The following is a 57,671-nucleotide window of genomic DNA, read 5'->3' as shown; positions in this document are numbered from 1 at the left end:
CACGCCGGGCGAGCTGGTCTCGATCCGCTACGGCGACGGTGACGACTCGATCGTCGTCGCCACCACCCGGGCCGAGACGATGCTGGGCGACACCGCGGTGGCCGTCCACCCGGACGACGAGCGCTACAAGCACCTGATCGGCCGGACCATCAAGCTGCCGCTGACCGACCGGGAGATCCCGGTCGTCGCCGACGAGCACGTCGACCCGGAGTTCGGCACCGGCGCCGTCAAGGTGACGCCCGCGCACGACCCGAACGACTTCGCCATCGGCCAGCGCCACGACCTGCCGAACCTGACGGTGATGGACGAGCGCGGTGCGATCACCGTGCACGGCCCCTTCCTCGGCCTGGACCGGATGGAGGCCCGTTCGGCCGTCGTCGGCGCGCTGCGCGAGCAGGGCCGGATCGTCGCCGAGAAGCGCCCGTACATGCACGCCGTCGGCCACTGCTCGCGCTGCCACACCGTGGTCGAGCCGCGGCTGTCGCTGCAGTGGTGGGTCAAGGTCGAGCCGCTGGCCAAGGCCGCCGGCGACGCCGTCCGCGACGGCAAGGTGGAGATCCACCCGAAGGAGCTGGAGCGCCGCTACTTCGACTGGGTCGACAACATGTACGACTGGTGCATCTCGCGCCAGCTCTGGTGGGGCCACCGGATCCCGGTCTGGTACGGCCCCGAGGGCGAGGTCGTCTGCGTCGGACCGGACGAGCAGCCGCCGACCGGCGAGGGCTGGCACCAGGACCCGGACGTCCTGGACACCTGGTTCTCCTCCGGCCTGTGGCCGTTCTCCACGCTGGGCTGGCCGGAGAAGACCGCCGACCTGGAGAAGTTCTACCCGACCGACGTCCTGGTGACGGGCCACGACATCATCTTCTTCTGGGTCGCCCGGATGATGATGTTCAGCCTGTACGCGATGGACGGCGAGGCGCCGTTCAAGACCGTCGCGCTGACCGGTCTGGTCCGCGACGAGTTCGGCAAGAAGATGTCGAAGTCCTCCGGCACCGCGGTGGACCCGCTGGACTGGATGGACGCCTACGGCGCCGACGCCGTCCGCTTCACCCTGGCCGGCGGCGCCAACCCGGGCGCCGACGTGCCGATCGGCGAGGACTGGGTCAAGGGCTCGCGCAACTTCTGCAACAAGATCTGGAACGCGACCCGCTTCGCGCTGATGAACGGCGCCACCACCGAGGGCCCGCTGCCGGCGCCCGAGGAGATGACCGCGGTCGACCGCTGGATCCTGTCGCGGCTGAACGCCACCGTCGCCAAGGTGGACGGGCTGTACGAGGACTACCAGTTCGCCAAGCTCTCGGACGCGCTGTACCACTTCGCCTGGGACGAGGTCTTCGACTGGTACGTCGAGCTCTCCAAGACCACCCTGGCCAAGGGCGGCCCGCAGGCGGACGCCTCGCGCCGGGTCCTGGGCGAGGTCCTGGACGTCACCCTGCGGCTGCTGCACCCGGTCGTCCCGTTCGTCACCGAGGCGCTGTGGACCACGCTCACCGGCGCCGAGTCGCTGGTCGTCGCCGAGTGGCCGAAGGACAGCGGCTACCGCGACGCGGCCGCCGAGTCGGAGGTCGCCACGCTGCAGCAGGTGGTCACCGAGGTCCGCCGGTTCCGCTCGGACCAGGGCCTGCAGCCCGCGCAGCGCGTCCCGGCCCAGCTGGAGCTGGCCGGCACCGTGCTGGCCGTCCACGAGGACGCGATCCGTTCGCTGCTGCGGCTGACCGTCCCCGAGGAGGGCTTCGCGGCCACCGCCTCGCTGCCGGTGGCCGGTGCCACCGTCGCGCTGGACCTCTCCGGCACCATCGACGTCGCGGCGGAGCGCAAGCGCCTCGCCAAGGACCTCGCGGCCGCCGAGAAGGAGAAGACCCAGACCACCGCCAAGCTCGGCAACGAGGCCTTCCTGGCCAAGGCGCCGGACGAGGTGGTCGCCAAGATCCGGGGCCGTCAGGAGGCCGCCGAGGCCGACATCGCCCGGATCACCGCCCAGCTCGCGGCGCTGCCGCAGGGCTGAGCCCGCACCGCCCCTCGGGGGCCGCATCCCGCGACGCGCGGGGTGCGGCCCCTCGGCGTTTTCCGGCGGGTCCGTTTGCGGCGCGTCCGCTTCCGGGGCGTACCTTCCGGCGCGTACCTCCCGGCGCGCTCGTGACGGCGCGCGATCGTTTGTGGCGCGCCGTTTCGCCGGGTCCGCCGAAACGGCCGCTACGCCTAATAGAGCAGCAACATTGCTCCCTTCCGGCGAATATTCATCCTGGACCGGGTGAGGTCCTATTCCGAGCGAATTGATTCCGGTCTTGCCCGCGCGCGTTCGCAGAAGTTTCCAGGTCGGATGTGTACGGTGTGCTCGAAGTTTCCGAAGGTGTTTCTGCTGAGCGTTCCTGCTGAGCGACGGACGGGAGGCATGGCGTGGTGGTGACCGAGGAGTTGGCCCAGGAACTGCCTGCCGAGGCGGTCGAGGAGGCCAAGGCCAGGGCGGCGACCCTGCTGCTCGCCTTCCGCCACGGCAACCAGCTCGCGTTCGACCACGAGTTGGACCTGCTGATGACGGAGAACGCCGAGCGGGAGGTGACCACCCTGCTCACCTGGATCGCCGCCGAGGCCGTCCGCAAGGCGTACGCCCCCGAGGTCGGCGACCGGGTGCTGCGGGCGATGGCCCGTCGGGCCCCGCAGGACAGCGCCGCCGTCCAGGTGGACGAGGAGAGCGCGAACGCGGCCCAGCTGATCGAGGCGGTCGCGGACGGCCGGGTGGCCGAGGTCCGCGGCCTGGTCGCGGCGACGGCGGACACCACCTTCCTGCTCGGCGGTCTGCTGCAGGGCGTCGCGATGATGCTGCCGCTGCTGCCCGAGGGTGAACTGGCCGAGATCACGGCCGAGTTGCGCCGTCGGCACGGCGGCTCCGCGCACGTCCCGGAGGCCCGGGCCGGGGTCTGACCCACCGATCCGGTTGTCAGGAGTCCCTACGCGGCCAGCGGGGCCGCCTGGACGGTGGCGCGGTCGGCGGCCCCGGCGACCTCGGCCAGGGCGTCCCCGGCCCCGGCGTCCTCGGCCCCGGCGTCCTCGGCCCCGGCGTCCGCGGCCAGGGCGGCGGTCAGCGCGGCGATCCGGGCCGAGGCGCGGCCGTCGCCGTACGGGCTCGGGGTGGCGGCCAGCCGGGCCAGCCGCTCGGGGGTGTCGGACAGCCAGCCGCGGGCCAGCTCGCCGAGCTCCTCGCCGGGCCGCACCAGCGCGGCGAAGCCGGCGTCGACGGCCTCCGGGCGCTCGGTGGAGCGGCGCACCACCAGCAGCGGACGGCCGAGTACGGTGCACTCCTCCTGTACGCCGCCGGAGTCGGAGACCAGCAGCGCCGCGTGGCTCGCCAGGCCCAGGAAGTCGCCGTAGCCGACCGGTTCGGTGACGGCCAGGCGCTCCAGCAGGGCGTCCAGGGCGAACCGCCCGACGGCGGCCCGGGTGCGCGGGTGCATCGGGAACAGCACCGGGGTGCCGGCCCGGGCGATCCGGTCCAGCTCGGCGAGCACGGCGCCGAGCGCCTCGGCGGTGTCGGTGTTCTCCGGGCGGTGCACGGTGGCCAGCACGTACCCGTCCGGGCGCAGCCCGTGCGCGGCGAGCAGCGCGGCGCGGGCGTCGGCGTCGGGCAGTTGACGGCGGACCACCTCGACGACGGTGTTGCCGGTGAGCTCGATCCGCCCCCGGTCGAGGGACTCGGCGCGCAGGTTGGCGACGTTGTCCTCGGTGGCGGCGCAGAGCAGGTCGGAGACGTGGTCGACCATCACCCGGTTGTGCTCCTCGGGCACCGCCCGGTCGTAGCTGCGCAGCCCGGCCTCGACGTGCACCAGCGGGATCTCCCGGGCGTTGGCGGCCAGCGCCCCGGCGAGGGTGGCGTTGGTGTCGCCCTGGACGACGACGGCGGCGGGGCGGTCCTCGGCGAAGGCGGCGTCCAGCTGGCCGAGGGACTGGGCGATCTGCCCGGCCCGGGGCCGGCCGCCGACGCCGGTGAGCAGCTCGGGCGCGGGCAGGTCGAGGTCGCGCAGGAAGCGGCCGGACATCGCCTCGTCCCAGTGCTGGCCGGTGTGCACCAGCCGGGTGGCGTCGCCGAGTTCGTGGATCAGCGGGGCGAGCTTGACCAGCTCGGGGCGGGTGCCGAGGACGACGGCGACGCTGTTCGGGGGCAGGCACATGCTCATGCGGGGCTCCGGGAGGACGGCGCGGGGGTGGGGAGGCGGCGCGGGGCGGGGGAGTGGGGGTTCAGGATTCGAGCGCGGTGGGGGCGCCGACGGCGACCTTCTCGGCGTTGCGCCGGGTCTTGGCCCAGCCGTTGCGGCCCAGCAGTAGTCGGACGGCGGCCCGGGCGGCGACCACGAAGAGGTGGTAGGCGTAGAGCCAGACCAGGACGCCCCAGAGCAGTCCGGTGAGCCGGCTGCGGTCCGGGTGGACGGCCCTGCGGTAGGCGAGGCCCCAGAACACCATCGGCAGGGTGGCGAGCACGAAGGCGAGCAGCATCCACGGGCCGAACCGGAGCTGGAACTCGATGGTCTCGGCGGGGAAGAGCACCAGCCCGGCGGCGGTGATGGCGAGCGAGAGCGGGAACAGCAGCACCAGCAGGACGCAGACCACCGGCTGGAGGAAGGTGTAGAGCACCTCGGCCTTGCCGCAGGCCCGGTAGTGCGGGGAGCGCAGCACCCGGCCGGTGTAGCGCAGGCACTGCATGTTGCCCTGGGCCCAGCGGGTGCGCTGGGTGAGGAAGCGGCGCAGGGAGATCAGGCCCTCCTGGGAGACCTGGGCCTCGGTGACGTGGGTGAGCCGCCAGCCGGCCAGGCGCAGGTCGAGGCCGGACTCGTAGTCCTCCAGGAGGGCGCGCTCGGGCCAGGGGCGGCCGGCCCGGCCCTCCTCGGCGGTGAGCGAGTCGAGGGCGGTGAGCCGGACGAACTGGCCGTTGCCGCCGAGGCCGACGCTGCCGGTGCGGCGGCGCAGCAGCTGCATGCCGGCGTTGTTGGCCTGGAACTCGACGTCCTGCATCCGGACCAGGGTGCGGGCGAGGGCGTTGGCGGTGCGGCCGCGGCCGGGCAGCGGGCGTTCGTCGTCGGCGTTGCGCATCCGGACGCCGATCTGGACGGCGCCGGTGTCGGGGCGGCCGAGGGCCTTGGGGTTGCAGACCTGGCCGAGGGTGCCGGGGTCGAGCTGTCCGTCGGCGTCGACCACGCCGATGACCACCTCGGAGCGGTCGGTGGACTCGGGCAGCCAGGCGGAGATCTCGCGGTAGGCGGCGTTGAGCGCGGCGCCCTTGCCGATCCGGGCGTGCGGGCGGCGGCGCTGGACGAGGTGGATCCGCGGGTCGCGGGCCGCGGCGGCGAGGACGAGTTCGCGGGTGGCGTCCTCGCTGTCGTCGTCGATCACCCAGAGGTGGGCCTCGGGCGCGCTGGCCCGCAGGCCGTCCAGGGTCTGGGTGACCACGGCCTCCTCGTCGCGGCAGGGGATGACCAGGTGCCACTGGAGGGTGGCGGGGTCGCCGGGCGGGGAGGGGCGGTTGTGCCGGAAGGCGTGGCGGGAGCCGGCCCAGTACACGAGGAAGCGTCCGAAGACGAGGGCCAGGTAGCCGACGAGGGCCAGGGAGATCAGTCCGGCGAACCAGACGACGGCGTCCTGGCGGAGCACGATCCAGTCGTGCAGGGCGTCGGGCATGGCGCAGTGCTCCTCATGATCAAAGGCTGTCGGCTCCTATGGCTTGCGAATCGATGCTCCATTGCCGTCAAAACTCGCCAAATCGATAGTAAAGGGAGCAAACTCAAGAAGTAAGGCAAAGACGGGGCAAAGTGGCCGTTCTCACCCCGCCGCCCGCCGCGCCGCCGTCCCGTCGGCGCCGTACCCCTCGCCCTGTGGGGCCGGGCCGTCGCCGCTCCGTAGACTGTGGTCGTGAGCGACAAGGCCGACCCGAACCCGTACACCCTCCGCCCCTCCGACGACAGCACCGGCGACGCCCTGCGCGACGTCGAACTGGAGCTCTCCAAGCGCTGGCCGGAGAACAAGCTGGAGCCCTCGCTCGACCGGATCGAGGCGCTGATGGACATCCTGGGCCAGCCCCAGCGGTCCTTCCCCTCCATCCACATCACCGGCACCAACGGCAAGACCTCCACCGCCCGGATGATCGAGCAGCTGCTCAACACCTTCGAGCTGCGCACCGGCCGCTACACCAGCCCGCACGTGGAGAGCGTCACCGAGCGGATCACCCTGGACGGCCTCCCGATCAGCCCGGAGCGCTTCGTCGAGGTCTACCGCGACATCGAGCCCTACGTGCAGATGGTCGACGCCGCCCAGCCCGTCCCGATGTCCTTCTTCGAGGTGCTCACCGGCATGGCCTACGCGGCCTTCGCCGACGCGCCGGTGGACGTCGGGGTGGTCGAGGTCGGCATGGGCGGCTCCTGGGACGCCACCAACGTCATCGACTCCGCCGTGGCCGTGATCACCCCGATCGGGCTGGACCACACCGACAAGCTCGGCAACACCACCGGCGAGATCGCGGTCGAGAAGTCCGGGATCATCAAGTCCGGTGCCGTCGCCGTGGTCGCCCAGCAGCAGCTGGACGCCGCCCAGGTCATCCTGCGCCGGGCCGTCGAGGTGGACGCCACGGTCGCCCGCGAGGGCCTGGAGTTCGGCGTGATCCGCCGTGAGCTCGCCGTCGGCGGCCAGCTGGTGACGCTGCGCGGGCTCGGCGGCGAGGAGTACGAGGACGTCTTCCTCCCGCTGCACGGCGAGTACCAGGCGCACAACGCGGCGCTGGCGCTGGCCGCGGTCGAGGCCTTCTTCGGCGTCGGCGGCGCCCGCGGCGGTCAGCTGGACGTCGACAAGGTCCGCCAGGGCTTCTCCGGCGTGTCCTCGCCGGGCCGCCTGGAGATCGTCCGCCGCAGCCCCACGATCATCCTGGACGCCGCGCACAACCCGCACGGCGCCCGGGCCACCGTCGCCGCGATCTCCGAGTCCTTCGGCTTCACCCGCCTGGTCGGCGTGATCGGGACCTCGGGGGACAAGGACGTGGCCGGCGTGCTGGAGGCCTTCGAGCCGATCCTGGCCGAGGTCGTCATCACCCAGAACTCCACCCACCGCGCCATGGACGTGGACGCCCTCGCGGCCCTGGCCGTGGAGATCTTCGGCGACGACCGCGTCCAGGTCGAGCCCCGGCTCGACGACGCCATCGCCGCGGCCGTCACCCTGGCCGAGGAGGAGGGCGACCTCGGCGGCGCCGGGGTGCTGGTCACCGGTTCGGTCATCACGGTGGGCGAGGCCCGCCTGCTGCTCGGGAGGAAGTGACATGAGGACGCTCTGCTCCTCGACGCTGATCGGCGAAGCGCTCCTGATCATGTTCGCGGCGCTGGTCGCGATGCAGCTCTCCAGCGTCTCGACGGCCACCGTGTGGATCGTCAGCGGCATCGCGATGGCGCTGTGCATCGCGCTCTGCGGCATGATCAACCGCCCCGGCGCGGTGCAGATCGGCTGGGCGCTGCAGATCGGCCTGATCGCCAGCGGCTTCGTCCTGCCGACCATGTTCGGCCTCGGCGTGGTCTTCGCCGGCCTGTGGTGGTGCTCGGTGCACTACGGCCGCAAGGTCGACGAGTTCAAGGCCGCCCGCGCCGCCGCCGAGGCCCAGGCCGCCTGACCCCGGTCGGGGGTCCAGGCCGTGTGACCCCGGTCGGGGGCGCGACCGACCGGTCGTTCACGCAAGGTAACCTCTGCCCCGTACCGCATGTCGTACCAGATCACCAGGAGACGCACCGTGTCCCAGCGCACTCTCGTCCTGCTCAAGCCCGACGCCGTCCGCCGCGGCCTGGCGGGCGAGATCATCAGCCGCATCGAGCGCAAGGCCGGCTGGCGGCTGACCGCGGTCGAGCTGCGCACCTTCGACCGGGAGACCCTGGAGACGCACTACGCCGAGCACGTCGGCCGCCCGTTCTACGAGCCGCTGCTGGAGTTCATGACCTCCGGCCCGTCGATCGCGATGATCGTCGAGGGCGAGGAGGTCGTGAAGGGCATCCGGATGCTGGCCGGCGCCACCAACCCGCTGGAGGCCGGCTCCGGCACCATCCGCGGCGACTACGCGACGATCACCCGCGAGAACCTGATCCACGCCTCCGACTCCCCGGAGTCCGCCGAGCGCGAGATCAAGATCTTCTTCCCCGCGCACGCCTGATCCGGCGGGCGGCACGCCCGGCAGGACCTTCGCACCGCCCCGGTCGGGACCATTGGCCCGGCCGGGGCATTCTTATCGTGAAATAGGGAACTGGGAACGCCGACACGGCGTCCCAATGCTCGGAGAAGCGATCACGCTCCGGACAATGGACGGTATGCCCCGCGTCGATGTCCGTGCCGTGCGGCGTGACTACGATGGACGCGACTCAAGGGCCCGGTACGGCAGCTCAGCTGGTCTCCGCCCAAGCGTGGGCGCGCATCCGTCCACCCTCAAGAACTCCGAGCCCGGGAAGGCACCCACACCCCATGGCGAGCAACCTGTCGTTCATCGGCCGCGACTTGGCGATCGACCTCGGAACAGCCAACACGCTGGTGTACGTCAGGGGCAAGGGGATCGTCCTCAACGAGCCGTCCGTCGTCGCGGTCAACACCAACACCGGCGGCATCCTGGCGGTCGGCGCCGAGGCCAAGAAGATGATCGGCCGCACGCCCGGCAACATCGTCGCCATCCGCCCGCTCAAGGACGGCGTGATCGCCGACTTCGAGATCACCGAGCGGATGCTGCGCTACTTCATCCTCAAGATCCACCGCCGCCGCTACCTGGCCCGCCCGCGGGTCGTGGTCTGCGTGCCCTCCGGCATCACCGGCGTCGAGCGCCGCGCCGTCATCGAGGCCTCCTCGCAGGCCGGCGCCCGCCAGGTCCACATCATCGAGGAGCCGATGGCCGCCGCGATCGGCGCCGGCCTGCCCGTCCACGAGGCCACCGGCAACATGGTCGTCGACATCGGCGGTGGCACCACCGAGGTCGCCGTCATCTCCCTCGGCGGCATCGTCACCGCCCAGTCCATCCGGGTGGCCGGCGACGAGCTGGACAACGCGATCGTCCAGCACATCAAGAAGGAGTACTCGCTCCTCCTCGGCGAGCGCAGCGCCGAACAGATCAAGATGAGCATCGGCAGCGCCTTCGGCCTGGAGGGCGAGAAGGACGAGCACGCCGAGATCCGCGGCCGCGACCTGGTCAGCGGCCTGCCCAAGACCGTCGTCATCTCCGCCGCCGAGGTCCGCGCCGCCATCGACGAGCCGGTCAACTCGATCATCGACGCGGTCAAGACCACCCTCGACCAGTGCCCGCCCGAACTGGCCGGCGACGTCATGGACCGCGGCATCGTGCTCACCGGCGGCGGCGCCCTGCTGCGCGGCCTGGACGAGCGGCTGCGCCGCGAGACCGGCATGCCGATCCACATCGCCGAGAACCCGCTCGACTCCGTCGCGCTCGGCTCCGGCAAGTGCGTCGAGGAGTTCGAGGCGCTCCAGCAGGTACTGGACGCCTCTCCGCGCCGTTAGCACCACGACGACCATTCCGAGACTCAACTGAACGGGCCGCCGCCCGGGCCCCACAGCCCCGGGCGGCCGCCAGGTACGAAGGGGCAGTACCAGCACCGTGAGGGACACACGAGAGAGCCGGCTGCTGCTCATCCTGCTGGTGGCCGTCGCCTTCGCGCTCATCACCGTGGACATCAAGGGCGGTGAGGACTCCCCGCTCGGCCCGGCCCGGCACGCCGCCGCGAAGGTCCTCGGCCCGGTCGAGCGCGGCGCCGCCACCGTCGTGGACCCGGTCGCGAACACCGTCCGCGCCTTCCGCGACGCCGCCACCGACAGCGGCCGCACCGACCAGCTCGCCCGCGAGAACACCGAACTGCGGCAGAAGCTCGCCTCCTCCGACATGGCCACCGGGCGCACCAAACAGCTGGACGACCTGCTGCGCACCGCCGGCGCCGGCGGCTACACCGTCAAGGCCGCCCAGGTCATCGCGATCGGCCCGGCCCAGGGCTTCTCCTGGACCATCACCGTCGACGCCGGCAGCGACGACGGCCTCACCCGCGACATGACCGTCATCAACGGCCAGGGCCTGGTCGGCCGGATCACCACCGTCGGCCCGACCACCGCCACCGTGCTGCTCGCCTCCGACCCCGGCTTCTCGGCCGGCACCCGGCTGGAGGGCAGCGGCGAGATCGGCTTCGCCTCCGGCGGCGGCGACAGCCCGATGAAGGTCTCCCTGCTCAACGGGAAGGCCCAGGTCAAGACCGGCGACCGGCTGGTCACCTTCGGCTCGCAGAGCGGCCGCCCGTTCGTGCCCGGCGTCCCGGTCGGCAAGGTCGTCGAGGTCCAGGCCAACGCCGGACAGCTGACCAAGACCGTCCTGGTCGAGCCCTTCGTCCAGTTCACCCGGCTGGACCTGGTCGGCGTGGTCGTGGTGCCCCCGCGCACCGACCCGCGCGACGCCGTGCTGCCGCCCGCCCCCACCCCGGGGCAGAGCCAGGCCCCGGCCGCGCCCGCCCAGCCGCAGGCCTCCGCGCCCGCCGCCCCGCCCGCCAAGCCCACTGGGGGGAACTGAGCCATGCGCCTCGCCCGCATCCCCGTCTCCGCCGTCCTGATCCTGCTCGGCCTGATCCTCCAGGTCAGCGTCCTCGGCCGGCTCCAGCTCCCGGGAGCCACCCCGGACATACTGCTGCTCGTCGTGGTCGGCCTGGCCATGGTCTACGGGCCGACCGGCGGCTGCCTGGTCGGCTTCTCGGCCGGCCTGCTGGCCGACCTCGCACCGCCCTCCGACCACGCGATCGGCCGCTACGCCCTGGTGCTCTGCCTGATGGGCTACGCCGCCGGGTTGCTGCGCCCCGAGCACGGCCGCCAGCGCTCCGTCTCCAGCGCGCTGCTGGTGGTCGGCGCCGCGGCGATCGCCTCCACCCTGCTGTACGCGATGGTCGGCGCCCTGGTCGGCGACACCGCGGCCCGGCACGTCGGCCTCGGCGGCCTGGTGATCAGCGCCCTGCTGTACGACCTGCTGCTGGCCCCGTTCGTGGTGCCGCTGGTGATGCTGTTCGGCCGCCGCTTCGGCCGCGACCCGGTGTCCGCCGCCAGCGACGACGACGAGGGCGGCCCGGGCCTGGGCACGCTGGCCCGCTACCGCACCACCCGCGAGGTCTCCAGCGGCCCGTCGTACAAGAAGCGGCGCGTGCCCGGCTTTGCCCGACGCCCGTAGCCGGCCGGTCCAGGCCCGCCCCCAGACCTCCTGACCCTCCCGCACCCCTGGAGCGCACGAGACGTGAGCAACATCCCCGAGACCGGCCGTACCCGGCGGGTGACGATCCGTCTGGTGGTGCTGCAGATCCTGGTGCTGTCGCTGCTCGCCACCCTGGGCGGACGGCTCTGGTACCTGCAGATCCGCAACGCCAAGGAGTACACCGCCAAGGCGACCGGCAACCACATCCGCGAGGTGGTCGAACCGGCCGTCCGCGGCGAGATCCTGGACGCCTCCGGGCGGATCCTGGCCGGCAACGAGACCCGGCTGGTGGTCTCCGTCAGCCGCACCTCGCTGCTCCAGCAGAAGGACGGCGGCAAGGGGGTGCTCGGCCGGCTCGCCGACGTGCTCGGGATGCCCGCCAAGGACGTCCAGGAGAAGGTCCGGCTCTGCGACGCCAAGACCCCGCAGCCCTGCTGGAACGGTTCTCCCTACCAGCCGATCCCGGTCACCAAGGAGGCGACCACCCAGCAGGCGATGCAGATAATGGAGCGCCGCGAGGACTTCCCCGGGGTCACCGCGCAGCCCACCGCCGTACGCCGCTACACCGGCGCCGAGGGTGCCAACATGGCCCAGGTGCTCGGCTACCTCTCGCCGGTCACCGACGACGAGGTCAGCAAGACCGCCGACAAGAGCGGCCTGGACCGCTACCTGCCGGCCGACCAGATCGGCCGGGCCGGCCTGGAGTCGGTGTACGACCGCGACCTGCGCGGCACCGCCGGCATCACCAAGCTGGAGGTCGACAACCTCGGCCGGGTGATCGGCACCGCCGGCACCGTCGCCCCGCAGACCGGCAACAACCTGGTCACCAGCATCGACGCCCGGGTGCAGAAGGTCGTCGAGGACAACCTGGCGCAGGCCATGGCCGACGCCCGGAACACCTTCGACAAGGTCACCAACCGCAACTACGAGGCCGACTCCGGCGCCGCCGTCGTGATGGACGTGCACACCGGCCGGATCGTCGCGATGGCCAGCGCCCCGACCTACGACCCCAACCTCTGGGTGGGCGGCATCAGCGGCAAGGACTACCAGTCGCTGACCAGCAAGGACTCCAACTTCCCGCTGCTGAACCGGGCCATACAGGGTCAGTCCGCCCCCGGCTCGACCTTCAAGGTCGTCTCCACCACCGCCGCCGTGCAGGCCGGCTACTCGCTGGACGGCAGCTACCCGTGCCCCAAGAGCCTCACCATCGGCGGGCGCGAGTTCAAGAACTTCGAGAGCGAGAACTTCGGCTCCATCTCCCTGGAGAAGGCGCTGGAGGTCTCCTGCGACACCGTCTTCTACGGCCTGGCGTACGACCAGTGGATGAAGGACGGCGGCATCAAGCCGAAGAACCCGGGCGACTGGTTCTTCAAGACCGCCCACGAGTTCGGCCTCGGCGCCAAGACCGGCATCGACCTGCCGGCCGAGGTCCCCGGCCGGGTGCCGGACCGGCAGTGGAAGCAGTCCTTCTACGACAACAACAAGGACGCCTGGTGCGCCCAGGCGCAGAAGGGCGGCAACAGCTTCTCGGACCAGATCGCCCGGGAGAACTGCGTCGACGGCTACCAGATGCGCGCCGGTGACGCCGTCAACTTCGCGATCGGCCAGGGCGACACCCTGGTCACCCCGGTCCAGATGGCCCGGATCTACTCGGCGCTGGCCAACGGCGGCACCTTCTACCGGCCGACCATCGCCAAGGCGGTGATAAGCCCGGGCGGGGACCTCGTCCGCGACATCGCCCCGCACGAGGACGCCAAGTTCCCCGGCGACCAGAAGCTGCTCAGCTACATCGACCAGGCCACCGCCGGCGTCATCACCAGCGGCACCGCCGCCTGGAAGTTCGCCGGGGCCGGCTGGCCGCAGAACAAGATCGAGCTGCACGCCAAGACCGGCACCGCCGAGGTCGAGGGCAAGCAGACCACCTCCTGGCTGACCACGTACAGCAAGGACTACGCCGTCGTCATGACGATCAGCCAGGGCGGCACCGGCTCCGGCGGCTCCGGCGACGCCGTGCGCCGGATCTACCAGGCGCTGTACGGGGTGGACGACAAGGGCAACATCGACAACAGCAAGGCGCTGCTGCCCACGCCGCAGGGCCAGCTGCCGAAGTTCAACCCGGACGGCACCGCGATCATCAAGCCGGCCTCGTACGACGCCGGTGCGGCCCAGGGGGCCTCCAGCGCGCAGCTCGCCCCGGTCGCCCCGGCCGCACCGCTCACCCCGGCCGTAGCGGCTGTAGCGGCCGGTCACGCCGCCCCGGCGCAGGCGGACGCCGCCCCGGCGGCGGCCTTCCTCGACCCGGCACCCCCGGCCGACAGCCCGGCGTCGTACACCGCGGCCGCCGCGGCCCTCGAACCGAACCGCCCGGGAAGGGGACGGGCATGACCTCCTACGGCTCGTACCGGCAGCTGCGGCTGACCCCGCAGCGCAGCGGGGTCTCCAAGGCCCTGGCCAAGGACTCCCCGCTCTGGCGGCTGGACTGGATACTGCTGTTGGCGGGCCTCGCCCTCTCGCTCGTCGGCTCACTGCTGGTCTGGTCGGCCACCCGCGGCCGCGACAACCTCACCCACGGGGACCCGCAGTACTTCCTCTACCGGCACCTGACGAACTTCGTGATCGGCCTGGTGCTGTGCGCCGTGGTGATAGCGATAGGAGCCCGGCGGGTCCGCACCCTGGTGCCCTTCGTCTACGTCGGCGTGATCCTGCTGCTGCTGGCGACGCTCAGCCCGATCGGCTCGACCGTCAACGGCGCCCACTCGTGGATCCAGCTCGGCGGCGGCTTCTCCGTCCAGCCGGCCGAGTTCGCGAAGGTCGCCATCCTGCTGGCGATGGCCGTTGTGCTGTCGGACCAGGTCGACGCGGGGGAGCGGGAGTTCCCCTCGCACCGGGCGGTGTTCCGGGGCCTGATCTGGGCCTGCCTGCCGATGGGCCTGGTGCTGCTGATGCCGGACGCCGGGTCGGTCATGGTGATGTCCGCGGTCGTGCTCGGCATCCTGCTCGGCTCCGGCGCCGCCAACCGCTGGGTGCTCGGCATCCTGGCGCTCGGCGTCAGCGGGAGCATCGCGATCTGGAAGCTCGGGCTGCTCAGCCAGTACCAGATCGACCGCTTCGCCGCCTTCGCCAACCCCCAGCTCGACCCCAACGGGGTCGGCTACAACACCGCCCAGGCCCGGATCGCGATCGGCTCGGGCGGGCTGACCGGCAAGGGGCTGTTCCACGGCACCCAGACCATCGGGCAGTTCGTGCCGGAGCAGCAGACCGACTTCGTGTTCACCGTCGCCGGTGAGGAGCTGGGGTTCGTCGGGGCACTGGCGATCATCGCGCTGGTCGGCGTGATCCTCTGGCGGGCCTGCCGGATCGCCCGCCAGGCCACCGACCTGTACGGGACGATCGTGGCGGCCGGGATCATCGCCTGGTTCTCCTTCCAGGCCTTCGAGAACATCGGGATGTGCCTGGGCATCATGCCGGTCGCGGGCATCCCGCTGCCCTTCGTCTCCTACGGCGGCTCCTCGATGTTCGCGGTCTGGATCGGCATCGGGCTGCTCCAGGCGGTGCGCAGCCAGCGGCCGATAGCGGCCTGAGCCGTCGGCTCGCTGGGGCTGTCGGCTCCCGAGGGCCGTCGGCTCCCCAGGGCCGTCGGTCCAGGGCCGGTCCGGATCCTTCCGGGCCGGCCCTTCGCCTTGCCGGGAGCTGGAGTTGACTCTGCGTCAGGTGGCTTGCAGCAGGCAGTCGGCGGCGGCCAGGACCGCCCGGGTCTGGTGGGCCAGCTGCTCCTGGACCGGCACCCAACGGGCACCGAAGCGGTGCCGCAGCCGGTCCAGGCTGTCCGCGACGACGGCGCGGGCGCGCTCCCGGGTGGCCTCGGCGGCCGGGCCGCGGGCGTCGGCGAGCAGCCGCAGCAGGATCGAGGCGACCCGCAGCGGCAGCCGGGCGGCGACCAGCCCGGCCGTGGTCGCCCGGGCGGCGCTCAGCGGGCCGGGGCACCAGAGCTCCAGCCACTCGGCGGCCATCCGCGGGGCCACCGCCAGGTTGAACTCGGCGGTGCGCACCAGCGGGCCGTACGCCTCCCGGGCCTGGTCCGGGACACGGGCGAGCAGCGCGTCCAGCTGCTCGGTGCGCAGGGTGAGCTCGTGGGCCGCCTCGCCGACGGCCCGCGGCCCGGCCGGATGGATCCGGGCGTCGCCGACCGCGTCCACGGCCCACATCGGGACCTCCAGGACGGCGGTCACCCCGCCGTACCGGGCCGCGTACGACCAGGTGGACAGCTCGGGTTCGTCCGGCAGCGCCCGGGGGGTGCCGGTGCTGCCGGGCGGCGGCATCAGATAGGTGCCGGGGTCAGGGCTGGACCAGCCGACGGCGTCGTAGGAGTCCACGTCGAGCGGGATGCCGGCCCGGTCCGCGGAGCGGGCGAAGCGCTCGGCCAGGCCGGGCACCGGGCCGGTCAGCTGGACGAAGGCACCGCCGAAGTCCACTCCGTGCAGCGAGCACTGCAGGAACGGGCGCAGCTCGTCGATCAGCCCGGTCAGGGCCAGGCTCTCCGGCATCGGCGGGCGGCCGGAGCCGGGGGCGGGCAGCAGTTCCGGCTGCTCCTCGAAGGCGGGGCGGAAGAAGTGCTCGTAGTGGCGGCGCATGGTGAGCGGGCCGTCCAGCCAGCCGGCGTTGAGGGCGGCGCCGTCCGGGTCCAGGCAGAGCAGCAGGTGCCAGGACAGGCCGGGCCGGGCGGGGCGCTCCAGCAGCACCTCGGCCAGCCGGACGGCGGCGGCGGTGCCGATCGGCTCGTTCGGGTGCGGGCCGCCGACCACCAGGGCGGCGCGCGGCCCGCGGTCCACCGAGAGCAGCAGCAGCGGGCGCCCGGCCCGGGAGCGGCCCACCTCGCGCAGCCGGCAGCGGTCGGGGTGGCGCAGGGCGAGGCGGCGGGCCGCGCTCTCGGCCTGGGCCGCGGTGGGGTAGCGGGCCGGCCGGGCGTCGGGGGCGCGCAGGGCCAGGGGCCGGACCCGCCGACCGGTGTCGGTCATGGTTCTCCTTGCGACCGGTCGCACGGCCGCCGGGGCGCGCGGGCGTGCCGCGCCGCCGGACGCGGCCTGCGGGCCGGGGGACGGGCTCCGCGGGGCCTGGGGAGGGGGCCGCGCGGGGACGGGGGAGGGCGTGCTGGGGCGAGCGGGCCGCCGGGGAGTCGGCGTTGGCCGAGCGTACGACCCAACTCCCGTCTCCGGAAGGGGTACAGGGCCTTGGGCAGGGCCCTGTCAGTACCGCACGGGCGTTCCGGGCGTGTCAACGGCGGACCGGGCCGGGCGGCGGGCGCGCACCGCGCGTGCCGGGGCGGTCACCGCTGGGCGCCGACCGCGCCGGGGCGCACCGGCGGGCAACCGCCCCGGGCGGGTCGTTCCCCGGATTGGGCTACCCTTGAGGGTCACCCCTCCCGTGCCGACTCGCGGCACCGAATCACGTCGTAAGGGTTCCTAGTACATGACTGTCGAATCGGTCTTCCCACGCCTGGAGGCCCTCCTCCCGCACGTCCAGAAGCCGATCCAGTACGTCGGCGGCGAGCTCAACTCGACCGTCAAGGACTGGGACGCCTGCGACGTCCGCTGGGCGCTGATGTACCCCGACGCCTACGAGGTCGGGCTGCCCAACCAGGGCGTCATGATCCTCTACGAGGTGCTGAACGAGCGCGAGGGCGTGCTGGCCGAGCGCACCTACAGCGTCTGGCCGGACCTCGAGGCCCTGATGCGTGAGCACCGGGTGCCGCAGTTCACGGTGGACGCCCACCGCCCGGTCAAGGCCTTCGACGTGTTCGGGCTGTCGTTCTCCACCGAGCTCGGCTACACCAACATGCTGACCGCGCTCGACCTGGCCGGCATCCCGCTGGAGGCCAAGGACCGCACCGACGAGGACCCGATCGTCCTGGCCGGCGGCCACGCGGCGTTCAACCCGGAGCCGATCGCGGACTTCCTGGACTGCGCGGTGATCGGCGACGGCGAGCAGGCCGTCCTCGACATCACGGAGATCATCCGCGCCTGGAAGGCCGAGGGCCGCCCGGGCGGGCGCGACGAGCTGCTGCTGCGCCTGGCGCGCACCGGCGGGGTGTACGTGCCGAAGTTCTACGACGTGGAGTACCTGGCCGACGGCCGGATCGCCCGTGTCGTGCCGAATGCCCCGGGCGTGCCGTGGCGGGTGTCCAAGCACACCGTGATGGACCTGGACGAGTGGCCGTACCCCAAGCAGCCGCTGGTCCCGCTCGCGGAGACGGTGCACGAGCGGATGTCCGTGGAGATCTTCCGCGGCTGCACCCGCGGCTGCCGCTTCTGCCAGGCCGGCATGATCACGCGCCCCGTGCGGGAGCGAAGCATCACCGGCATCGGCGAGATGGTCGAGCGTGGGCTCAAGGCGACCGGCTTCGAGGAGGTCGGCCTGCTGTCGCTGTCCAGCGCCGACCACACCGAGATCGGTGACATCGCCAAGGGGCTGGCCGACCGCTACACCGAGGACAAGATCGGCCTGTCGCTGCCGTCCACCCGCGTCGACGCCTTCAACATCGACCTCGCCAACGAGCTGTCCCGCAACGGGCGCCGCTCGGGCCTCACCTTCGCCCCCGAGGGCGGCAGCGAGCGCATGCGCAAGGTGATCAACAAGATGGTGTCGGAGGAGGACCTGATCCGCACCGTCGCCACCGCCTACGGCAACGGCTGGCGCCAGGTGAAGCTGTACTTCATGTGCGGCCTGCCGACCGAGACCGACGAGGACGTGCTCCAGATCGGCGAGATGGCGAAGAACGTCATCCAGAAGGGCCGCGAGGTCACCGGCCAGAACGACATCCGCTGCACCGTCTCCATCGGCGGGTTCGTGCCCAAGCCGCACACCCCGTTCCAGTGGGCCCCGCAGCTGTCCGCCGAGGCCACCGACGCCCGCCTGGCCAAGCTGCGCGACTCCATCCGCGGCGACCGCAAGTACGGCAAGAACATCGGCTACCGCTACCACGACGGCAAGCCCGGCATCGTCGAGGGCCTGCTCTCCCGCGGCGACCGCCGGATCGGCGCGGTCATCCGCGCGGTCTACGAGGACGGCGGCCGCTTCGACGGCTGGCGCGAGTACTTCTCGTACGACCGCTGGATGCTCGCCGCCGAGAAGGGCCTGGCCGGCACCGGCGTCGACGTCGACTGGTACACCACCCGCGAGCGCTCCTACGAGGAGGTGCTGCCCTGGGACCACCTGGACAGCGGCCTCGACAAGGACTGGCTGTGGGAGGACTGGCAGGACGCCCTGGAGGAGGTCGAGGTCGACGACTGCCGCTGGACGCCGTGCTTCGACTGCGGCGTGTGCCCGCAGATGGACACCCAGATCCAGATCGGCCCCACCGGCAAGAAGCTGCTGCCGCTGACGGTCGTCAACAAGTAGTCGGGGCAGGGCGCTCGACCCCCGGCCGGAGTGGTCCGGGCGGGGGTCGGTGGTGGGCGGCTGACCAGGGGCGGAGCGAGCGGGGCGGCGGGGCGCGTACCCTTTGGGGTGACAGAGTCCGGACAGTGGCGGGTTTGCGCCGCGCCGGACGGGGAGAACTGACTAAGGACTGAGCGACCCTGGCACGCCGTACGCCCGACGGTCCGCCGCCCGCGCCGACGGTGCAGCGGATTCGTCTCCGCTACACCAAGCGCGGCCGGCTCCGCTTCACCAGCCACCGTGACTTCCAGCGCGCCTTCGAGCGCGCCCTGCGCCGGTCCGCCGTTCCGATGGCCTACTCGGCGGGCTTCACCCCGCACCCGAAGGTGTCCTACGCCAACGCCGCCCCGACCGGGGTGGCGAGCGAGGCGGAGTACCTGGAGATCGGCCTGGCCGCCGTGCGCGACCCGGAGCAGCTGCGGGCGCAGCTGGACGAGTCGCTGCCGGACGGACTGGACGTGACCGACGCGGTCGAGGTGCGCACGCCCAACTTCGTGGAGCGCCTGGAGGCCTCCGAGTGGCTGGTGCGCCTGGACGGTGTCGAGCCGGCCGAGGCCGCCGAGGCGGTCCGCGTGTTCCTGGCCGAGGAGAAGGTCGAGGTCGAGCGCCGGACCAAGAACGGCGTGCGGGTTTTCGACGCGCGCGGTGCGGTGGCGGCGCTCGAAGCCGTCGAGCCGCAGGTCGACGGCGGTGCGGACACGGCGGTCGGAACCGGCCGCGATGTTCGGACGGGCCGTCCCTGTGCGATACTGCGCCTGGTAGTACGACACGCCACACCCGCCGTACGACCCGACGACGTATTGTCCGGTCTCCGTGCGACGGCCGACCTGGCGCCGCCGGTCCCCGCAGAGGTGACCAGGCTGGCGCAGGGGCCGCTCGACGAGGAGTCCGGCACGGTGACCGACCCGCTGGCGCTCGACCGCGCCGCGGCCCCGGCCGGCTGAGAAACGGCCGGCGGGCCGCGCGCTACCGCGTCCGCCTAGGGGGCGGAGGCCGGGTCCAGTGCCTCACTGGACCCGACGGTCCTCCAGGGTTGCCGCGGCTCCCCAGGGGAGCGAGCGTCGTCGCAGCACAGGCCGGCCACTCGGGGCCCGCCGACCAGGACGGTCGGTGGGCTCGGGACCCCGTCCGGGAGCCACCCGGGGTTGGGGGACGGCTCAGCTTGGGAAAAACTCAGAAGACTGGTCAGACCAGAAGACTTTCGACACCCCGCGCAACGCGGGGCGCCGAGCGAGACTACGAGCCCCTGTGCGGCCTCGCGTCCGCACGGCGGCACCGTCAAAGGGTCCGGCCCGAGCATCCTCGCGATGCCGGCCGCCCACTGGTGCCGTGCCGTGCCCGGATGCGGAGCCCGGGGGCCTGACGGGAGATCCACCCGCATGCTCGATAACACCGACCCGCAGCAGGCTGCGGCCACGGAACAGAACGAAACCGCCGCGACCGGTGGTGAGGGCGCGTCCGCCGCGCCGCCGCGCCGTCGTCGCCGCGCGGTGTCCCGCCCGGCGGGCACCCCGCAGGGTGCGGCCGCCGAGACGGCCGAGACGGTCGTCCCGGCCGAGCCGACGGTCGTCCCGGCCGCTGCGGCCGAGGCGCCCGTCGAGGCGGCCCCGGTGGCCGAGAAGCCGGTCCGGGCCCGCCGGACCCGCAAGCGCGCCGAGGCCCCGGCCGGCGCTCCGGAGGAGACCGCGATCGTGGTCACCGCACCGGAGGCCGAGGGGACGAAGGCCCAGGAGAAGGCCGCCGAGCCGGTGGCCGAGGAGAAGGCGGAGAAGCCCGTTCGGGCCCGTCGGACCCGCAAGAAGGCCGAGGCCCCGGTCGAGGAGCCGGTGGCCGAGGCCGCCGCCCCCGCCCCGGTGGCCGAGCCGGTCGCCGAGCCGGTGGCCGAGGAGGCCCCGGCCGCTCCGGCCCGCCGCCCGCGCCGCCGTCGCGTGGTCGAGGCCGCGCCGGTGGTCGAGGCCCCGGTGGAGGAGCCGGTGGCCGAGGAGCCCGCCGTCGAGGAGGAGCCCGCCGAGGAGGAGGCCGTCGAGGCCGTCACCGAGGCCCCGGCCGCCGCCGAGCCGGTTGCCGATCCCGCCCCGGCCGTCGAGGCCGAGCCGCACCACCGGGTGCGCCGCCGCGCCGTCCGCCCGGCCACCGCGGTCTTCCAGGCCCCGGTGTTCCAGGAGCCCGCCCCCTACGTCGCGCCCGCCGCGCAGCCGCAGCCGCAGCCGCAGCAGACCGCCGCCGCCCCGGCGTCGGTCGAGGCCCCGGCCGTCGAGGCCGAGCGCCAGGACGAGGACGAGTACGAGTACAGCGGTGTCGGCCGCCGCCGCCGGGTGCGCACCCGGGTCGAGCCGAACCGCCGCAAGCCGGCCGCCGAGGCGCCGGCCAAGGCCGCTCAGGCCAAGGCGGCCCCGGCCAAGGCCGCCCCGGTGAAGGCCGCTCCGGTCGAGGTTCCGGCCGTCGAGGAGCCCGTCGCGGAGGCCCCCGTCGCCGGTCCGGAGAACGAGGACGAGTGGGAGGACGGCCGTCCGTCCCGCCGCCGCCGTCGGGGCGGCCGTCGCCGCCGCCGTGGCGAGGCCGAGGACTTCGAGGCCGCCGAGGCCGTCGAGACCGAGCAGCCCGCCGCCGAGGAGCCGGCCCGGGCCGTCGTCGAGGAGGACGAGGAGGACGAGGACGACCTGGCCGCCGGCCTGTCCTCGTCGCGTCGCCGTCGCCGCCGTCGCCGCCGCAGCGGTGAGACCGGCGCCGTCGAGACCGCCGAGACCACCGAGGACGGCGTCCGCACGGTGGTGAAGGTGCGCGAGCCGCGCCGCCGCTCCACCGAGCCGTCGTTCGACCCGGACGAGGTGCAGTCCATCAAGGGCTCCACCCGTCTGGAGGCGAAGAAGCAGCGCCGCCGCGAGGGCCGCGAGCTGGGCCGCCGCCGGGTGCCGATCATCACCGAGGCCGAGTTCCTGGCCCGCCGGGAGTCGGTCGAGCGCGTCATGGTGGTGCGCCAGAACGGCCTGCGCACCCAGATCGGCGTGCTGGAGGACGGCGTGCTGGTCGAGCACTACGTCAACAAGGAGCAGGCCACCTCGTACGTCGGCAACGTCTACCTGGGCAAGGTCCAGAACGTGCTGCCGTCCATGGAGGCCGCGTTCGTCGACATCGGCAAGGGCCGCAACGCGGTGCTGTACGCCGGTGAGGTCAACTTCGGTGCGCTGGGCCACGGCGGCCCGCGCCGGATCGAGTCGGTGCTCAAGTCCGGCCAGTCCGTGCTGGTGCAGGTCTCCAAGGACCCGATCGGCCACAAGGGCGCCCGCCTGACCAGCCAGATCTCGCTGCCCGGCCGCTACCTGGTGTACGTGCCCGAGGGCTCGATGACCGGCATCTCGCGCAAGCTGCCCGAGAACGAGCGCGCCCGCCTCAAGCAGATCCTCAAGAAGATCGTCCCGGACGACGCGGGCGTGATCGTGCGCACCGCCGCCGAGGGCGCCTCCGAGGACGAGCTGACCCGCGACGTCCAGCGCCTCCAGCAGCAGTGGGAGGACATCCAGAAGAAGGCCGCGACCGGCAACGCCCCGGCGCTGCTGTACGGCGAGCCGGACATGACCGTCCGGGTCGTCCGCGACATCTTCAACGAGGACTTCACCAAGGTCATCGTCTCCGGCGACGAGGCGTGGCAGACCATCCACGAGTACGTCTCCAACGTGGCCCCGGACCTCGCCGAGCGGCTCCAGCGGTGGACCTCCGAGGTGGACGTGTTCGCCACCTACCGGATCGACGAGCAGCTGATGAAGGCGCTGGACCGCAAGGTCTGGCTGCCCAGCGGCGGTTCGCTGGTGATCGACCGCACCGAGGCGATGGTCGTCATCGACGTCAACACCGGGAAGTTCGTCGGCCAGGGCGGCAACCTGGAGGAGACGGTCACCCGGAACAACATCGAGGCGGCCGAGGAGATCGTGCGCCAGCTGCGGCTGCGCGACCTCGGCGGCATCATCGTGATCGACTTCATCGACATGGTCCTGGAGTCCAACCGCGACTTGGTGCTGCGCCGACTGCTGGAGTGCCTGGGCCGCGACCGGACCAAGCACCAGGTGGCCGAGGTCACCTCGCTGGGCCTGGTCCAGATGACCCGCAAGCGGGTCGGCCAGGGCCTGCTGGAGTCCTTCTCCGAGGCCTGCGTGCACTGCAACGGCCGCGGCGTGATCGTGCACATGGAGCAGCCGAGCGCCCACGTCCACGCCCCGGCGGCCGCCGTCGAGGCGGGCTCGGGCAGCGGCAAGCGCCGTCGCCGGGGCAAGGGCGGTGCGGGCCACGAGGAGCCGCAGGCCGTCGAGGCCGGGTCGGTGGCCGAGGCCGTCGCCGAGGCGGTCGAGGAGCCGGCCGAGCCGGTGCGCGAGGAGATCGAGGGCCAGCTGGCCCTGGAGGTCCCGGGTGTCGAGGCGCCGGCCGTCGAGGCCCCGGCCGTCGGGACCGTGGTGGTCGAGACGCCGAAGGCCGTGGAGGCCCCGGCGGCCGAGGCCCCCGTTGCCGCTCCGGCCGGCCGTCCGCGCCGCCGCGCGGTGCGCAAGGCGACGGCTCCGGCCGGTGCCCCGCAGGCCGCCGAGATCGTCGTGCTGCAGGCGAAGGCCGACGCGGCTCTGGAGGCGGCCCTGGCCGCCGCCGCCCCGGCCGCCGAGCCGGTGGCCGAGGCCGCGGCCGAGCCCGTCGCGGAGGTGGCCCCGGAGGCCGCCGCCGGGACCGTCGCCGTGGAGGCCGAGGCCGTCGAGGCCCCGGCCGCGGAGGCCGCCGAGGCTCCCGCCGCGGAGGAGGCCCCCGTGGAGGAGGCCGCCGCCGAGGAGGCCCCGGCGCCGAAGAAGCGGGCCGCCCGCAAGACCGCCGCGAAGAAGACCGCCGCCAAGAAGACCACCACGGCGGCCAAGAAGACCACCGCCCGCAAGACCGCGACCAAGCGGACGAGCGCGGCGGCCAAGAAGGCCGCGGCCGCCGAGGGTGATACGGCGGCCGAGTAGTGCCCACGCCGGGGGCGGGAGTCCTTCCCGCCCCCGGCCGTACCGGCCGGTTTGCCCCCTGGGCGGCCGGTCCGTATTCTTGACCATCGGCGTGTCTACGCCGCGCTCCCGAGCACATCACCTCTCCGAGAGCACCGCGCCCCGTGCGCGCGCGTTCGGAGGGAGGCCCCTGTGTCCGTACCCAGGTGGCTGGCGTCGGGAGTTCCGACCGAGTTGGGAAAGTAGGTACCGCATGTACGCGATCGTTCGCGCAGGCGGCCGCCAGCACAAGGTCGCCGTCGGCGACGTGCTGGAGATCGACCGTATCGAGGCCAAGCCGGGTGACTCGGTGGAGCTCTCGACCATCCTGGTCGTCGACGGTGACGCCGTCACCTCCGACCCGTGGGTCCTGGCCGGCGTGAAGGCTCACGCCGAGGTGGTCGACCAGACCAAGGGCGACAAGATCGTCATCCTGCGCTACAAGAACAAGACCGGCTACCGCCGTCGTCAGGGTCACCGTCAGAAGCACACCGCGGTGCGCATCACCAGCATCGACTCGGTCAGCAAGTAAGGGGATAGCGAAAAATGGCACACAAGAAGGGCGCAAGCTCTACTCGTAACGGCCGTGACTCGAACGCCCAGCGCCTCGGCGTGAAGCGCTTCGGTGGCCAGGTCGTGTCGGCCGGCGAGATCCTCGTCCGCCAGCGTGGCACCCACTTCCACCCGGGTGCCGGTGTCGGCCGTGGTGGCGACGACACCCTGTTCGCGCTGACCGCCGGTGCGGTGCAGTTCGGCAACCGTCGCGGCCGCAAGGTCGTCAACATCGTGGCCGTCGAGGCCTGAGTCCGAACGGACTCCCGAGTCTGCTGAGGACTCACACTGAAGGGTGGGCCGGAATTCTCCGGTCCACCCTTCGCGCTTCACGTAGAAGAACCCTTCCCCGTACTGGAGGCACAACCATGACCACCTTCGTGGACCGCGTCGAACTGCACGTCGCCGCGGGTAACGGAGGCCACGGCTGCGCCTCCGTTCACCGTGAGAAGTTCAAGCCGCTCGGCGGACCGGACGGCGGGAACGGCGGTGAGGGCGGCAGTGTCATCCTGACCGTCGACGCCCAGGTCACCACCCTGCTCGAGTACCACCACTCGCCCAAGCGCAAGGCCACCAACGGCAAGCCGGGCGCGGGCGGCAACCGCACCGGCGCGGAGGGCGACGACCTCGTCCTGCTGGTGCCGGACGGCACCGTGGTGCTGGACCGCAAGGGCAACGTGCTCGCCGACCTGGTCGGCCACGGCACCAGCTTCGTCGCCGCCCAGGGCGGCCGCGGCGGCCTCGGCAACGCCGCGCTCGCCTCGGCCCGCCGCAAGGCCCCCGGCTTCGCGCTGCTCGGCGAGCCCGGCGAGTCCCGCGACATCGTGATGGAGCTCAAGTCCGTCGCCGACGTGGCCCTGGTCGGCTACCCGAGTGCCGGCAAGTCCTCGCTGATCTCGGTGCTCTCCGCCGCCAAGCCGAAGATCGCGGACTACCCGTTCACCACCCTCGTCCCCAACCTCGGCGTGGTCACCGCGGGTGACACCGTCTACACCATCGCCGACGTGCCCGGCCTGATCCCGGGCGCCAGCCAGGGCCGGGGCCTGGGCCTGGAGTTCCTGCGGCACGTCGAGCGCTGCTCGGTGCTGGTGCACGTGCTGGACTGCGCCACCCTGGAGCCCGGCCGCGACCCGCTGACCGACCTGGAGACCATCGAGGCCGAGCTCGCCGAGTACGGCGGTCTGGAGGACCGCCCGCGCCTGGTCGCGCTCAACAAGGTGGACGTCCCGGACGGCCAGGACATCGCCGACCTGACCCGCGCCTCGCTGGAGGAGCGCGGCTACCAGGTGTTCGAGGTCTCCGCCGCCTCCCGCAAGGGTCTGCGCGAGCTGAGCTTCGCGGTGGCGAAGATCGTCGCCGAGGCGCGTGCCGCCAAGCCGGTCGAGGAGTCCACCCGGATCGTGCTGCGGCCCACCGCCGTCGACGACGCGGGCTTCACCATCGAGGAGGAGGACGGCGCCTACCGCATCCGCGGCGTCAAGCCGGAGCGCTGGGTCCGCCAGACCGACTTCAGCAACGACGAGGCCGTCGGCTACCTGGCCGACCGGCTGGCCCGCCTCGGGGTCGAGGACCGGCTGTGGAAGGTCGGCGCGCACGAGGGCGACACCGTCATCATCGGCCCGGACGAGAACGCCGTCGTCTTCGACTGGGAGCCGACCATGGCCGCCGGCGCCGAGATGCTCGGCCGTCGTGGTGAGGACCACCGGATGGAGACCCAGCGCCCGGCGGTCGACCGCCGCCGCGAGAAGCAGAAGGGCCGGGACGCGGCCGAGGCCGAGTTCCTCGCCTTCGAGGCGCTCTCCAGCGGCCGGCAGGCCGCGATCGAGGACGACGAGGACCACTGAGTCGGCTCCTCGTCGAGGACCGCTGAGTCGGCCCCGCCGCGAAGCGGACGGCCCCGCCACCTGTCGAGGTGGCGGGGCCGTCCGCTTCGTTCTGCCATGACGCACCGTCACTTCGCCTGCGGGGCCTGGAAGTTGAGCAGCTCGGCCGGGTCCGGCCCGGTGGTCGGGGCGAGTCCAGCCGGTGAAACCCCCTGGGGACGACCTGCGGGGATCGCGTAGATTTCGGCCATGACGGCCGGGCCGGGCCCCGCCGCACCCGCACCACACCGGAAGGGCGTACAGCGAGATGAGCGAGGACTCACTGCGGGAGGAGGTGCTGACCGCACGGCGGATCGTGGTCAAGGTCGGCTCCTCCTCACTCACCACGGCGGCCGGCGGCCTGGACGCCGACCGGGTGGACGCCCTGGTGGACGCGCTCGCCAAGGTGCGCAGCCGCCCCGGGGCGCCCGAGGTGGTGCTCGTCTCCTCCGGCGCCATCGCCGCCGGGCTCGCCCCCCTCGGCCTGGACAAGCGGCCCAAGGACCTGGCCCGCCAGCAGGCCGCAGCGAGCGTCGGCCAGGGGCTGCTGGTCGCGCGGTACACCGCCTCCTTCGCCCGGTACGGCATCCGGGTCGGCCAGGTGCTGCTCACCGCCGAGGACGCCAGCCGCCGCGCCCACTACCGCAACGCCTACCGGACGCTGGACCAGCTGCTGGCGATGGGCGCGATGCCGATCGTCAACGAGAACGACACCGTCGCCACCGCCGAAATCAAGTTCGGGGACAACGACCGGCTGGCCGCACTGGTCGCCCACCTGGTCCGGGCCGACCTGCTGGTGCTGCTCTCCGACGTGGACGGCCTCTACGACGGCGACCCGTCCCGGCCCGGCACCAGCCGGATCGCCGAGGTGAGCGGCCCGCACGACCTCGACGGCATCCAGATCGGCAGCGCCGGCAAGGCGGGCGTCGGCACCGGCGGCATGGTCACCAAGGTGGAGGCGGCCCGGATCGCCACCGGTGCGGGCATCCCGGTGGTGCTCACCGCCGCCAGCCACGCCGCCGACGCGCTGGCCGGGCGGCCCACCGGCACGCTCTTCCGGCGCACCGGCAGCCGCACCTCCGACCGGATGCTCTGGTTGGCCCACGCCAGCAGCCCGCGCGGCGCCCTGCACCTGGACGCGGGCGCGGTCGAGGCGGTCGTCTCCGGCGGCGCCTCGCTGCTGCCCGCCGGGGTGACCAAGGTCGACGGGGAGTTCGCCGCGGGTGATCCGGTGGACCTTCTTGCCGAAAACGGCCACATCGTGGCTCGCGGACTGGTCAACTTTGATGCGAGGGAGTTGCCCCGCCTGCTCGGCCGGTCCACCCGCGACCTGGCCCAGGAGTTCGGCGCCGGGTACGAGCGGGAGGTCGTCCACCGCGACGACCTGGTCGTTCTGCACGGCTGACCGGCCGTACGGCCGGCGGCCGGACGGCGCAGCGCGGTCGGCGGGCCGCTCCGTACCGGGAGCGGCCCGGCCGCGGGCGAGGAGGGGCGCAGCCGTACCGGTCGGCCGGGGGCCGGCGGGCCGGTGCGGGACGACACGAGATCGCCGAACAGGAGGCCGCCGGTGGAACGCAGGCGCGAGGCAGCGCTGACCGGAGGGACGGCGGGCCGGCGGCTGACCAGCATCGACGGCGGACGCGGGGACGGCCCCGCCGAGCCGGCCGGTCCGCCGTCGCAGGGGTCCGGCGGGGTGCGCCGGCTGCGGCCGCAGCGCGCGCAGGCGGCGGATCCGCCCAGCGTGCCGGAGCAGGCCCGGCTGTGGCACGTGGTGCTGAGCGTGGCCGGGCAGACCACGCCGCTGTCCGCGCTGCGGGCCTCGCTGGAGCGGCTGGCGCACGACCACTCGTTCTTCCTGACCGCCCGCTACGCGGCCGACCACGCCGAGATCCGCTACTGGGAGCAGGCCCGGGACCTGCACGACGCGGCGGCGATAGCGCTGCGGCTGTGGGGCGAGCACAAGGCGACCGCGAGCCTGCCTCCGTGGGAGATCGTCGGGCTGGAGGTGGTCGACCGGGCGACGTACCACAAGCGGGTCGCCGAGGGCTTCGGCGATCCGCCGCCGCACCTGGGCGGGGTGCACCCGTACTGAGGGCGGGGCGCACCGCGTACCGAGGGCGGGGCGCTCCCCGTACTGAGGCGGGGCGCGCCGCGTATCGAGGGCGCGCGGAGCCGTCCGTGCGCCGTCTCACCCGGCGAAATGACGGCTCGGCGGAGCGGGTGCAGTCGCTACCCTTGCGGCATGACCAGCGACCTCGCCACCGCCGAAAGCCCCGTCCTCGCCGTAGCGCGCCGTGCCCGGGAGGCGGCCGCCGCGCTCGCCCCGCTGCCGCGCCGGGCCAAGGACGCCGCGCTGCTGGCGATCGCGGACGCGCTGGTCGCCCGCAGCGCCGAGATCGTCGAGGCCAACGCCGAGGACGTGGCCCGGGCCCGCGCGGCGGGGACGGCCGAGTCGGTGGTCGACCGGCTGAGCCTGACCGGCGAGCGGATCGCCGCGATCGCCTCGGACGTGCGGGACGTGGCCGGCCTGGCCGACCCGGTCGGCGAGGTGGTGCGCGGCTACACCCTGCCGAACGGCCTGGACGTGCGTCAGGTGCGGGTGCCGCTGGGCGTGGTCGGCATCATCTACGAGGCCCGGCCGAACGTCACCGTGGACGCCGCCGCGCTCTGCCTCAAGTCCGGCAACGCGGTGCTGCTGCGCGGCTCCGCCTCCGCCTACCGCTCCAACACCGCGCTGGTCGCCGTCCTGCGGGACGCCGTCGTCGCGGCCGGGCTGCCGGCCGACGTGATCCAGCTCGTTCCGGGGGAGAGCCGGGACTCGGTGCAGGAGCTGATGCGCGCCCGCGGCCTGGTCGACGTGCTGATCCCGCGCGGCGGCGCCTCGCTGATCCGCACCGTGGTCGAGGGTTCGACCGTCCCGGTGATCGAGACCGGCACCGGCAACTGCCACGTGTACGTGGACGCCCGGACCGACCTGGCGATGGCCGTCGGCATCCTGCTGAACTCCAAGGCGCAGCGGGTCAGCGTCTGCAACTCCGCCGAGACGCTGCTGGTGCACCAGGACGTCGCGGACGCCTTCCTGCCGCTCGCGCTGGCCGCCCTGGCCGAGGCCGGGGTGACGGTGCACGGTGACGAGGCGGTGCTCAAGGCCGCCGAGGGCACCGGCGTCACCGCGGTGCCCGCCACCGACGAGGACTGGGGCGCCGAGTACCTCTCGTACGACCTGGCGGCGGCCGTGGTGCCCTCGCTGGACGCGGCCGTGGAGCACATCCGCCGCTGGTCCTCGGGCCACACCGAGGCGATCGTCACCACCTCGCAGGCCGCCGCCCGCCGGTTCACCCAGTTGGTGGACTCGACCACGGTGGCCGTCAACGCCTCCACCCGGTTCACCGACGGCGGTGAGTTCGGCTTCGGCGCGGAGATCGGCATCTCCACCCAGAAGCTGCACGCCCGCGGCCCGATGGGCCTGCCGGAGCTGACCAGCACCAAGTACATCGTCACTGGTGACGGGCATGTCCGCGGCGAGGCGACGCAGACGGTGGGCGGGGGCGCGGACGCCGGGTGAGGGCGCCGCGCGGGGCGGTCGTCACACGTGTGACGGACCAACTGCCGGGAGCCACAGACAAATCGCCCGGCCGGTAATACGCTGAATCCGTGGCTGAGGATGTGGGGGGCTTGCCGTACCCCGACGGCGCCGACCACGGTGGTGCGGACGACGAGTTCGCCACCGTGGTCTTCGATGAGGCCTTCGTCCGGTCCGCCGCCGTGCACGAGCCGACCGCCAAGGAGCGGCAGCTCGCCGCCGCCGAGGCGCGGTTCGAGCCGGATTCCGCGGGACCGGGCTGGAGCTATGACGTGCCGGCCGGGGACGGGCTGCCGCTGGAGCTGCGCCCGTACCCGAGCGGACTCGACGAGGACCACCTCTACCCCGACCCCTGGTCGGGCCCGGGCCGGGCGGCCGGCCGCCAGGGCCGGCGCTGGGGTCGGCGCCACGACCCGGTGCGGGCCCGCGGGCGGTACGTGGCCCAGCAGCGCTGGCACCGGCCGGTGGCCTGGGTGCTGGCCGTGATCATGGGCGTGAGCCTGGTGGCGGTGGCGGTCGCGGCGGTCTACCAGGGCGTGGGCGGCTCCTCGGGGGCGCCCCGGCGCCCGGAGTCCGGCAGCAGCAGCCCGGGCGCGGACCCCCGGTCGGCGCCGGCCGAGCCGTCACTGGTGGCGTCGACCCCGTAGCGCGGCTCCGGGAAGTGTCCAGGGGCGCACGCCCCGGGGCGGTGGTCACGGAGCGTTCCCGGCAATCTGCGCCGGGGCCCTCGTGGCGGGCCCGGTGTGCGCCTACCCTGGTGCTATGGGTGACCCGCGCGAGCCTCCTGAGGGTACGCCCGAGGGCGGTTCCGGCAATGAGGACGAGTTCCGGTCCGTCGTCTTCGACGAGTCGTTCGTCCGGGCTGCCCGGATCCAGGAACTGTCCGCCCGGGAGCGGCTCGCGGGCTCCTTCGGCAAGGCCACCCGGGCCCGGGTGCGGCTCGGGCCGCTGGGCAGCGTGCCGCGTCAGGCGCTGGCCCTGCTGCTGCTCATCCTGCTGGCCTTCGGGGCCGCGGTGTACTTCGGGGTGAACTCGCCCAAGGGGATCCCGGCCCGGCCGGAGGGCAGTCAACTGACCGTCAGCCTGGTCGCGTTGAGCCCGGCTTCGGCCGTGCGCCCGGTCGCCGACCCGGCGCACCCGTTCGCCGCGCTGCCGCCCGGGTACGGCGACGGGGCGGCCGGACTGAACACCCCGAGCGGCGCGGGCACCGAGCATTTCAGCAAGGTCGAGGTGACCAAGGCCCTCGACACCGTGCAGCGCTACCTGGTCACCTCCTCGCTGACGCCGGCGGTGCTGGTCCAGGGCGCCACCACGGACGTGCGGGCCTTCGTCACGCCCGGTGAGCAGGCCCAGTTCGACGCGAGCGTCGCCCAGCCGGTGGACGACCGGCACCACGCGGTGACCGGCTGGATCGTCCGCTTCGACCCGGCGCAGGTCGCGCTGGCCTCCGACACCGTGAAGGTGGTCGGCGCGATGCGGGTCGACGAGTCGGACGGCGGGACGCTGCAGATCACCACCGACCACACCTTCGTCTACGCGTTGAAGCCCGCCGGGGCCCCGGCCGGCGCCCCGGTCACCCTGGAGACCGTGCGGCGCGAGCTGACCTTCCAGCTCGACCGGGTCGACCTGGGGCAGGCGCAGCTGCGGCTGGTGGACGCGGTGCTGCAGGCCGGCCCGGAGCCGTGCACCACCTCGATGGCGGGCTTCCTGCAGCCGGTGCTGGCCACCGCGCAGGGCACGGCGGTGGCCGCGCCGACGCCGGTCGACCCGGGTAACCACGCGCGGCCGGCCTGGCAGGTGTGCGGGGTGCTGGCCGGGAGCTGAGCGGGGGCGCAGGCTGGACGGCTTGAGCAGTCCCGGACGCAGCGCGGCCGGTGACCCGGGCGGGTCACCGGCCGTGGGTGCCGGAGCGGTGCCGGAGCCGTGGCGGGGGAGGCTCCCCGCCGAGGTCAGCCGTCGGTGCGGTTCCCGGAGCCGCCGTGCTCCCCGGAGCCGTTGCGGGGGCCCGAGTCGTTGCGGCCGCCGCCGGTGAAGGTGTCCCGCAGCTTGCCGCCGACGGTCGCGGCGCCGCCCGCCACGTCCCGCAGCAGGCCCATCAGCGGGTCCTTGCTCTCCTTCACCGAGGTCGTGTAGTGCTCGGCGGCGGCCTTCCACTGCTCGCCGACCGAGGCGTCCCGGTCGTCGGTGCGGCGCGGGTAGGCGCCGGCCATGATCGAGCGGTACTCGTCGCTCTCCGCCCACTTCTTGAGCTGGGCGACCCGGACCACCGCGAACGGGTGGGTCTGCGGCAGCAGCTGGAGCAGCTTGAGGACGCCGTCGCGCAGGTCCCCGGCCTTCTCGTACTCCTCGGCCTGCTCCAGGAAGGCGTCGACGTTCATCTCGGCCAGGTTGTGCCCGCCGGCCAGCTTCATCAGGGCCCGCATGGACGCCTGGAGGTCCTGCCCGGCGAGCAGGCCGGCCCGGTCGCTGGACAGCTCGGCCTTGCGGAACCACTCCTTGAGCGCGGTGACGATGGCCATGATCGCCAGGTTGCCGAGCGGCACCCAGGCGATCCGGGTGGCGATGTTGGTGAGGATCATCAGCATCGTCCGGTAGACCGCGTGGCCGGACATCGCGTGGCCGACCTCGTGGCCGATGACGGAGCGCAGCTCCTCCTCGTCCAGCAGCTCGACCAGGCCGCTGGTGACCACGATGATCGGGGTGTCGATGCCGATGGTGAACGCGTTGACCGTCGGGTCCTGGCTGACGTACAGGTCCGGGACCTGCTCCAGGTCGAGCACGTAGGCGGCGTCGCGGACCATGCTGTGCAGCTCCGGGAACTGGCGCTCGGAGGTCTTCACGGCGGTGGCCAGGAACATCAGCCGGATCGAGCGCTCGGAGACCAGCCCGGCGAGCTTCCTGAGGACGTCGTCGAAGCCGGAGAGCCGGCGCAGGGCGACCAGCGCCGAGCGGTCGGCGGGGTGCTCCCAGGCCCGGGTGGAGATCTCGGGGAAGCGTTGGCGACGGCGGCTCGGTGCGTTCGCGGTCGTGTCGGTCATGGTCTGCGTACCTCCTGGTCGACGGCGGTCCCGGTGCAGCGCCCGGCCCCCCGCTGGTCTTCGCCTGCAGTGACTCGTCTGCAACGACTGCCTGTGCAACGTCCGCGGTTGCGTACTCGTCCCCGGGGGCGGCCGGAGGGGCGCCGGGGGAGGGGTCGGCGGCGGCGTGGGGACGGGCCGGCGGAGGCCCGGGCGCGGCGCGGGGGCCGGTGGGCGGTGCCGGTGTGAGGCCGGTTTACCCTGAATGCCCTGGAGAACCGAGACCGGACCCGGCCGCGGTACCGAGCAGTTCGAGGAGTCCCTCAGATGTCCACCGAAGCGCTGGTCAGCCTGGCCACACCCATCTCCGACGAGGCCGGCCCGGGCCTGTTCCTGCGGATCATCGTGATCGCCTCCTTCGTCGGGATCGGACTGCTGGTCTGGATCATGGCCCGCGCCTTCCGGGGCCAGTAGCCGCCGCGTCCCACTCGGTTCGCTCACGCCCGGTCAGCGGCGGTGGGCCGCCGAGCGGTTGCCGCGCAACCCCCCGTACGATGACGGATGGGCCCTCACCGGCCCGGAACCACCCCCCAGGTCCGTTCACCGAGCCGAGAAGGTCCCGCCGACCATGAGCACTGCTGCCGCACTCCCCGTCCTGAACCTGCTCGCCGAGGGCGAGGGGGGCAACCACGACAGCCTGAACCCGCTGCTGACGGGCGGCGCCGCGCTGTTCATCCTGCTGCTCCTGCTCTTCATCACCACCCGCTTCAACCGGGACCGCTGAGCTCGGTCCCGGGACGGCTCGGGGAGCGTCCGGCCAGTGCGCCGGCCGCTCCCTCACGCATCTGCGGGCAACCCCCACACGGGCGTTCCCGCACCGCAACGGGCGTCGCGTAAGGTGTGGCGGCATGGGAGAGCAGGCCGGGAATCCCGGCGGACCGGAACCGGTGAAGAAGCGCCTCGGAGTGATGGGCGGCACCTTCGACCCGATCCACCACGGCCACCTGGTCGCCGCGAGCGAGGTGGCGAGCGCGTTCCACCTGGACGAGGTGATCTTCGTCCCGACCGGTGAGCCCTGGCAGAAGAGCGACCGCCAGGTCACCCCGGCCGAGGACCGCTACCTGATGACGGTCATCGCCACCGCCGAGAACCCGCAGTTCTCGGTGAGCCGGATCGACATCGACCGCGAGGGCCCGACCTACACCGTCGACACCCTGCGCGACCTGCACGCTCTGCACCCGGCCGCCGACCTCTTCTTCATCACCGGCGCCGACGCGCTGGCCCAGATCCTGTCCTGGCACGACTCGGACGAACTCTTCTCGCTGGCCCACTTCATCGGCTGCACCCGTCCGGGGCACACTCTGTCGGACGCCGGGCTTCCGGTGGGCGGGGTCTCCCTGGTGGAGGTCCCGGCGTTGGCCATCTCCTCCACGGACTGCCGCAACCGGGTCGCCAAGGGCGAGCCGGTCTGGTACCTCGTCCCGGACGGGGTGGTCCGCTACATCGACAAGCGGGCGCTGTACGCGCCGCACGGGACCTGAGCCAGGAGCGGGCGTGACCGATCGCAGCGGTAACGGCAGCGGCAACGGCGGGCAGCAGCCGGAGGAGTGGTCCACCGGCCAGTACCAGCAGCCGTACCAGGGGCAGGGCCAGGGTCAGGGACACCCGCAGGGGCAGCAGCAGCCCCCGGCGTACGGGCAGCAGTACGAGCAGCAGTACGAGCCGCAGGCGTACGACCAGTACGACCAGTACGGGCAGCCGGTGTACGGGCAGGGCACGTACGGCGGGCAGCAGGCCCAGGCGGCCCAGGGCTACCAGCAGACCGGGCAGTTCCCGCAGCAGCAGGGGTACGGGCAGCAGTACGAGCCGCCGATGTACGACCAGTACGGGCAGCCGGTGTACGGGCAGGACCCGTACGGGGGCTACCAGCAGCAGGGGTACCAGGGGCAGCAGGGGTACCAGCAGCCGTACCAGGCCGCGCCGGTGGTCGCCGAGCCGCAGCCGACCGTGCCCCAGCCGTCCGCCCCGGAGCCGTCCGCCCCGGCGGGGCCCGCCGTCGTACCGCCGCCGCGCCGCCGGACCCCCCGGCCGGCCGCGGAGGCCACCCCGGCCGCGGCGGAAGCGCCGTCCGAGCAGGTGGCCGGGGCCAGGCCCGGGAAGGCCGGCGGCCGGGCGCCCAAGGACTCCTACCAGACGGGCGAGTTCACCTTCGTCGACGAGGAGGCGGAGGAGTCCGAGGACGTCATCGACTGGCTGAAGTTCGCCGAGTCCCGCAGCGAGGTGCGCGCCGAGCGCCGCCGCAAGCTCAAGAACCGGCTGATCGGCCTCGGCGTGGTGCTGACGCTCGCGGCCGGCGGCGTCGGCGGCTACCTGTGGTTCACCGGGGACAAGCCGACCGCGGCCGCCGCGGCGGGCGGGCGGCAGGTCAACGTCGTCCACCTGCGCGACCTCCAGGGCAAGGTGTCCAGCGCACTGCTGGTCGACGACGCCTCCGGGCACAAGGGCACGGTGCTGCTGCTGCCCGACGTGCTGCGGCTGCCCGGCCCGGGCGACCCGCCGGTGACCACGGTCGGCCAGGCCATGGACGCGATCGGCGCCTCGGCGACCCGCGACGGCCTGTCCACGGTGCTCGGCGCTCCGGTGGCCGGCACCTGGCGGCTGGACACCCCGTACCTGGAACTGCTGGTCTCCCAGCTCGGCGGCGTCCGGGTGGACACCAACGCCGAGACCCACGAGGGCGGCAAGCCGGACGGCAAGCTGCTCTCCGCGGCGGGCAAGAACACCCTGCTCAGCGGGAAGGCCGCGGTCGCCTACGCCACCCTCCAGGGCCCGGGCGAGAACCGGGACGCCCAACTGGCCCGGTTCGGCCAGGTCATGGACGCCGTGGTGCGCACCATGCCGACCCAGTTCAAGGACGCCAAGGACGACGTGCACCGGATGAACGCGGTGCTCGACCCCTCGCTGCCCGAGGACGCCCTGGCCGGCGTGCTCGCCCAGCTCTCCCAGCAGGCCAAGGACGGCCACTTCGGCACCACCGCGCTGACCGTCAAGCCGGACGGCACCCTGGACGAGGCCACCGCCGGCAAGCAGGTCAAGGACGTGCTCGGCGGCACCGTGAAGTCCGCGGCGGCCGGCGACGCCCCCGCCCGGGTCTCGCTCCAGGACGCCTCCGGCAACGACGCGGCGGGCGCCGCGGCCCAGGTCCAGATCGTCAACTCGGGCCTGACGTTCATCCCGGGCGGCGCCAAGACCGCGCCGCAGGCCACCAGTGAGATCCGCTACACCGACGACGCCCGGCAGGGCGCGGCGAAGTCCCTGGCGACCAGCCTGGGGCTGCCGGACACGGCGGTGAAGAAGGTCGGTGACGCCCAGAACGCGGACCTGGTGGTCGTGCTCGGCAAGGACTACCAGCCGCCGAAGACCCCGTAGCGGACCGGCTCCGGCCCCTCGCCCGCCCCCGCGGCCCCGGAAAAGCGTTCCGAGGCCGCGGGGACGGCGTGAGATCCTGGAAGGCGACCCCTGCCGCCGTGCGGGGGCCGCCCCAAGCCGCCGAGCCGGAAGAACACCGTGACCGTCACCGACCACAGCCAGCAGCTCATCAACGTCGCCGCCCAGGCGGCGGCCGACAAGCTCGCGCACAACATCATCGCCTTCGACGTCAGCGAGGTGCTGTCGATCACCGACGCCTTCCTGATCGCCTCCGCGAACAACGACCGCCAGGTCCGCTCGATCGCCGAGGAGATCGAGGACCAGCTGCGCGAGCAGCTGGACATCAAGCCGGTGCGCCGCGAGGGCGAGCGCGAGGGCCGCTGGATCCTGCTCGACTACCTGGACATCGTCGTGCACGTCCAGCACTCCGAGGAGCGCTCCTTCTACTCGCTGGACCGCCTCTGGAAGGACTGCCCCGAGCTGCCGCTGCCCGCGGACGCCCTGGAGTCGCGCAACCGCCCGGACGCGATCACCGACGACGCCGGCAACGCCGTCGCCCCGGCCGACGACTTCGGCAAGCCCGAGGACCTGCACTGAGTAGGGACGCGCGCGGCCCGCGCATCGTCTTCTGGCGGCACGGCCAGACCTCCTGGAACCTCGAATCGCGCTTCCAGGGCACCACGGACATCGACCTGACCGGCCAGGGCGTGCTGCAGGCCCAGCGGGCGGCCCGGCTGCTCTCCGGCCTGCGCCCCGACCTGCTGATCTCCTCGGACCTCAAGCGCGCCCGGCGCACCGCCGACGAGCTGGCCGCGGTCACCGGACTGGACGTGCAGCACCACGAGGGGCTGCGGGAGACGTACGCGGGCTCCTGGCAGGGCCTGACCAACGCCGAGATCCGTGAGCGCCACCCGGAGGAGTACGCGGCCTGGGCGGCCGGGGAGCCGGTGCGCCGCGGTGGCGGCGAGCTGTCCACCGAGGTCGCCGACCGCTCGGTGCCGGTGGTGCTGGAGGCGGTCGCCAAGCTGCCGGAGAACGGCACCCTGGTCGTGGTCAGCCACGGCGGCACCATCCGGACCATGCTCGGGCGGCTGCTGGGCCTGGAGCCTCCCCTGTGGGAGTGCTTCGGCGGGCTGTCCAACTGCTGCTGGTCGGTGCTCGGCAGCGGGGCGCGCGGTTGGCGGCTGCTGGAGCACAACGCGGGCACGCTCCCGCAGCCGGTGATCGGCGACGACACCTGACGGCACTCGGCGACGGGGGCTCGGCGGCAGGCACCCGGTGACGGGGGCGTCGCGGGTGCCGGTGACGGAGGCTTCGAGGGGGCCCGGAAGGAGCGGATTTCGCAGTTCCGGGCCTGACCAGCTAGAGTCTTCCTCGTTCGCAGGGAAGGAACGCGGCCCGGAAGGGAAGCGGGAGATCCGGTGAGTGCGGGGCTATAGCTCAGTTGGTAGAGCGCTTGCATGGCATGCAAGAGGTCTGGGGTTCAATTCCCCATAGCTCCACTCCGCATCGGCGGTCGTGGACATCGGAGTTCCGGAGCCAGGTCGCCAGTGTCGCGGGGCTATAGCTCAGTTGGTAGAGCGCTTGCATGGCATGCAAGAGGTCTGGGGTTCAATTCCCCATAGCTCCACAGTAGTTCGAGAGGCCGTCACCCGAGGGTGGCGGCCTCTCGTGGTTCCCGTGGTCCCCGGCGCTCAGGGCTTGCAGGTGTGCCGCCAGCCGCCCGGCGGCAGGGAGTTGAGCCGCTCCACCAGCTCGCGGTCGTCCGGGCCCTCCGGGACGTACACGACGATGTAGCACTCGGGCACGCCCGGCATCGTCAGATAGGTGGCGTTCAGCCGCATCACGCCGAGCTCCGGGTGGCGGAAGATCCGCAGCAGGGTCTTCGGCGGCGCCACCTCCTGGCGGTCCCACAGCTCCCGGAACAGCTCGCTGCGGGCCGACAGTTGCCGCACGTGCTCCTCCCAGGCCGGCTCGCCGACGTGCCGGCCGTACGCCGAGCGCAGCACCGCCACCATCCGCGGCAGGGTCTCCTCCGGGTTGTCGCACGGGTTGCAGCACTCCGGCGCGGTCAGCATGCACCAGAGGCTGTTGAAGAACACCCCGTGGGACGGGCGCATCCGCTCGGTGCCGAACAGCGAGCGGTACGGCCGGTTGAAGCTCAGCACGTCGAACCGGGTGTTGGAGACCGCGGCCGGCAGCGGCGCCAGTGAGTCCAGGATCACCTGGATCGCCGGGCTCAGCTCCGGCGGGGCCGGCCGGGTCAGCGCCGAGGGGGTCGCCCCGGCCAGCCGGAACAGGTGCTGGCGCTCGGTGCCGTCCAGCCGCAGCGCCCGGGCCACCGCCAGCAGCACCTGCTCGCTCGCGTTGATCGGCCGCCCCTGCTCCAACCACGTGTACCAGGTCACCCCCACCCCGGCGAGCTGCGCGACCTCCTCGCGCCGCAGCCCCGGGGTGCGGCGGCGCAGCCCCGGCGGCAGGCCGACGTCCTCCGGGGTGACCCGCGCCCGGCAGGCCTTCAGGAAGCGGGCCAGCTCGGTGCGCCGCCGTTCACGGCCGCCGGTCGCGGCGGGGAGTTCCTCCAGCACGGTCATGCCGTCCATCGTGCCGCAGCGGGCGCGGGCGATACAGGTGCTGCCAGTACCAGGATCGGCAGGCTCTAACCACCAGTACCGGCGCCGCCCCAGGCTGGTGGCCATGACCGACCTCCAGACCCGGCCCGGCGCGGCCGCGGGCACCACCGGGGCACCGGCCGCACGGCCCGGGCCGCTCCTCGCGATCGTGCTGAGCGGGCAGTGCATGGCCGTGCTCGACAGCTCCATCGTCAACGTCGCGGTGCCGACCATCCGGACCGACCTGGGCGCCTCCGGCGCCGCCCTGCAGTTCGTGATCGCCGGCTACACCGTCGCCTACGCCGTCCTGCTCATCACCGGCGCCCGCCTCGGCGCCCGGTACGGCTTCGGCCGGCTGTTCCAACTGGGCCTGGCAGCCTTCACCCTCGCCTCGCTGGCCTGCGGACTCGCCCCGACCACCGGCTCGCTGATCGCCTTCCGGCTGCTCCAGGGCGCGGGCGCGGCCCTGATGGTGCCGCAGGTGATGAGCCTGCTCCAGCGCACCTTCACCGGGGCCGCCCGCACCCGGGCGATCGGCCTCTACTCGGCGGTGCTGGCCGTCGGCGTCGCGCTCGGGCAGGTGCTCGGCGGGGTGCTGGTCAGCGCCGACCTGTTCGGCACCGGGTGGCGGCCGGTGTTCCTGGTCAACGTGCCGATCGGGCTGGTGCTGCTGGTGGCCGGCGCCCGGCTCCTGCCGAAACTGCCCGGCGACGCCTCGCGCGGCTTCGACGTCCCCGGCCTGGCGGTGCTGGGCTCGGCGCTCGGCCTGCTGGTGGTGCCGCTGGTGCTCGGCAACGAGCTCGGCTGGCCGGTCTGGGGCTGGGCGATGATCGCGGGCAGCGCGCTGCTGTTCGGCCTGTTCGTGGCGGTCGAGCGCCGGGTCGCCCGGCGCGGCGGGCAGCCGCTGATCCCCGGCCGGGTGCTGCGCGCCCCTGGGCTGCGCCCCGCCGCCGTCGGGCTGTTCACGATCATGGCCGCCTACGCGGGCTTCATGTTCACCTTCGCCCTCCACCAGCAGGCGGCCCTCGGCCACAGCGCGCTGCGGGCCGGGCTCTGCTCGGCGCCCGTCGCGGTCGGCTTCGGCCTGGCCAGCCTGCGCTGGCACCGGCTGCCGGGCCGGCTGCACGGCCCGCTGCCGGTGCTCGCCGGGGTACTGCTCGGCGGCGGCTACCTGCTGCTGGGGGTGCTGCTCGGCGGCGGTGACGGGATCGGGGTGGTGGTGCTGGTGGAGACGGCCGCGCTCGGCCTGGTCGCCGGCTGCGCCTACGCCCCGCTGTTCGCCCGAGCGCTGGCGGGGGTGGCACCGGAGGACGCGGCCGACGCCAGCGGGGTGACGGTGACCGTCCTGCAGCTCGGGCAGATGACCGGGGTCGCGGTGATCGGCTCGGTGTTCCTCGGGCAGGTGGACCTGCCGGCGCCGGCCGGGGAGTCGGGGCACGCGCTGCTGGTGACCCTGGCGGTCAACGGCGCGGTGGTGCTGGTCGGGGCGGGGTTCGCGGCGTGGAGCCGGCGGGCGGTGCGCTGACGGGGTGGCTGGCGCGGGTGGCGCGCTGACGGGGTGGCTGGCGTGGGTGGCGCGGTGTTGGCCGTGCCACCTGCCGTGGCCGGCGGTGGTGGGCCCGGGAAACGGATTTCAGGAGCACGCCCAGGACCGTGTAAAGTAGTCGATGTCGCCGAGGGAAACCGGACGGAAACGACGGGAAACCCGGCGACATCGCAGGTCAAGGGGCTATAGCTCAGTTGGTAGAGCGCTTGCATGGCATGCAAGAGGTCTGGGGTTCAATTCCCCATAGCTCCACAGTGACAGAGAGCCGCCTCCCGCTACGGGGGGCGGCTCTTCGCCGTTGTGTGCATGCCACCGGCGGGCGGGAGGGAAAGACCGCTACCGTCGTGCCATGGCCGATCTGCAGCGAAGGCGGAACGAGGAGCTGGCCCGGATACTGCACCAGCTCGGCTGGAGTCCGGAACGGCTCGCCCGTGAGGTGAGCCTCGCCCTCCCGCCGGGCCTGGCGATCAGCTCCACCGCCCCGTACAAGTGGCGCGACCGCGGCATGGTGCCGCGCAGCCCGCACGACCAGACGGTCTGCGAGGTGCTCAGCCGCACCCTCGGCATAGCCGTCACCTACGAGCAGCTCTGGGGCCGGATGGGCGGCCACCGCGGCGCCAAGATCCTCTCGCCCCGGCTGCTCACCGACCCGTGGACCGCCGACACCGCCCAGACCGCGCTGCGTGAGGCCGCCACCGACGCCGGACCGGTCCGGCTCACCGACCTGTTCCGCGGCGCCGACCTCGACCACGCCGCCGAACGGCTCTCCTCACCGCCGCCACCGGTCGGCGGCGGCGAGGGCGCGCTGCGCGTCGACCCCACCCTGGCCGGTGAACTCGGCCTCTCCTACCGCAGCAAGCAGCGCCTCGAACGCTCCTGCGGCGGCGGCCTCGTCCTCGGCCCCACCCGCGCCGAACTCGCCATGCTGGCAAAGCTGTTGGAACTCGGTGCGTACGACGAACGACTCGGCCGCGAACTGTACGGCACCGCCAGCAGGCTGGCCCGGCTGGCCGGCTGGGCCGCATTCGACCTCGGCCACGACGCGGCCGCCCAGCGGGCCTTCGTCGCCGCGCTGCGCGCCGCCCACGTCAGCGGCGACGTCCGGCTCGGGGTCGCCGGGCTCGGCGCGCTGGTGGCTCTCGCCACCCAGGGCAGCGGCGGGCGCGGCCTGGACGCCGTCACCGCGCTGCGCACCGCCCTGGACGCCCACGGGCCCGCGCTCAGTCCCACCGGGCGGGCCCGCCAGTACGGCCGGATCGCCCGCGCCCACGGCCGCCGCGGCGAGGCCGAGCGGGCCGAGGAGGCCGCCGCCCGGGCCTTCGCCGAGATCGACGGCGTCCCCGGCACCGAGGAGGCCCGGGCCGACCTCGCTGGGATGGTGGGGGAGGGGCGGCTGGCGCTCGGTCAGCACCGGATGGCGAAGGCCCTGCTCGCCGAGGCCGTCGCCGGGCTCGGGCCGGGGCGGGCCCGTTCCAAGGCGCTGCTGATGGTCCGGCTGGCCGAGACGCACCGGCGGCTCGGCGACCAGCGGGAGGCGGCCCGGACGGCGGGGCTGGCGCGCTCGCTCGCGGCGGGGATGCAGTCGGAGCGGCTGGCCAGGGCGCTGCGGGACTTCGAGGCGGCGGGGCTGCGGGACGGCGGGGCAGCGGGGCTGCGGGTCGGCGGGGCGGCGGGATTGCGGAACGGCGGGCCGGGGCGGGCGGCTGCGCCGTAGGCGGTGCGGGACTGCGGGACTGCGGGGCGGCGCGGACGGCCAGGAGACCGCTGACCTGCTTGCGGTACCCTGAGCCCATGCGAACCGTGCGCCTGCTCCTTAGCCGGCCGCGCTGACCAGGACCGGCCGCGCCCTCGGGCGGTGCCGGAGTCGGCGTGGCGTCCCCTCCTGCGAGGGGATTTTTTGTTTTCCGCCCCCGCCCGCGTCGTGGGACGGGTCCACGGTCGGCCGCGTCGCGGTTCGCCAACTGACACCGATGGAGCTTGAAGGACCATGAGCGAGACGACCCCTGCGTCCGGCGCGGCCGAGACCGCGACCGAGCCGTTCCGGTACAGCGCCGCGCTGGCGGCGGAGATCGAGTCCCGCTGGCAGGACATCTGGGAGAAGGAGGGCACCTTCCACGCCCCCAACCCCACCGGTGAGCTGGCCGACCCGGCCGCCGGCGACGTCGCCGCGAAGCCGCACAGCTTCATCATGGACATGTTCCCGTACCCCTCGGGCGCGGGCCTGCACGTCGGCCACCCGCTGGGCTACATCGCCACCGACGTCTTCGCCCGCTACCAGCGGATGACCGGCCACAACGTGCTGCACACGCTGGGCTACGACGCCTTCGGCCTGCCCGCCGAGCAGTACGCGGTGCAGACCGGCACCCACCCGCGGGTCTCCACCGAGGCCAACATCGCCAACATGCGCCACCAGCTGCGCCGGCTGGGCCTGGGCCACGACCCGCGCCGCTCGATCTCCACGATCGACCCGGACTACTACCGCTGGACGCAGTGGATCTTCCTGCAGATCTTCAACTCCTGGTACGACGAGGCGGCCGGCAAGGCCCGCCCGATCGCCGAGCTGGTCGCCCAGTTCGAGTCCGGCGCGCGTGAGGTGCCGGGCGGTCGCGCCTGGGCCGACCTGTCCGCCGGTGAGCGCGACGAGGTGCTGGGCGAGTACCGCCTGGCGTACGCCAAGGAGGTGCCGGTCAACTGGTGCCCGGGCCTGGGCACCGTGCTGGCCAACGAGGAGGTCACCGCGGACGGCCGCTCCGAGCGCGGCAACTTCCCGGTGTTCAAGTCCAACCTGCGCCAGTGGATGATGCGCATCACCGCGTACTCCGACCGCCTGATCGCCGACCTGGACCTGCTGGACTGGCCCGAGGCCATCAAGCTGCAGCAGCGCAACTGGATCGGCCGCTCCGAGGGCGCCCGGGTCGACTTCGCGGTCGACGGCGGGAAGATCACCGTCTTCACCACCCGGCCCGACACCCTGTTCGGCGCCACCTACATGGTGCTGGCGCCCGAGCACGACCTGGTCGACTCGATCGTCCCCGCCGCCTGGCCGGAGGGCGTGCCCGCCGAGTGGACCGGCGGCGCCGCCACCCCCGCCGAGGCCGTCGCCGCCTACCGGGCCGCCGCCGCCGCCAAGTCGGACGTCGAGCGCCAGGTCGAGGCCAAGGTCAAGACCGGTGTCTTCACCGGCGCCTACGCCGTCAACCCGGTCAGCGGCGAGTCCGTCCCGGTGTTCATCGCCGACTACGTGCTGATGGGCTACGGCACCGGCGCCATCATGGCCGTGCCCGCCCACGACCACCGCGACTTCGCCTTCGCCCGTGCCTTCGGGCTGCCGATGCGCTGCGTCGTCGAGCCCACCGACGGGCGTGGCTCGGACCCGGCGGAGTGGGACGACGCCTTCGACACCTACGACTCGGTCATCGTCAACTCGGTGCGCTCCGAGGGCGATTCGGCGCAGTCCGGGTCCGCGTCCCTGTCTCTGGACGGGCTGAGCGTGGTCGACGCCAAGGCCGCCGCCACCGCCTGGCTGGCCGAGCGCGGCATCGGCGAGGGCACCGTCAACTACCGCCTGCGCGACTGGCTGTTCAGCCGTCAGCGGTACTGGGGCGAGCCGTTCCCGATCGTCTACGACGAGGACGGCGTGATGCACGCGCTGCCCGAGTCGATGCTGCCGGTCGAGGTCCCCGAGGTCGACGACTACTCGCCGCGCACCTACGACGCGTACGACTCCGCCTCCTCGCCGGAGACCCCGCTGTCCCGCAACGAGGACTGGGTCAACGTCGAGCTGGACCTGGGCGACGGCGTCCGCAGGTACCGCCGCGAGACCAACACCATGCCCAACTGGGCGGGTTCCTGCTGGTACGACCTGCGCTACGTCGACCCGACCAACGCCGACGCGGTGGCCGACCCGGCCAACGAGCGCTACTGGCTGGGCCCCACCGAGGCCAAGCCGGCCGGCGGCGCCGACCTGTACGTCGGCGGTGCCGAGCACGCCGTGCTGCACCTGCTGTACGCCCGCTTCTGGCACAAGGTGCTGCACGACCTGGGGCACGTCTCCTCCGTCGAGCCGTTCCACAAGCTGTTCAACCAGGGCATGATCACCGCGGACGTCTACCGCGACGAGCGCGGTTTCCCGGTGCCCGCCGCCGAGGTCGAGGAGCGCGACGGCAAGTACTTCTGGCAGGGCGAGCCGGTCAAGCGCGAGGCCGGCAAGATGGGCAAGTCCCTGAAGAACGCCGTCGCCCCGGACGAGATCGCCGACGAGTACGGCGCGGACACCCTGCGCCTGTACGAGATGTCGATGGGCCCGCTGGACGTCTCCCGCCCGTGGGACACCCGGGCCGTCGTCGGCTCCTACCGCTTCCTGCAGCGGCTGTGGCGCAACGTCGTGTCCGAGACCACCGGCGAGCTGGTCGTCACGGAGGAGGAGCCGGACGACGCGACGCTGCGCGCCCTGCACAAGGCCATCGACGGCATCCGCGGCGACATGGCCGGGCTGCGCTTCAACACGGCCGTCGCCAAGGCGATCGAGCTGAACAACTACCTGGTCAAGCGCGGCTCCACGCCGCGGGCCGTGGCCGAGCAGCTGGTGCTGATGGTCGCGCCGCTGGCCCCGCACATCGCCGAGGAGCTGTGGCGCCGGCTGGGCCACGGCGAGTCGCTGGCGCACACCGACTACCCGGTCGCGGACCCGGCGTACGTGGTCGACGAGTCGGTGACCTGCGTGGTGCAGATCAAGGGCAAGGTCAAGGCCCGGCTGGAGGTCGCGCCGAGCATCACGGACGCGGAGCTGGAGGCACTGGCGCTGGCGGACCCGGCGGTGGTCGCGGCGATCGGTGACGCGGCGGTGCGGAAGGTGATCGCGCGGGCGCCGAAGCTGGTGAACATCGTGACCGGCTGAGGTCGGTTCGGGAGCGGAACTGATCCGGATCGGGACTGATTGGGTTCGGGGCTGATTGGGTTCGGGTCCAGGGTCGGAGTTGATCGGGCGGGTGTCCTTCGGGGCACCCGCCCGGTGTTCTGTGGAGGTGGGGTGCAGGGGTGCGGGGGTGCGGGCGGGGTGCGGGCCGGGCCCTCGGGGAGATCCCGGATCTGTCCCTGATCTCCGTCCGCCGGGCCCGTTCCGGGCCTTCCGGGCCCGGGTGCGGCCGCTACGGTGGAACCCACGGCAGTGCGGCCCGCGTTGGGCCCGGCGGGGGCCGAAACGGCGGCGGAAGGTGACGCGCGATGGACGTGTTCGGCGTGATGATCGGCTTGGTCCTGCTCTTCGGGATCGCGACGCTCGTCCTGGCCGTGGTCGGTACGGTCAAGGCGGCCAAGGCCGTCGCCGCGAAGGTCGAGAAGCACGAGGCCAACGCCCGGCGCGCCGTCGAGACCGCCACCCTCAAGGCGAAGACGTACACCAAGGTCGGCCCGCCCGCGCAGATCGCCACCGTCCGCCTCAAGCTGCGGACCTCGCTGGACGGCACCCGGCAGGTGCTGGAGGGCGGGCTGGAGCAGGACGGCCAGCTCGGTGAGTCCCTCGCGCTACTCACCCGGCTCGACGCGCACGCGGCCGAGCTGGACGGCGAACTGCGGGTGCTGGAGCGCGAGCCGGACACCGCGCGGATCGCGGCCAAGCTGCCGGAACTGCGGGAGCGCGCGGAGCGGATCACCCACGCCGCGGAGACCATGCGGTGGGCGGCCCAGGACCGGATGCACCGGTTCGCGGACGACGAGCTGAGCCGGCTGAGCCAGGAGTGCGAGAGCGAGGCGGGGGCGCTGCGGCACTGGGACACGGCGGAGGGCGGTGCTTCCGGTGCTTCGGGTACTGGCGGTGCGGGCGGTGCCGGTGTCGCTGCGGGTGCGGGTGCGGGTGCGGGTGCTGGGGCAGGCGGGGGTGCGGGAGCCGGTGCCGGTGCCGGTGCGGCCCGGGCCGGGCTGACGGACGGCCGGGGACGGCCCAGCGCCGAGGACCTCCTCGGGCTGGCCGATCCGCTGGCGAAGCTGGCGCAGCGGCTGCGGAAGCCGTCGGCGGGGCCCTCCACGGGGCCGTCCGCGAGCTGATTCCCGCGCGCGGCCGGGCCTGCCCAGGAGTGCGCGGACAGCTGCTGTCATCCCGGACGAACGGGGAGTAACCTCCGCCTCATGCCCTCCGACCTCGCACTTGTCACCGATTCCACGGCCTACCTGCCGCAGGCGGCGCTCGACCGGCACGGGATCACGGTGGTACCGCTGAGCGTCGCGATCGGTGACGAGGTCCGCTGCGAGGGCGTCGAGATCTCCCCGAAGGACGTCGCCGAGGCGCTGCGCGGCAAGCAGCGGGTGACCACCTCCCGGCCCAACCCGGAGACCTTCGCCGCCACCTACCGGGCGGCCGCCGAGGCCGGGGCGCGGGGGATCGTGTCGGTGCACATCTCCGGCGAACTGTCCGGCACGGTCGAGGCCGCCCGGCTGGCCGCCGTCGAGGCGCCGGTGCCCGTGCGGGTGGTGGACAGCCGGCTGGTCGGGATGGCCCTCGGGTACGGCGTGCTGGCGGCGGCCGAGGCGATCGAGGCCGGGCTGGGCCTCGCGGAGGCGGCCGGGGCGGCGGCCGAGCGGGCGGCCGGGACCAGCGGCTTCTTCTACGTGGACACCCTGGAGCACCTGCGCCGGGGCGGGCGGATCGGGGCGGCGCGGGCGCTGCTCGGTTCGGCTCTGGCGGTCAAGCCGTTGCTGCACCTGGCCGGGGGGCGGATCGAGCCGCTGGAGAAGGTGCGGACGGCGTCGCGGGCGATCGCGCGGCTGGAGGAGATCGCGGTCGAGCGTTCGGGGGAGGGCGGGGTGGACATCACCGTCCACCACCTGGCCGCCGAGGAGCGGGCCGAGCAGCTCGCGGAGCGGCTGCGGGCGCGGGTGCCGGGGTTGCGGGAGCTGTACGTGGGCGAGGTCGGGGCGGTGATCGGCGCGCACGTCGGGCCGGGGCTGCTGGCGGTGGTGGTCGCGCCGCGCTGAGGCGGGGGTGGGGGAGGGCGGGGCGGCTCGGGCTGGGGGCGAGGGTGGGCCGGGGTCGGGGGCGGGTCAATCGCGTGATAGCGCTGCCACTCGTGTGAGTGACACTTTTTGTCCACAACCCCCGGGTTTTCCACAGGCTTTCGGAAATTTCCGCACGTTCCGCGAAGTGCTCCTAGCGTCCTCGCCATGACGACCTTGGGCCTGGGCGCGGCGAAGCGCCAAGCAATCGACGAGACGGTACGGCTGCGGATGGCGGCGCTGCTACCGACGAATGACGAGCCGGTGGTTCGTGAGCCGGCGGGCCGTGAGTCGGCGGTCTGTGAGCCGACTGCGGGTCAGCCGCCGGAGGGCGGTCCGGTGGCGGCCGTACCGCCCGCCGCAGTGCCGCCGGGGGCGGGCCCGCCCGAGCCGGTGCACCTGCCCGATCCGCCGGGCGCCGGGGCGCGGCTGCGGTTCGCCTCGGCCCTGGCGCTCGACCGGCGGGCGGTGGCCGGGCTGGCCGTCCTGCTCCTCTTCGCGGTGGGCTATGCCGTGCAGCACTTCTGGCTGGCCCGGCCGGAGGCGGTGGCCGTTCCGGCACTGGCGGCCGCGTCGGCGCCGCCGGAGTCGGGCCCGCCCGCCACCGACGGCCCGCCCGGCAGCGGGGCCGGGCCGCCGACGGGCTCCGCGGGCCCGGGTGCCGAGCCCGCCGTCGTCATCGACGTCGGCGGCCGGGTCCACCTGCCCGGTCTGCACACCCTGCCCGGGGGATCGCGGGTGGCCGACGCGCTGCGGGCTGCGGGTGGTCCGCTGCCGGAGACGGACACCCGGGGCCTCAACCTGGCCCGCGTCCTGATGGACGGTGAACAGATCACGGTCGGTGAGCAGGCGCCCGTTCCCGTCTCCGTCCCCGCTCCCGGGGGTGCCGGCGGACTGCCCGGCGCCGGCACGCCCCGACCACCCGTCAGTCTCAACCGCGCCACCCTCGAACAGCTCGACGCCCTCCCGGGCGTCGGCCCGACCCTCGCCCAGCGCATCCTCGCCTACCGCGCCTCGCACGGTTCGTTCCGCTCGGTCGACCAGCTCCGGCAGGTCAGCGGAATCGGTGCCCGCACCTTCGCCGAACTCCGTCCGCTCCTCACACTCTGACGTTCTTCCGTTTCCTTCCCTTCCCTCCCCTTCCCCGGCCTCGCTGCCGGCCCTGTCGTCGATGCCGAAAGGAGGTACCGCCGTGTCCGCCACCACCGCGCCGCTCCCGCGCACCCGCTCCTCGGGTGCCGACTTCCGACTGTTGCTGCCTGCCGTGTCGGCCTGGCTGGTCACGGCGGTGCTCCTGCCCGTGGAACCAGGGTTCGAGCCGTTGATCCTGCTGTCGGCCGGTGTCGTCGTGCTCGCGGCCGTCCTGCTGCTCGTCCGGCCGGGCCTGCTGCCCCGGCGCGGGGCAGCGGTGGCGCTGGCGGCCGTCCTGCTCACCGGTGCGGCGGCCGCGATCGCGACCCCGCTGCACACCGCCGACCTGCACCGGGGTCCGCTGCCGGAGCTCGCCCGCGCGGCCGAGCACGCGCCGCCGCGCGCTCCGGGCACACCCGCCACGGCGGTCGAGGCGGAGCTGACCGTCGCGGGGGACCCGAAGGTCCATACCTCCCGGGGCGGCACCACCGGCGGGCAGACCATCCTCACCGTCGAGGCCGTGGCCGACCGCGCGACCGTCCTCCCGGACGGCCGGGCCACCCGGACGCACACCCCGGTGACGGTCATGGTCCGCGGGCCGGAGAGCGACTCCTGGCTGCGGGTGCTGCCGTCCGAGCGGCTGGCCGTCGAGGCCGAGGTACGGCCGGCGGGAGAGGGCTACGACACCGAGTCGGCGGCGCTGCTGCTCGTCCACGGCCCGCCCCGGCAGCTCGCACCGCCGAGCCTGCCGCAGCGGATCGCCGGGCGGCTGCGCGAAGGCCTACGCACGGCCAGCGACGGGCTGCCGCCGGACGCGCGGGGGCTGCTCCCCGGGCTGGTCGTCGGCGACACCTCGCGACTGCCCGACGACCTGGTGGACGCCTTCCGTGCCACCGACCTGGTGCACCTGGTGGCCGTCAGCGGGGCCAACCTGGCGATCGTCCTCGGCGTGCTGCTGGGCGCACCGGCGCAGGCAGGCACAGCGGAGCGGCGCGGACTGGCCGCGCTGTCGGGGCTGTCGCTGCGCACCAGTGCCCTGGCCGGTACGGCGCTGACCCTGGCCTTCGTGACGGTCTGCCGTCCCGAACCCAGCGTGCTGCGGGCGGCGGGCACGGGACTGATCGGCATGCTGGCCCTGGCCACCGGCCGGCCCCGCCAGGCCGTACCGGCGCTCGCCGGGTCCGTCCTGGTCCTGGTGCTGCTGGACCCGTACCTGGCGCGTTCCTTCGGCTTCCTGCTGTCGGTGCTCGCCACCGCCGGGCTGCTCGTGCTGGGGCCGCACTGGGCCGAGTCCCTGCGGGCCCGGCGCTGGCCGCACCACCTGGCGGGCGCGCTGGCGGCCACGGCGGCGGCGCAGGCGCTGTGCGCGCCGGTGACGGTGGTGCTGTCCGGGCACATCAGCCTGGTCGCGGTGCCGTGCAACCTGCTGGCCGAGCTGGCGGTGGCCCCGGCGACGCTGCTCGGTTTCGGGGTGCTCGTGGTGCAGCCGTTCTTCCCGTCCCTGGCCCGGCTGCTGGCCGAGCCGGCCGGGGTGCCGGCGAGCTGGCTGGCCTTCGTCGGTCGGCGCGGGGCCGAGCTGCCCGGTGGGCAACTGTCCTGGCCCGGAGGCTGGTTCGGGGTGGTGACGGTCGCCCTGGCGACCTTGGCGGCCTGCTGGGCGGCGCCGCTGCTGCTGCCCCGTCGGGCGGAGCCCGGCCGTCGCGCGGGCGTCCGTCGCCGCTGGGCCCGGGCGTTGGTGACGGGTGTCCTGCTGGTGGTGCTGTTGGGGGTGCTGCTGCGCCCGCCGCAGCTGGCCCGGATCGCCACGGGCTGGCCGCCGCCAGGGTGGCGGCTGGCGATGTGCGATGTCGGGCAGGGAGACATGTTGGCCCTTGCGACCGGTGTGGCGGACAGCGCGGTGGTGATCGACACCGGGCCGGACCCGGACGCCGCCGACCGGTGCCTGCGTGAGCTGGGCATCACGACCGTGCCACTGCTGCTCCTGACCCACTTCCATGCGGACCATGTCGAGGGTGTGCCAGGGGTGTTGCGGGGGCGCCAGGTGGGTGCGGTCGAGGGCACGGTCCTGGACGACCCGCCGGGGGAAGCGGCCCGGGTGAGGGCCTGGGCGGCGGGGGCCGGCGTGCCACTGCTGCGCGCGGGCCGGGGTGAACGGCGCTCGGCCGGTGCGGAGTTGTCCTGGGAGGTGGTGTCGCCCGTTCCCGGGGCGGCCGTCGACGCGCCGGGTGCGAACAACGCGAGCGTGGCACTGCTGGTGTCGTCGGTCGGCGGTCTGCGGATGGCGCTGCTCGGCGACCTCGAACCACCCGCCCAGTCGGCCCTGTTGGGGCGCCTCGGAAGAGTGGACGTCCTGAAGGTCGCGCACCACGGCTCGGCCCACCAGGACTGGGACCTGACCGGTGCCCTGCGGCCCCGGCTCGCCCTGATCTCCTGCGGCGAGGGCAACCCGTACGGGCATCCGTCGCCCCGTACGGTCGATCACCTGCGTGCGTTGGGCGCCACGGTGCTGCGTACGGACCGGGTGGGGGACGTCGCCGTGACCGGCGACTCCCCGTCCACCCTCGCTGTCGCCGTCCACCCCCAGCCCGCCCACGGCACCCGTGCCGGGCATGCCGCCCCGGGGCACTCCACCCGTGGGCCCCGCGCCCCGCCCCCGTGACCCCGCTCTCCTTCTTCCCTCCACGAGGTGGGGTGGGCAGGGGGTAGGGGTGGGGGAGGTGGAGGGAGGAGGGTGGGAGGGGGGCGGGGGCGGGGGCCCCGGGGAAAGGGATTGCGGCGCGCTCCGGGCAGGCCCGGAGCGCGCCGCCGGGGCAATGCGCCGATGGGTGCGGGAAGTTGGGAAATGCGGCAAGGCCGCCCGCACGGGGAATCAGGACAGCATGTTGATCCGGTACTGCATGATCCGGTAGTTCGTCAGGTCGTACCACTGGCTGACGACGATGTGGAAGTTGCCGAACGTCGAGCCGGGGATGACGAAGCCGCCGTACGGGCTGGCCACGAAGTTGGCGGTCTCCTGCCCCGGAGCGCAGGGGAGGATCATGGCCTGTTCCAGGGTCCGGGTCAGGTCCGAGGTCGGGAGCGCGAAGACCATCGCCCTGATCGACAGTGGGTCCGTGTTCAGCCAGGTGAGGACGTACTTGCCGTCCATGGCGCGGAAGCACAGCTCGCCCCACTTGCGGGTGCCGAAGACCGTCGTCGGGGCGGGGGCGTTCCACTGCCAGTTGCCGTCGGTGTAGCCCCAGGGCTCGTAGGCGTCCGGGTTGCCGAGGCTCTCCTTCCGCACCCGGTGCAGCAGCATCCCCGACTCCACCTCACGGTTGAAGACCGTGGACAGCACGTAGCAGTAGCCGTCGTCGGCCACCGCGTACGTCTTCTGCTGGAACTGCCCGCCGTGCAGGTCGCCGGGCCACTGGCACAGGTACTCCCAGGTCTGCCCGTTGTCGGTGGAGCGCCAGAAGTCGGTGTGGTGGGTGTCGTAGATGACCCCGCGCATGAGGTGCATGTACATCACGCCGTCGACGACGAAGGCGTCGGAGGGGATCGCGGTCGTGTGCGCGGTGTCGCCGACCGGGGTGTGCGGCTCGTCGACGAGGCTGATGCCGTGGGCGCCCCGGACGACGCCGTCGATGCGCAGGTTGTCCAGGTCCGCGCTGCTGGAGCGCAGTCCGACGGGCGCGTTCCAATGCCCGGCGAAGACCTGGTCGCCGTCGAAGGTGTCGCCGCCGACGAAGAGCATGGTGCCGTCCGGGCATCGGACCGGGATGCCGAGGTCGGTCCACGCTGCGCCGAGCGCCCCGGTCTCGGCCGGGCCGCTGAGGTTCTTGAGCTTGGTCGCGATCGTCGGACTGGCCGGGTCGTACGGGCCGTTGGCGAGCGCGGCGGGCGCGCCGGAGCCGATGGCCCCGGCCCCCACGGCGACGCCGATGCCGATCCTGAGCAGTTGGCGGCGGGAGGGCCCGCCGGTCGTCTCGTCGTTTCCGCCCGCTGAGCGTGTCATGGTGTCGGTGGCCTTCCGGATCGACGGATCCCGCACCTTCGCCCGGATCGCGCACCCGAGCGGCGACGGGGCGCCATCGAGGCTATGGCGACGCATTGCTGTCCGGTCGGTGGGTGGACGGACCTTCACCCGAATTGGGTAGGGCCTGCGGAGGCCGGTGATGCGGGGTAGTCCGGGCACTGGTCGACCCAGCGGAGGTTCACGGACGAAGTCCTCCAGCGCGGCGAGTGCCGCGAGCGCGGCAGGTCCCTAGCGCGGGGCCGCCGCCATCGACGTACCGGTTCGGCCGGCCCGGAGCAGGGCGGGCAGTCCGGCGGTGTCGACGAGGTGGGCGCGGGAGGGGAGGACCCGTCGGAGCAGGGTGTCGTGGAGGTCGGGGTCCGGGTCGGCGACGCCGTCCGAGAGGACGTGCAGGCGGTAGTCGCGGTCGGCCGCGTCGAGGACGGTGGACAGGACCGCGCCGCCGGTGCTGAGGCCCGCGACGACCAGGGTGGTGATGCCGCGCCCGCGCAACTGCCGGTCGAGGTCGGTGGTGGACAGGGCGCCGTGGCGGGTCTTGCGTACCACGAGGTCGCCGTCGCGGGGGGTCAGGCGCTCGTGGACGGCGGTGGCCCGGTCCTGGTGGTGCAGCGCGCGGTGCCGCGCCAGTGCGGCGAAGGTCGCGTTGGCGACCGGGACGGCCGCCCAGTCGGCCTCGGTGACGCCGAGGCGCACCGAGGCGATGGTGCCGCCCGCCGCCCGGACGTCGGCGACGGCCCGCTCCAGGCGGGCGAGCAGGGCCTCGCGGGCTCCGGTGTCGGGCAGGGCGGCCAGGACCGCGGGTTGGCAGTCCAGGACGAGAAGGGCGGTGCTCATGGGGGTGGACTCCAGGCGGGGGCTGCGGTCGGACGGGCCTACGGCCGGACGGGGCTACGGTTTCCGGCGGCTTTCAGGAGCGGCTGGGGGACGGTTCCGGCTCGTGCGGCGAGGGCTGCTGGTCGCCTCGCGGGAGCAGCAGCGGGGTGGCCAGGATGAGCAGGCCCGCGACGGTGAGGGCGGTGCGTGGGCCGGTGGCATCGGCGAGCAGGCCGCCGAGCGCGGTGCAGACGGCGATGGCGGCCTGCTGGCCGATGGACCAGGCGGACAGGGTGCGGGCGAGGAGGTGCTTGGGCGTGCGTTCGAGCCGGTGGGTGGCGAGCACCGGGGTGTAGAGGCTCATGTTGATGATGATGGCGAGTTCGACGGCCATCACGGTGACCAGGCCGACGATGCCGGGGCGGACGAGGACCAGGCCGATCAGCCAGACGGAGCGCAGGGTGCCGACGGTCCGGAAGACCCGGCGGCGGCCGTAGCGGGTCACGACGCGCTGGGCGAGCCGGGAGCCGATGAGTCCGCCGAGACAGGGGGCGGCGAAAGCGAGGCCGTACTGCCAGGGCGGGAAGTGGAGTTGGCGCAGCATGAGGACGGCCAGCAGCGGTTCGGTGGCCATGATCAGCCCGGAGACGAGCAGGTTGTTGAGGTAGAGCGCTCGCAGGTCGGGGTCGCCGAGGATGTGCCGCCAGCCGTCGAGGACCGAGCCGGCCCGCCCCGGGTTCCGTCCGGCGGGCTGCGGGGCCTCCTCCCGGCCGCGGATGGCGCCGATGCCGAGGGCGGAGAGCAGGTAGCTGAGCCCGTCGGCGATCACGGTGGTGACCGGCCCGAACAGGCCGATGGCGGCTCCGCCCAGGGGCGGTCCGATCGCGATGGAGCTCCAGTTCGTGGATTCGAAGCGGGAGTTGGCCACCAGGAGGTCCTCGGGCCGGACCAGGGCCTTGAGGTGGGCGCCGGCGGCCGCGTTGAACGCGATCTTGGCCGCGGCGACGACGGCCGAGACCGCCAGCAGTTGGGCGAAGCCGAGGAGTCCGAGGGCGTAGGCGGCCGGGATCGTCGCCATGGCCGCGAACCGGACCAGGTCCATGGCGATCATCACCGGGCGTTTGCGCCGGAACTCCACCCAGGGCGCGAGCGGCAGCGCGATCAGCGCCCCCACGGCGGGGCCCACGGCGGACAGTGCGGACACCTGGGCGGGCCCGGCGTGCAGCACCAGTACGGCCAGCAGTGGCAGGGCGCCGAACCCCAGTCCGGACCCGTACGCACTGACCGCGTAGGCCGCCCACAGCCAGCCGAACCCCGGGCCGAGCCGTCTCCTGCCGAACCTGCCCGCCGCACCTGCCGTGCCCGCCGCGCCTGCCGTGCCCGTTGCGCCTGCCGCACCCGCTGCGCCCGCCGCACCTGCCGCGTCCCCCGTGCCCACCATGTCCGGCGCACTCCCTCGACATTCCGTTCGAACAAACCGACGTTGACCGGGGAGAGCTAACCGAGCGCCACAATCGCAGGTCAAACAACCGACCCACCCGCCGGGTACAACCGTCCGTTGTTCTCTAAGGTGGGCCGACGTGGACCTCGAAGCCGTACGCACCTTCGCCGCCGCCGCCGAGGCCGGCCAGTTCCAGAAGGCCGCCGTCGACCTGGCGGTCACCCAGCAGGCCGTCTCCAAACGCATCGCCGCCCTGGAGCGCGACCTCGGGGTGCGCCTGTTCACCCGCACCCCGCGCGGCGCCGAACTCACCATCGACGGACAGGCGTTCCTGCCCCACGCGCGCGAACTGCTGCGCGCCGCCGAGCGGGCCGTTGCCTCGGTGCGGACGGGCCGGCGGCCGCTGCGGGTCGACATCATCGCCTCGCGCGGCGCCGGGTCGGGTCTGATGCGCGACTTCCACCGGGCGCACCCCGGGATCGAGTTGGACGTGGTGATGCTGTTCGACGTGGCGGCGGCCGTCGCCGCGATCCGCTCGGGGGCGATCGACGCGTCCTTCCGCGCCGTCGCCGCGCCCGGGCGGCCCTTCCCGGAGGACATCGAGTCCGTCCGGGTGCTCGACGAGCCGTTGCAGTTGCTCACCGGTCCGGCGCACGCGCTGGCGGGCGCCCGCTCGGTGACCGTCGCCCAGCTGGTCGGCCACCGGATCTGGATGCCCGGCATCGCCCCCGGCACCGAGTGGGCCGCCTACTACGACGACCTGGTCGCCGAGTTCGGCCTCACCATCGAGGCGACCGGCCCCAACTTCGGCTCCGACGCGCTGCTGGACACCGTCGCCGACACCCCGGCCCTGGCCACCTTCATGAGCGAGCGCACCCGGCTGGTCTGGCCGGCCGGCCACGGTCTGCGCCGCATCCCGGTGACCGACCCGACACCGGTCTACCCGCACTCGCTGCTGTGGCACCGGGACAACCCCAACCCGGCGCTGGCCACCCTCCGGGCCCACCTCGCCGCCACGTCGCCCGCCCGGGACGCCCCCGGCACCTGGCGGCCGGACTGGGTGCTGCCGAACTGACCACCTCGGGGAACGCCGGGGGCGTCGGGGCCAGGCGTCGAGGACGGGTATCGGGGCCGGGCGACGGCCCGGTCAGGCTTCCTCGCGCCAGCCCTCGTAGGAGGCCGCGAGGGTGTCGAGGGCGTGCAGGAGGGCGGGGGTCCAGCCGTCGGACGGGGGGTCGAGCACGACGAGCCACTGGGCGTCCTCGGCGTCGTCCTCGCCGGCCAGCGCGTCGCGGACGATCTCCAGCTCGCCGAGGTCGGGGTGGGCGGCGGAGAGTTCCTCGGCGGCCTCGTCGGCGGTGTCGCGGTCGGGCAGGACGAGCAGCTGGCGGACGAACGGGTCGTCGACGTCCGGCAGGTCGGTGGAGTGGTTCTCGGTCACCGGACCATTCTCCAGGTCCGGCCGCGCACCCCCGCAGGGCGGTCGGCCTTCGCCGATCCCTGGTCCCGGACCCCCGTCCCCCTGGCCCGGCCCCTGGCCCCACCCCCCGGCCGTACGGGCCCCGGCCGTACGGGCGGGAGTGTCCGCCGCGCGTGGGATGCTGGTAGGCGATGGCCAGGAAGAGTGCACCCGACGACCTGCTCGCCCCGCTGACCCTCGCGGTCGGTCAGGAGGAGCTGCTGCTGGACCGCGCGGTCGCCCAGGTGGTGGCCGCGGCCAGGGCGGCGGACCCGGACACCGACGTGCGGGACCTCCCGCCCGGCGGGCTGCAGCCGGGCAGTCTGGCCGAGCTGACCACGCCCTCGCTGTTCGCCGAGCGCAAGGTGATCGTGGTGCGGGCCGCGCAGGACCTCTCCGCCGAGTCGGTGAAGGAGGTCAAGGCGTACATCGAGGCCCCGGCCGAGGAAGTGATCATGGTCCTGGTGCACGCCGGCGGGGCCAAGGGCAAGGGCCTGCTGGACGCCGGGCGCAAGGCGGGCGGGCGCGAGGTGGCCTGCGCCAAGCTGGCCAAGGCGGGCGAGCGGCTGGCCTTCGTCAAGGGCGAGTTCCGTACGCTGGGCCGCTCCGCGACCCAGGAGGCCTGCCAGGCGCTGCTGGACGCGCTCGGCAGCGACCTGCGCGAGCTCGCCGCCGCGTGCAGCCAGTTGACCTCGGACGTCGAGGGCACGATCGACGAGACGGTGGTGGCCCGCTACTACAGCGGACGGGCCGAGGCGACCGGGTTCGAGGTGGCCGACCTGGCGGTCACCGGCCGGGCGGCCGAGGCGCTGGAGCGGCTGCGCTGGGCGCTGGCCGTCGGCCAGCCGCCGACCGGCATCACCTACGCGCTGGCCTCCGGCGTGCGCAGCATCGGTCGGCTGGCGACGACCGGGCGGAACATGCGTCCGGCCGATCTGGCCCGCGAGTTGGGCATGCCGCCGTGGAAGGTGGACCGGGTCCGCCAGCAGATGCGCGGGTGGACGGGCGATGCGGTGGCCACGGCGCTCACCGCGATCGCCCAGGCCGACGCGGCGGTCAAGGGCGGCTCGGCCGACCCGGCCTTCGCCCTGGAGCGGGCGGTGGTGGCCGTCGCCAAGGCCGCCCGGGCCGGCTCCCGCCCCGCGTACTGACCGCGGCGGCGGCGCGGCGGCGAGCCTACGGGGGCGGCGAGACGGCGAGACGGCGGAGGCGGCGGACCGCTACTTGCGCATGGCCCGTACGGCGTTGTCGGCGTCGGTCTGCAGGTCGTTGCGGAGCTCGGTCATGGACGGCGGGTTGGACTTCCCCTGGGTGTAACTGGCGTTGTAGCTGATGTAGTAGGTCATCCCGCCGTCGCGGATCTGCACCTCGGCGAACAGGCTGTGGTACGAGCCCGTGCCGCCGTCGTCCTTGTAGATGAAGTACGCGTCCTCGCCGATCCCCTGGATGTCGGTGATCTGGTAGCCCCGGGCCCGGTAGAGCTCCTTGCCGGACGCCTGCTCGGGCGCCGGGTTGACGGCCTTGTGCAGGTCGGCGCGGATGTACACGCTGGCGTACTCG

General features: G+C 73.5%; 46 protein-coding genes and 3 tRNA genes (2 of these 49 cut by a window edge). 39 read left to right on the top strand and 10 right to left on the bottom strand.

Going from position 1 to position 57,671, the window contains the following annotated elements; all coding sequences use genetic code 11:
- A protein-coding gene (locus tag AB0F71_RS06200) for a valine--tRNA ligase (RefSeq protein ID WP_360228921.1) crosses the window boundary here: on the top strand, positions 1–2,008 show its 3' portion. 629 nt of this gene lie to the left of the window's left edge; only the last 2,008 of its 2,637 coding nucleotides appear in the window; its start codon lies off the left edge, out of view; the stop codon is at positions 2,006–2,008.
- 392 nt (positions 2,009–2,400) lie between these two features.
- Positions 2,401–2,925, top strand: coding sequence for a hypothetical protein (locus tag AB0F71_RS06195; RefSeq protein ID WP_360228918.1), 525 nt, complete (start codon positions 2,401–2,403; stop codon positions 2,923–2,925).
- A 26-nt stretch (positions 2,926–2,951) separates the two neighbouring features.
- Here AB0F71_RS06195 and wecB read toward each other — a convergent pair whose 3' ends face one another.
- Complete coding sequence (gene wecB / locus AB0F71_RS06190) at positions 2,952–4,175, bottom strand: UDP-N-acetylglucosamine 2-epimerase (non-hydrolyzing) (RefSeq protein WP_360228915.1); 1,224 nt, start codon at positions 4,173–4,175, stop codon at positions 2,952–2,954.
- Positions 4,176–4,236: 61 nt separating this feature from the next.
- Positions 4,237–5,670, bottom strand: a complete 1,434-nt coding sequence (locus AB0F71_RS06185; RefSeq protein WP_360228912.1) for a glycosyltransferase family 2 protein — start codon at positions 5,668–5,670, stop codon at positions 4,237–4,239.
- 231 nt (positions 5,671–5,901) lie between these two features.
- Between AB0F71_RS06185 and AB0F71_RS06180 the strand changes: the two genes are divergently transcribed.
- From AB0F71_RS06180 to rodA, 8 genes are all read left to right on the top strand, one after another.
- Positions 5,902–7,293, top strand: coding sequence for a folylpolyglutamate synthase/dihydrofolate synthase family protein (locus AB0F71_RS06180; RefSeq protein ID WP_360228909.1), 1,392 nt, complete (start codon positions 5,902–5,904; stop codon positions 7,291–7,293).
- A 1-nt stretch (position 7,294) separates the two neighbouring features.
- Positions 7,295–7,639: a DUF4233 domain-containing protein gene (locus AB0F71_RS06175; protein ID WP_360228906.1), complete on the top strand. Its 345-nt coding sequence runs from the start codon at positions 7,295–7,297 to the stop codon at positions 7,637–7,639.
- Between the two features lie 117 nt (positions 7,640–7,756).
- Complete coding sequence (ndk, locus tag AB0F71_RS06170; protein ID WP_360228903.1) at positions 7,757–8,170, top strand: nucleoside-diphosphate kinase; 414 nt, start codon at positions 7,757–7,759, stop codon at positions 8,168–8,170.
- A gap of 317 nt (positions 8,171–8,487) precedes the next feature.
- Positions 8,488–9,513: a rod shape-determining protein gene (locus tag AB0F71_RS06165; protein WP_360228991.1), complete on the top strand. Its 1,026-nt coding sequence runs from the start codon at positions 8,488–8,490 to the stop codon at positions 9,511–9,513.
- Between the two features lie 97 nt (positions 9,514–9,610).
- Complete coding sequence (gene mreC / locus AB0F71_RS06160) at positions 9,611–10,564, top strand: rod shape-determining protein MreC (RefSeq protein ID WP_360228900.1); 954 nt, start codon at positions 9,611–9,613, stop codon at positions 10,562–10,564.
- Positions 10,565–10,567: 3 nt separating this feature from the next.
- Complete coding sequence (gene mreD, locus AB0F71_RS06155) at positions 10,568–11,209, top strand: rod shape-determining protein MreD (RefSeq protein WP_360228897.1); 642 nt, start codon at positions 10,568–10,570, stop codon at positions 11,207–11,209.
- 63 nt (positions 11,210–11,272) lie between these two features.
- Entirely contained in the window at positions 11,273–13,615 is a 2,343-nt protein-coding gene (gene mrdA / locus AB0F71_RS06150; protein WP_360228894.1) for a penicillin-binding protein 2, read from the top strand.
- The gene (rodA, locus tag AB0F71_RS06145) at positions 13,612–14,811 is read left to right on the top strand and encodes a rod shape-determining protein RodA (RefSeq protein ID WP_360228891.1); all 1,200 of its coding nucleotides are present in this window, start codon (positions 13,612–13,614) and stop codon (positions 14,809–14,811) included. The genes mrdA and rodA overlap by 4 nt, the downstream gene beginning before the upstream one ends.
- 126 nt (positions 14,812–14,937) lie before the next feature.
- Here rodA and AB0F71_RS06140 read toward each other — a convergent pair whose 3' ends face one another.
- Positions 14,938–16,245 carry a M14 family zinc carboxypeptidase gene (locus tag AB0F71_RS06140; protein WP_360228888.1) on the bottom strand — a complete coding sequence of 436 codons (1,308 nt, stop codon included), beginning with the start codon at positions 16,243–16,245 and terminating at the stop codon, positions 14,938–14,940.
- A 451-nt stretch (positions 16,246–16,696) separates the two neighbouring features.
- On the opposite strand from AB0F71_RS06140, the gene AB0F71_RS06135 reads away from it, so the two are divergent.
- The 11 genes from AB0F71_RS06135 (at position 16,697) to AB0F71_RS06085 (ending at position 31,482) form a co-directional block, all read left to right on the top strand.
- Entirely contained in the window at positions 16,697–18,625 is a 1,929-nt protein-coding gene (locus AB0F71_RS06135) for a TIGR03960 family B12-binding radical SAM protein (protein WP_360228885.1), read from the top strand.
- A 221-nt stretch (positions 18,626–18,846) separates the two neighbouring features.
- Entirely contained in the window at positions 18,847–19,608 is a 762-nt protein-coding gene (locus AB0F71_RS06130) for a TIGR03936 family radical SAM-associated protein (RefSeq protein WP_360228882.1), read from the top strand.
- A gap of 435 nt (positions 19,609–20,043) precedes the next feature.
- Positions 20,044–23,643 carry an Rne/Rng family ribonuclease gene (locus AB0F71_RS06125; protein ID WP_360228879.1) on the top strand — a complete coding sequence of 1,200 codons (3,600 nt, stop codon included), beginning with the start codon at positions 20,044–20,046 and terminating at the stop codon, positions 23,641–23,643.
- A 232-nt stretch (positions 23,644–23,875) separates the two neighbouring features.
- Positions 23,876–24,193: a 50S ribosomal protein L21 gene (gene rplU / locus AB0F71_RS06120; RefSeq protein WP_030233759.1), complete on the top strand. Its 318-nt coding sequence runs from the start codon at positions 23,876–23,878 to the stop codon at positions 24,191–24,193.
- 14 nt (positions 24,194–24,207) lie between these two features.
- Entirely contained in the window at positions 24,208–24,465 is a 258-nt protein-coding gene (gene rpmA, locus AB0F71_RS06115) for a 50S ribosomal protein L27 (protein ID WP_030058248.1), read from the top strand.
- A 116-nt stretch (positions 24,466–24,581) separates the two neighbouring features.
- Positions 24,582–26,057 carry a GTPase ObgE gene (obgE, locus tag AB0F71_RS06110; RefSeq protein WP_360228876.1) on the top strand — a complete coding sequence of 492 codons (1,476 nt, stop codon included), beginning with the start codon at positions 24,582–24,584 and terminating at the stop codon, positions 26,055–26,057.
- A 286-nt stretch (positions 26,058–26,343) separates the two neighbouring features.
- Entirely contained in the window at positions 26,344–27,480 is a 1,137-nt protein-coding gene (proB, locus tag AB0F71_RS06105) for a glutamate 5-kinase (protein WP_360228873.1), read from the top strand.
- Between the two features lie 162 nt (positions 27,481–27,642).
- Positions 27,643–28,167, top strand: coding sequence for a hypothetical protein (locus AB0F71_RS06100; protein ID WP_360228870.1), 525 nt, complete (start codon positions 27,643–27,645; stop codon positions 28,165–28,167).
- A gap of 150 nt (positions 28,168–28,317) precedes the next feature.
- Positions 28,318–29,640, top strand: coding sequence for a glutamate-5-semialdehyde dehydrogenase (locus AB0F71_RS06095; RefSeq protein WP_360228867.1), 1,323 nt, complete (start codon positions 28,318–28,320; stop codon positions 29,638–29,640).
- A gap of 89 nt (positions 29,641–29,729) precedes the next feature.
- Entirely contained in the window at positions 29,730–30,305 is a 576-nt protein-coding gene (locus AB0F71_RS06090; protein WP_360228864.1) for a hypothetical protein, read from the top strand.
- A 115-nt stretch (positions 30,306–30,420) separates the two neighbouring features.
- Complete coding sequence (locus AB0F71_RS06085) at positions 30,421–31,482, top strand: hypothetical protein (protein WP_360228861.1); 1,062 nt, start codon at positions 30,421–30,423, stop codon at positions 31,480–31,482.
- Between the two features lie 125 nt (positions 31,483–31,607).
- Here the strand turns inward: AB0F71_RS06085 and AB0F71_RS06080 are convergent, their stop codons facing one another.
- Complete coding sequence (locus tag AB0F71_RS06080; RefSeq protein ID WP_360228859.1) at positions 31,608–32,696, bottom strand: M48 family metallopeptidase; 1,089 nt, start codon at positions 32,694–32,696, stop codon at positions 31,608–31,610.
- A gap of 306 nt (positions 32,697–33,002) precedes the next feature.
- Between AB0F71_RS06080 and AB0F71_RS06075 the strand changes: the two genes are divergently transcribed.
- The 8 genes from AB0F71_RS06075 (at position 33,003) to AB0F71_RS06040 (ending at position 37,734) form a co-directional block, all read left to right on the top strand.
- Complete coding sequence (locus AB0F71_RS06075; protein ID WP_360228856.1) at positions 33,003–33,149, top strand: hypothetical protein; 147 nt, start codon at positions 33,003–33,005, stop codon at positions 33,147–33,149.
- Positions 33,150–33,303: 154 nt separating this feature from the next.
- Positions 33,304–33,459: a hypothetical protein gene (locus tag AB0F71_RS06070; RefSeq protein ID WP_350525618.1), complete on the top strand. Its 156-nt coding sequence runs from the start codon at positions 33,304–33,306 to the stop codon at positions 33,457–33,459.
- A 124-nt stretch (positions 33,460–33,583) separates the two neighbouring features.
- Complete coding sequence (nadD, locus tag AB0F71_RS06065; RefSeq protein WP_360228853.1) at positions 33,584–34,216, top strand: nicotinate-nucleotide adenylyltransferase; 633 nt, start codon at positions 33,584–33,586, stop codon at positions 34,214–34,216.
- Between the two features lie 13 nt (positions 34,217–34,229).
- Positions 34,230–36,104, top strand: coding sequence for a LytR C-terminal domain-containing protein (locus AB0F71_RS06060; protein WP_360228850.1), 1,875 nt, complete (start codon positions 34,230–34,232; stop codon positions 36,102–36,104).
- Between the two features lie 138 nt (positions 36,105–36,242).
- Positions 36,243–36,701, top strand: coding sequence for a ribosome silencing factor (rsfS, locus tag AB0F71_RS06055; RefSeq protein WP_350505427.1), 459 nt, complete (start codon positions 36,243–36,245; stop codon positions 36,699–36,701).
- Positions 36,698–37,345 carry a histidine phosphatase family protein gene (locus AB0F71_RS06050; protein WP_360228988.1) on the top strand — a complete coding sequence of 216 codons (648 nt, stop codon included), beginning with the start codon at positions 36,698–36,700 and terminating at the stop codon, positions 37,343–37,345. Before rsfS ends, AB0F71_RS06050 begins: the two co-directional genes overlap by 4 nt.
- A 188-nt stretch (positions 37,346–37,533) precedes the next feature.
- Positions 37,534–37,606: transfer RNA gene (locus AB0F71_RS06045), tRNA-Ala, on the top strand.
- Between the two features lie 55 nt (positions 37,607–37,661).
- Positions 37,662–37,734 (top strand) — tRNA-Ala (locus tag AB0F71_RS06040).
- A gap of 64 nt (positions 37,735–37,798) precedes the next feature.
- On the opposite strand, the gene AB0F71_RS06035 is transcribed toward AB0F71_RS06040, so the two are convergent.
- Positions 37,799–38,698 (bottom strand): helix-turn-helix transcriptional regulator, encoded by a 900-nt coding sequence (locus AB0F71_RS06035; RefSeq protein WP_360228846.1) that lies wholly within the window; start codon positions 38,696–38,698, stop codon positions 37,799–37,801.
- Between the two features lie 103 nt (positions 38,699–38,801).
- Here AB0F71_RS06035 and AB0F71_RS06030 point away from each other — a divergent pair, with 103 nt between their 5' ends.
- The 8 genes from AB0F71_RS06030 to AB0F71_RS05995 all read left to right on the top strand — a co-directional run bounded on the left by AB0F71_RS06030 (position 38,802) and on the right by AB0F71_RS05995 (position 51,039).
- Positions 38,802–40,241 carry an MFS transporter gene (locus AB0F71_RS06030; protein ID WP_360228843.1) on the top strand — a complete coding sequence of 480 codons (1,440 nt, stop codon included), beginning with the start codon at positions 38,802–38,804 and terminating at the stop codon, positions 40,239–40,241.
- Positions 40,242–40,441: 200 nt separating this feature from the next.
- Positions 40,442–40,514 (top strand) — tRNA-Ala (locus AB0F71_RS06025).
- 97 nt (positions 40,515–40,611) lie between these two features.
- Positions 40,612–41,976 carry a hypothetical protein gene (locus AB0F71_RS06020; RefSeq protein ID WP_360228840.1) on the top strand — a complete coding sequence of 455 codons (1,365 nt, stop codon included), beginning with the start codon at positions 40,612–40,614 and terminating at the stop codon, positions 41,974–41,976.
- 273 nt (positions 41,977–42,249) lie between these two features.
- The gene (gene leuS, locus AB0F71_RS06015) at positions 42,250–45,159 is read left to right on the top strand and encodes a leucine--tRNA ligase (RefSeq protein WP_360228838.1); all 2,910 of its coding nucleotides are present in this window, start codon (positions 42,250–42,252) and stop codon (positions 45,157–45,159) included.
- A gap of 326 nt (positions 45,160–45,485) precedes the next feature.
- Entirely contained in the window at positions 45,486–46,304 is an 819-nt protein-coding gene (locus AB0F71_RS06010; protein ID WP_360228835.1) for a hypothetical protein, read from the top strand.
- An 81-nt stretch (positions 46,305–46,385) separates the two neighbouring features.
- Positions 46,386–47,231, top strand: coding sequence for a DegV family protein (locus AB0F71_RS06005; protein ID WP_360228832.1), 846 nt, complete (start codon positions 46,386–46,388; stop codon positions 47,229–47,231).
- Positions 47,232–47,417: 186 nt separating this feature from the next.
- A complete protein-coding gene (locus AB0F71_RS06000) occupies positions 47,418–48,359 on the top strand; it encodes a helix-hairpin-helix domain-containing protein (RefSeq protein ID WP_360228829.1) in 942 nt (313 codons plus the stop codon).
- 82 nt (positions 48,360–48,441) lie between these two features.
- Positions 48,442–51,039, top strand: coding sequence for a ComEC/Rec2 family competence protein (locus AB0F71_RS05995; RefSeq protein ID WP_360228826.1), 2,598 nt, complete (start codon positions 48,442–48,444; stop codon positions 51,037–51,039).
- Between the two features lie 210 nt (positions 51,040–51,249).
- Here AB0F71_RS05995 and AB0F71_RS05990 read toward each other — a convergent pair whose 3' ends face one another.
- The 3 genes from AB0F71_RS05990 to AB0F71_RS05980 all read right to left on the bottom strand — a co-directional run bounded on the left by AB0F71_RS05990 (position 51,250) and on the right by AB0F71_RS05980 (position 54,514).
- The gene (locus AB0F71_RS05990) at positions 51,250–52,377 is read right to left on the bottom strand and encodes a DUF4185 domain-containing protein (RefSeq protein ID WP_360228823.1); all 1,128 of its coding nucleotides are present in this window, start codon (positions 52,375–52,377) and stop codon (positions 51,250–51,252) included.
- 249 nt (positions 52,378–52,626) lie between these two features.
- Positions 52,627–53,232: a cysteine hydrolase gene (locus tag AB0F71_RS05985; protein WP_360228820.1), complete on the bottom strand. Its 606-nt coding sequence runs from the start codon at positions 53,230–53,232 to the stop codon at positions 52,627–52,629.
- Between the two features lie 73 nt (positions 53,233–53,305).
- Positions 53,306–54,514, bottom strand: coding sequence for an MFS transporter (locus AB0F71_RS05980; protein ID WP_360228985.1), 1,209 nt, complete (start codon positions 54,512–54,514; stop codon positions 53,306–53,308).
- A gap of 277 nt (positions 54,515–54,791) precedes the next feature.
- Between AB0F71_RS05980 and AB0F71_RS05975 the strand changes: the two genes are divergently transcribed.
- Positions 54,792–55,727: a LysR family transcriptional regulator gene (locus AB0F71_RS05975; RefSeq protein WP_360228817.1), complete on the top strand. Its 936-nt coding sequence runs from the start codon at positions 54,792–54,794 to the stop codon at positions 55,725–55,727.
- Positions 55,728–55,799: 72 nt separating this feature from the next.
- Here the strand turns inward: AB0F71_RS05975 and AB0F71_RS05970 are convergent, their stop codons facing one another.
- On the bottom strand, positions 55,800–56,093 hold the full coding sequence (locus AB0F71_RS05970; protein WP_360228814.1) for a hypothetical protein: 294 nt from the start codon (positions 56,091–56,093) through the stop codon (positions 55,800–55,802).
- Between the two features lie 170 nt (positions 56,094–56,263).
- On the opposite strand from AB0F71_RS05970, the gene holA reads away from it, so the two are divergent.
- Complete coding sequence (gene holA, locus AB0F71_RS05965; RefSeq protein WP_360228811.1) at positions 56,264–57,262, top strand: DNA polymerase III subunit delta; 999 nt, start codon at positions 56,264–56,266, stop codon at positions 57,260–57,262.
- A 69-nt stretch (positions 57,263–57,331) separates the two neighbouring features.
- Here the strand turns inward: holA and AB0F71_RS05960 are convergent, their stop codons facing one another.
- Positions 57,332–57,671, bottom strand: the end of a protein-coding gene (locus AB0F71_RS05960; protein WP_360228808.1) for a hypothetical protein. 509 nt of this gene lie beyond the right edge of the window; 340 of the gene's 849 nt are visible here — the last part of the coding sequence; its start codon lies beyond the right edge, outside the window; it ends in the stop codon at positions 57,332–57,334.

This window comes from Kitasatospora sp. NPDC028055 (assembly GCF_040637885.1).
Taxonomy (GTDB): Bacteria; Actinomycetota; Actinomycetes; order Streptomycetales; family Streptomycetaceae; genus Kitasatospora.
This window is presented reverse-complemented; position numbering and strand designations above follow the sequence as displayed.

What these genes read in the sequence shown, in the direction of transcription:
- obgE (WP_360228876.1), top strand. Translation starts at nt 24,582, where the DNA reads ATGACCACCTTCGTGGACCGCGTCGAACTGCACGTCGCCGCGGGTAAC.
- AB0F71_RS06010 (WP_360228835.1), top strand. Translation starts at nt 45,486, where the DNA reads ATGGACGTGTTCGGCGTGATGATCGGCTTGGTCCTGCTCTTCGGGATC.
- AB0F71_RS06175 (WP_360228906.1), top strand. Translation starts at nt 7,295, where the DNA reads ATGAGGACGCTCTGCTCCTCGACGCTGATCGGCGAAGCGCTCCTGATC.
- AB0F71_RS06140 (WP_360228888.1), bottom strand. Translation starts at nt 16,245, where the DNA reads ATGACCGACACCGGTCGGCGGGTCCGGCCCCTGGCCCTGCGCGCCCCC.
- mreD (WP_360228897.1), top strand. Translation starts at nt 10,568, where the DNA reads ATGCGCCTCGCCCGCATCCCCGTCTCCGCCGTCCTGATCCTGCTCGGC.
- nadD (WP_360228853.1), top strand. Translation starts at nt 33,584, where the DNA reads ATGGGAGAGCAGGCCGGGAATCCCGGCGGACCGGAACCGGTGAAGAAG.
- AB0F71_RS06020 (WP_360228840.1), top strand. Translation starts at nt 40,612, where the DNA reads ATGGCCGATCTGCAGCGAAGGCGGAACGAGGAGCTGGCCCGGATACTG.
- rodA (WP_360228891.1), top strand. Translation starts at nt 13,612, where the DNA reads ATGACCTCCTACGGCTCGTACCGGCAGCTGCGGCTGACCCCGCAGCGC.
- AB0F71_RS06075 (WP_360228856.1), top strand. Translation starts at nt 33,003, where the DNA reads ATGTCCACCGAAGCGCTGGTCAGCCTGGCCACACCCATCTCCGACGAG.
- rpmA (WP_030058248.1), top strand. Translation starts at nt 24,208, where the DNA reads ATGGCACACAAGAAGGGCGCAAGCTCTACTCGTAACGGCCGTGACTCG.
- AB0F71_RS06085 (WP_360228861.1), top strand. Translation starts at nt 30,421, where the DNA reads ATGGGTGACCCGCGCGAGCCTCCTGAGGGTACGCCCGAGGGCGGTTCC.
- AB0F71_RS06000 (WP_360228829.1), top strand. Translation starts at nt 47,418, where the DNA reads ATGACGACCTTGGGCCTGGGCGCGGCGAAGCGCCAAGCAATCGACGAG.
- AB0F71_RS06005 (WP_360228832.1), top strand. Translation starts at nt 46,386, where the DNA reads ATGCCCTCCGACCTCGCACTTGTCACCGATTCCACGGCCTACCTGCCG.
- AB0F71_RS05990 (WP_360228823.1), bottom strand. Translation starts at nt 52,377, where the DNA reads ATGACACGCTCAGCGGGCGGAAACGACGAGACGACCGGCGGGCCCTCC.
- AB0F71_RS06080 (WP_360228859.1), bottom strand. Translation starts at nt 32,696, where the DNA reads ATGACCGACACGACCGCGAACGCACCGAGCCGCCGTCGCCAACGCTTC.
- AB0F71_RS06070 (WP_350525618.1), top strand. Translation starts at nt 33,304, where the DNA reads ATGAGCACTGCTGCCGCACTCCCCGTCCTGAACCTGCTCGCCGAGGGC.
- AB0F71_RS06095 (WP_360228867.1), top strand. Translation starts at nt 28,318, where the DNA reads ATGACCAGCGACCTCGCCACCGCCGAAAGCCCCGTCCTCGCCGTAGCG.
- rplU (WP_030233759.1), top strand. Translation starts at nt 23,876, where the DNA reads ATGTACGCGATCGTTCGCGCAGGCGGCCGCCAGCACAAGGTCGCCGTC.
- holA (WP_360228811.1), top strand. Translation starts at nt 56,264, where the DNA reads ATGGCCAGGAAGAGTGCACCCGACGACCTGCTCGCCCCGCTGACCCTC.
- AB0F71_RS05985 (WP_360228820.1), bottom strand. Translation starts at nt 53,232, where the DNA reads ATGAGCACCGCCCTTCTCGTCCTGGACTGCCAACCCGCGGTCCTGGCC.
- AB0F71_RS06185 (WP_360228912.1), bottom strand. Translation starts at nt 5,670, where the DNA reads ATGCCCGACGCCCTGCACGACTGGATCGTGCTCCGCCAGGACGCCGTC.
- leuS (WP_360228838.1), top strand. Translation starts at nt 42,250, where the DNA reads ATGAGCGAGACGACCCCTGCGTCCGGCGCGGCCGAGACCGCGACCGAG.
- wecB (WP_360228915.1), bottom strand. Translation starts at nt 4,175, where the DNA reads ATGAGCATGTGCCTGCCCCCGAACAGCGTCGCCGTCGTCCTCGGCACC.
- proB (WP_360228873.1), top strand. Translation starts at nt 26,344, where the DNA reads ATGAGCGAGGACTCACTGCGGGAGGAGGTGCTGACCGCACGGCGGATC.
- AB0F71_RS06125 (WP_360228879.1), top strand. Translation starts at nt 20,044, where the DNA reads ATGCTCGATAACACCGACCCGCAGCAGGCTGCGGCCACGGAACAGAAC.
- AB0F71_RS06035 (WP_360228846.1), bottom strand. Translation starts at nt 38,698, where the DNA reads ATGACCGTGCTGGAGGAACTCCCCGCCGCGACCGGCGGCCGTGAACGG.
- AB0F71_RS06135 (WP_360228885.1), top strand. Translation starts at nt 16,697, where the DNA reads ATGACTGTCGAATCGGTCTTCCCACGCCTGGAGGCCCTCCTCCCGCAC.
- AB0F71_RS06030 (WP_360228843.1), top strand. Translation starts at nt 38,802, where the DNA reads ATGACCGACCTCCAGACCCGGCCCGGCGCGGCCGCGGGCACCACCGGG.